The organism is Pseudomonas sp. GCEP-101, assembly GCF_025133575.1.
Taxonomy (GTDB): domain Bacteria; phylum Pseudomonadota; class Gammaproteobacteria; order Pseudomonadales; family Pseudomonadaceae; genus Pseudomonas; species Pseudomonas nitroreducens_B.
This window is the reverse complement of the sequence record NZ_CP104011.1, coordinates 228173-284617: the sequence shown is the minus strand read 5'-3', so window position 1 is coordinate 284617 and position 56445 is coordinate 228173. Positions and strand designations below refer to the sequence as shown.

The window sequence follows — 56445 nt, the reverse complement described above, 5'->3', positions numbered from 1 at the left end:
TTTTCACACGCCCTGATGCAGGGCTTCTTCTTATGTGCCGGCGGGTGACCCCGCCGGATGGTTCAATCCAGTTGCTGGCCGTGGCGCGCCATGATGTGGCGCACCACGCTGTAGTCCTGCAGCGAGTCGCTGGACAGGTCCTTGCCGTAGCCCGAGCGCTTGAGCCCGCCATGGGGCATCTCGCTGGCGAGCATGAAATGGGTGTTGATCCAGGTGCAGCCGTACTGCAGGCGGTTGGCGATCTGGAAGGCCTTGTCCAGGTTCTGCGTCCACACCGAGGAGGCCAGGCCGTATTCGGAGTCATTGGCCCAATCCACCGCCTGTTCCAGCTGGTCGAAGCGGGTCACGGTAACCACCGGGCCGAACACCTCGCGCTGGACGATCTCGTCCTGCTGCTTGCAGCCGGCCAGCAGGGTCGGCTGGTAATAGAAGCCGGGGCCCGAATGCACGGCGGCGCCGGTGACGCGCTCGATGTGCGGCTGGCCGAGGGCGCGCTCGACGAAGCTGGCCACGCGGTCACGCTGGCGGGCGCTGATCAGCGGACTGATCTCATTGTCGGCGTCGCGCTTGCGGGCGAAGCGGATGCTGGCCACAGCATCGCCCAGTTCGGCGACGAGGCGGTCATGGATGCCGGCCTGCGCGTAGATGCGGCAGGCGGCGGTGCAGTCCTGGCCGGCGTTGTAGTAACCGTGCGTGCGCACGCCCTGGACCACGGCCTCGAGGTCGGCGTCGTTGCAGACGATCACCGGCGCCTTGCCGCCCAGTTCCAGGTGGGTGCGCTTCAAGGTGCGCGCGGCGGCCTGGAGAATCTTCTGCCCGGTGACGATGTCGCCGGTCAGGGACACCATGCGTACCTTCGGGTGGCTGACCAGATGGCTGCCGACGCCTTCGCCGCCGCCGCAGACGATGTTGATCACGCCGGCGGGCAGGATTTCCGCCAGCGCCGGGGCCAGCGCCAGGATGCTCAGCGGCGTGTGCTCGGACGGCTTGAACACCAGGGTGTTGCCGGCGGCCAGGGCAGGGGCGATCTTCCACGCGGCCATCATCAGCGGGTAGTTCCACGGCGCAATCGAGGCGACCACGCCCACCGGGTCGCGGCGCACCATGCTGGTGTGGCCGGGCACGTATTCGCCGGCGAGCTGGCCCTGCTGGCAGCGCACGGCGCCGGCGAAGAAACGGAACACGTCGGCGGTGGCCGGGATGTCGTCCTGGCGGGCCAGGTGCAACGGCTTGCCGCAGTTCAGCGATTCCAGCTGGGCGAGGTCATTGGCGCGCTTGTCGATGGCGTCGGCGATGGCGAGCAGGGCGGTGGCGCGCTGGGCGGGCGTGGTGCGGGCCCAGGCGGGGAAGGCGCGGTGCGCGGCAGCGATGGCCTGCTCGACCTGATCCAGGGAGCCGTCGGCGATGCTGATGAGGGTTTCGCCCGTGGTCGGGTTGATGATCGGCTCGGCGATGCCTTCGCCGGCGACCAGTTGGCCGTCGATCAGCAAGGCGGTATGCAGGGTTGCGCCGGTCATCTTGGAAGCTCGTCGTTTATCTGTCTTGTTTTCAGTGGCCATGTGCGTGCTCCGGTGGGGCGGTCCCGGAGCTGGCCCTTGCATGAGGGCAGAGACTAGAGTCCGGGCGTGGGGTCGACAAATTCTAATTACTGAAAGTGGCATTCGATTAAATCGAATGGCGGGCTCTGCTGCACCGAACCCGTAAGGCGCATAACGCGGCAGCGTTATCCGCCATCGGCGCCGCTCCGAGTATTGCCGGCGGATAACCGCAAACGGTTATGCGTCCTACGATGACTCGGAGTCGTTGGGATCTCCTCAGATCGACAGCTTCTTCGCGTTGGGCTGCTCGCGGGCCACGGTGAGGAACGGGTCTACCAGCGGCGGCCGCGCGGTGCCGCGGCGCCAGGCCAGCCCCACGTCCAAGGGCTCGGAGAGGTCGACCAGCGGCCGCGCCTCGATGATGTCGCCCTCCAGCGACCAGGGGCGGTAGGTCATGTCCGGCTGGATCGACAAGCCCAGGCCCGCCGCCACCAGGCTTCGCACCGCCTCCACCGACGCCGTGCGCAGCGTCACCTGCGGCACCAGCCCCGCGCGGGACCAGATGCGCTGGGTGTGCAGGCCCATTTCGTCGGCGTTCAGCTGGATCAACGGCTCGCCGGCCACATCCGCCAGGGCGATGCTGTCGCGCTCCAGCAAGGGGTGCTGCGCCGGCAGCCAGAGGCGGTGGGGCGAATGGGTCAGCACTTCGGTCTGCAGGGCGTGGCGGTCTTCCAGGTTGGAGAGGATCAGCACGCCGACGTCGATCTCGCCGCTCACCAGCAGGTGCTCGATGTACGGGCGCTCGTCCTCCACCACGCGGGTCTGCACGTTGGGGTAGGCGCGCTGGAAACGGTTGATCAGGTCCGCCAGGTAGTAGCCCGCCACCAGGCTGGTCACGCCGATGGTCAGGCTGCCGGCCACCTGGTCGGTGCTCTGCTGCAGGCTGCGCTTGGCGTTCTCCACCGTGGCCAGGATCAGGTGCGCCTGGCGCAGGAACTGGTGGCCCTGGTGGGTCAGGGTCATGCCCTTGGCGTGGCGGTCGAACAGGCGCACGCCGATCTCCTCCTCCAGCTGCTGGATGGCGAGGGTCAGGGTGGACTGGGAAATGAACACCGCCTGGGCGGCAGCGGAGATCGAGCCGGTCTCGGCGACGGCGATGAAATGGCGTATCTGGCGGAGCGTCATCATGGGCGGTGGACCGCTTGCGAAGTCGGTGGAGCGCTCGGAGCCGCTGTCTAGAGCGGGCAGGGCGCTTTTCATTATTGATTATCGAAAATCTATAGGAGCATTCTTTTAAATCGAATGAAAGCGGCCTGTTTGCCCTGCGGACACGCCGACACGAGCCCGCAATATCCGGAAGCACACTGTTGCTGCGTCTGGCGGGCGCGTCGGGCTAGAGTCGGAATCCACCTTTTTCGATAGACAGTGGAGATCGCCATGAACACGCGCGGCCTGCTCGACCAACTCCTCAGATCCGGCCAGGACCTCCTGCAGAACAAGGGCGTTGCCCGGCAGGAGAGCGGCCAGCAATCCAGTAAAAGTGCCGGCCTGGACCTGGGCAGCCTGCTCTCCGGCGCCGGTGGCGGCGCCCTCGCGGCGGGCGCGCTGGGCCTGCTGCTGGGCAGCAAGAAGGCGCGCAAGATGGGCGGCAAGGTCGTCACCTACGGCGGTCTCGCGGCGCTTGGCGTGCTCGCCTACAAGGCCTACGGCAACTGGCAGCAGAAGCAGGCCAGCGCCCCGCGCGGCGAGCCGCAGACCGTCGACCGGCTGCCCCCGGCGCAGGCCGAGCAGCACAGCCACGCCATCCTCCGTGCCATCGTCGCAGCCGCCAAGGCCGACGGCCATATCGATGATCGCGAACGCCAGCTGATCGACGGCGAAATCGCCAAGCTCACCGGCGACCTCGAATTGCAGGGCTGGCTCGACCGCGAGCTGGCCAAGCCGCTGGACCCGGCCGACGTCGCCCGCGCCGCCACCAGCGCGGAAATGGCCGCCGAGATGTACCTGGCCAGCCTGTTGATGGTCGACGAGACCAGCTACATGGAGCGCGCCTACCTTGACGAGCTGGCCCGCCAGCTGAGCCTCGACGCTGGTCTCAAGGTCGAACTGGAAGCCCAGGCGCAGAAGGCCCTGGACGCGGTCCCCGCCTGACCTCGCGGCGGTCGTCGCACGCCGTTCGCCCGGCCCGGCGAACGGCGCTGGCGCATCGGTGTGGCGGGGCTATCGTTGCCCAACGCACACCGGTGTTAGCGAGGGACATCTGATGAACACGGCGGACCTACTGGAACAACTGCTGCGCGCCGGGCAGGGCGCCCAGACGCAACAGGGCGGCGGTGCAGGAGGCCTGGGTGGTCTCGGTGGATTGCTGGGCGGCTTGCTCGGCGGAGCCTCCGGCGGCGCCAGCGGTGGCCTGGGCGACGTACTGGGCAGCATGCTCGGCGGCGGCTCCAGCCGGGGCGGCGCGCCCCAGGGACGCAGCGGCGGCGTCAACTACGCGATGCTGGCCTCGCTGGGGATGATGGCCTTCCAGGCCTACCAGAACTGGCAACGCCAGCAGAACGCCAATCCCTCGCAGCAGCCGTCGCTGACCACCGTGGATCAGCTCTCCGGCCCGGACGCCGAAGCCCACAGCCATGGGATCCTGCGTGCCATGATCGCCGCCGCCAAGGCCGACGGTCGTATCGATGAGAAGGAAAAGACCGCCATCCAGGGGGAAATCGCCCGCCACACCGACGAACCGGAGCTGCAGGACTGGCTCGACGCCGAGGTGCGCAAGCCGCTGGACGCCGCGGAGGTCGCCGAGTCCGCCCAGGGCGATCCGGCGGTGGCCGCCGAGATGTACCTGGTCAGTGTGATGCTGGTGGACGACCAGCAGGGGGCGGAGCGCACCTACCTGGACGAACTCGCCTATCATCTCGGCCTTGCCCCGGAACTCCAGGCCCACCTGGAACAGCAGGCCAAGGCCGGCGGCGAAGTAGCTTGATACAACTCAGCGCGGGGCCTTAGGAGCATTCGTACAATCTGACGGTCAGAGCGCTCGGACGAACGCACCCGTGCGGGGCGTTCGTTGTTCATTTCTGCAAGGAGGCTTCATGCCGTTCGTACGTTTCATCGTCCCCACCGCGCTGCTGCTCAGCGCCACCGCCACCCTGGCCAACGCCGCCAAACTGGAAGACGTCGCGCCCTATCCCAAGGCCGAAGACGGCTTCGTGCGCCAGGTCATCCATCTGCCCCAGCAGGCGCAGGAAGAGAACTTCAAGGTCGAGATCCTCGCCGGCAAGACGCTGACCGTCGACTGCAACCGTCAGCGCCTGGGCGGCACCCTGGAAGAGAAGACCCTGGAAGGCTGGGGCTACTCCTACTACCGCCTGGACAAGGTCAGCGGCCCGGCCAGCACCCTGATGGCCTGCCCCGATGGCAAGACCCGCCAGGACTTCGTCCCGGTGGTCGGCGAGGGCTTCGTGCTGCGCTACAACAGCAAGCTGCCGATCGTGATCTATGCGCCGAAGGATGTCGAAGTCCGCTACCGCCTCTGGTCGGCCTCGGACAAGGTCGAACACGCTCGCGCCGAATAACCTGCCCTCCCTGTAGGAGCGGGCCATGCCCGCGATCCGTCGGCAAGGCCGACGCTGGGCGGGTTCGCGAGCAAGCTCGCTCCTACAGGGATGGCGCCGCAACCACTACCGGTGCGCGGTCGTCGGGGTTCGCGCCATGGTGCGCCCAGATCGCCCGATACAGGGCTTCCAGATCGACGGTGAAGCGCGCCGTGTCGAACAGCGGCGATGTCATGCGCCCCGCGCCCAGCCGCCGGCGCAGCGCATGGCGTTTAGCATCGTCCAGCGCCAGCGCCTTCAGCCGCTCGAAATAGTCCTGCGCATCGGTCGCCACCAGTTCGTCGAAGCCGTGTGCCCTGAGCAGGCTGCCCGCCACGCGGCTGGTAAAGGTCTCGCCCAACCGGGTCAGCAGTGGCACGCCCACCCATAGCGCATCGCTGGCGGTGGTGTGCGAGGTGCAGGGGAAACTGTCCAGCGCCAGGTCGGCCAGGGCCAGCCGCGCCAGGTGCTCGTCCTGCTTCAGGCGCGGGGCGAACACCAGCCGCGCGGCATCGACGCCGCGCGCCACGGCCTCTCGCCGCAGGTTGTCGCAGGCTTCCTGCGCCTCGGGCTGCAGCAGCCAGAGCACGCTGCCCGGCACCTCGCGCAGCAGGCGGCACCAGAGGTCGAACTCGCTCGGGTTGAGCTTGAGCAACTGGTTGAAGCTGCAGAACACCACGCCCTTCTCCGGCAGCCCCGCTTCGGCGCGACTGACGCTTGCCTCCAGCGGGCGGTCGCGGTCGTTGGGCTGGTAGCTGTGCGGCATCCACGCCAGCGTCTCGCTGAAGTGCCCGGCATGTTCGGCGGGCGTCACCGTCGGGTCGCCGATCAGGTAATCGGCCAGCCGCGGGTGGCCGAGGCTGCCCGGGTAGCCCAGCCAGTTGACGATCACCGGCGCCGGGCGCAGGGCGGTGATGCCCTGGCGGGCGCCGGTGGTGTAGCCCTTGAGGTCCACCAGGATGTGCACGCGCTGCTCGGCGATCAGCTGCGCCGCCGCCTCGTCGGACAGCTCGCGCAGGTCGTGACGCGGCAGGCCGGTGGCGGCCAGGCGGCGGGTGAAGTAGTCCTCGCGGGACGGGCTGTAGTCGAACAGGTGAACCTCCACCTTGGCCCGGTCGTGGGCCTCCAGCACGCCCATCATCAGGTGCAGCGTGGCGTGGGCGTAGAAGTCGCTGGACAGGTAGCCGATGCGCAAACGCTCGCCCGCTGCCGGCTCGCCGGCCAGGGGCGGCGCGGCCAGGGCGCGGGGCCAGTTGGCCTCGGCGTAGCGCCGGCCTGCGTCGCGGTGTTGTTCGGGCGAGAGGCCGGGCAGGTTGATCAGCCCCCACGGGGTGATGTCGGGTTGCGCGGGCGTCCCCAGTTGGTTCAGCAGTGCTGCGTCGACATCGGCCAGTTGCGACCAGCGACCCAGTGTGCGCAGGATGAATTGCAGGTCGCTCCAGCGGCGCGCCTTGGCGAACCAGTGGGCGGCTTCGGCGTGGCGCTTCTGGGCTTCCAGTACCCTGGCCAGCTCCCGTTGCAGGCCGGTGTGGTCCGGCTGCTGTGCCAGTGCCTGTTCGAGCAACGGCAGCGCGGCCTGACTGTTGCCCACCTCGCGCAGCAGGACGCCGAGGTTCATGTAGGCGAACAGGTAGCCGGGGTTGCTGGCGATGGCCTGGCGGCAGAGCGTTTCCGCTTCCGCGAAACGGCGACCGTCGATGAGAATGGTCGCCAGGTTGTTGGCAGCCTGCGCGTTGCCCGGTTGCAGGCGCAGGCAGTGGCGCAGGGCAGCCTCCTCCGCGGCACGATCGCCCAGCGCCTGCTCGGCCACTGACAGGTTCAGGTAGAAGGTTGCGTCCTTGCGGATGCCCAAGGCTCGCTGAATCAACTCCCGCCCTTGGCCGGCCTTGCCTTGGCGGATGCACGCGACACCGCACAGGTGCAGCACGTCGGCATTGCGGGGCGTTATCCGCAGGGCTTGTCGCGCCAGGGCTTCGCCGCGCGCCGCATCGCCCCCTTGAAGCGCCGCGAGGATGGAGGGCAGAGACTTGGCGGGCGATGGCTGGCGCATGGGGGCTCCGAAGGTGGCGGCAAGGTTTCCGGCGCGGGGCTTGCGGGGCTGTCAGGCGGACGTGACGGGTTGGGACAGATCGATGAGGCCGCGTTGGCCGGCCACGGACTGTGCGTGCATGGCGCGATACAGCTGCTCCAGCTGCGCGGCGAATCGCTGCGGCTGGTAGAGAATCGAGGTGCTCAGCTTTTCACTCAGCCGTTGGCGTATCGCACTGCGCCTTGGTGCGTCGTGGGCCAGTGCGATGGCGAGCTGCACGTAGTCCGCGCGGCTGGCGGCGCAGAGTTCCGGCATCTCCAGCGCATGCAGCAGGCTGCCCGCCATGCGGCTGACGAAGGTCTCGCCCAGGTAGGTGACCAGCGGAACGCCGGCGCGCAGGGTGTCGCTCGCGGTGGCGCCGGAGTTGTAGGGGTGGGTGTCCAGCGCGATGTCGGCCAGGGCCAGGCGTGCGCGATGCTCGGCCAGCGGCTTGCGTTCGGCGAAGACGACCCGCTCCGGCGCAATGCCGCGTTTCTGCGTTTCCTTCAACAGGTTGTTGCGGATCAGTTCCGATGAACCGGGCGCCAGCCAGAGCACACCATTGGGCACCTCGCGGAGGATGTCGCACCAGTCGTCCCACAGCTGCGGCGTCATCTTGAATACCTGGTTGAAACTGCAGAACACGATGGCGCCCTCCGGCAGCCGCTCCTCGGCAGGTGCGGGCGGCGGTGCCAGCGGTGTCAGCGGGCAGTTGGGCTGGAAGCATTGCGGCATCAGCGCCAGCGCCTCGCTGAATTGTCCGGCGTGCGCAACCGGCGTGGCGATGGCGTCGCCGATGAGGTAGTCGGCCAGGCGCGGCTCACCCAGCGTGCCGATGTAGCCGATCCACGAGGCGATCACCGGTGCCGGACGCAGGGCGCAGATGCCGGGACGGGCGTGGGTGGTGTAGCCGGTCAGGTCGACGAGGATGTCGATCTGGTCGTCGCGGATGAGCTGCGCCGCCTCCAGGTCATCCATGCGGCTGATGACGGTGAAGCGGTCGGCGGCCTGCATCAGCTGGCGCCGCTCCTCGTCTTCCACCTCCGGCCCATAGGCATAGAGAAACGCCTCGCAGCGTTGGCGATCATGGGCGGCAATGACCTGCGTGACCAGATGGGCCACGGGGTGGTTGCGGAAGTCGGCGGAGAGATAGCCGATCCGCAGCGGGCCGTCCTGTGCGGTGGCGACGCGGGGTACCAAGGGCTCGGCAGCCAACTGTGCGGCCCAGCGCGTGCGGCCGAATTCGCCCGCCAGCTGGCGTTGCAGGGCGGCGTCGATTTCCGGCCAGGCGAGCAGGCTCAGGGGTTGGAATTCGGAGGAGGTGCGTGACGGCAGGGCCGCGAGGAAGTCCTCGATCGACGGCCCCTGGGTAGCGTCCCAATCGGCCAGCGTTCGGCGCAGGCTGATGGTGCGCCCAAGCAGCTGGATGTTGCCCGGTTGCAGGGCGAGGGCCTGGCGCAGTCGTGCCAGGGCCTCCTCGGGCCGGCCGGTTCGTTCCAGGATGTCCGCGAGGTTGAGGATGGCCTGGAGGAACGAGTGGTCATGCGCGATGGCCGCGCGGAAGTTTTCTTCCGCACCGACCTTGTCGCCCTGGATCGCATCGAGTGCGTGCCCCAGGTTGTTGTAGGCGTTGGCGTAGTTCGGCTTGGCCGCAATGGCGCGCCGGTAGCACTCCAGCGCTTCGAGCCGACGCTCGGGCCTGAAGCTGTTCTTGAGGATATTGCCCAGGTTGTTCCAGGCCTGTGCTGCCCGGGGATTCAGCGCCACCGCTCGGCGGTAGGCGTCCTCGGCCTCCGGCAGACGATGCATGGCTGCCAGCGTCAGCCCCAGGTTGGTATAGGCATCGAAGCTATTGCCGGCCGTAGCCGCTGCCCTCAGGTAGCGCTCCGACTCCGCCAGATCGTTGTTCAGGTAGCAGATCACCCCCGCATAGAGCAGCCCGCCCGGATGCTTCGGCGCCAGCTTCAGCAGCTTCGTACGGCACAGCTCCAGCGCCTGCGCGTACTGGTTGCTCTGATACAGCGCCGTCACCTGGGCAAACGTGGCCTGGACGAGAGTGCCCTGACGCTGATGAATCGGTCGCGCGGGCGGGGTTCGGGAGGATCGCTTCATGTCGAAATATCTAAGTGCTGCCGGGGCAAGAAGAGGCATTTTGTCAGAGGGGGGCAGAGATACTTCTGGTGTGGATGTAGGAGTGTTCTTGTCTTGGTCCGTGGCTCAGGCTTCACTTCTGGGCCAAAGGAAATCGGCCTGGTTTGTCCGTCATTTCCGAAACCGCTCAGGAGCTTTCCCAACTCCTGTCCTGACTCTGGAGAGCCCGCGGGGCGGCGTGGCACGGTGCCGCCTTTCGGGTTGTAGGAGGCGCGGACATGGCGGCCGATTGGTTGGATTTACTGTTTACCGGGCTGGCAGGCTTATCGGCCTTCGTGACGATCGCGGCTGCCCTGATCAAGGCGGTGGTGTACCTGTGGCGGACGCCGGAGGTGCGGCCGGGGGCGTTTTCCCGCGGGCGGCTAAAGGCGCTGGCGCAGATGCGCGACGACGCACGGACCACCGGCGAGCTGGCGACCTACCTGGACAGCGAACTGGCGCTGGAGAAGTTTCGTACCGCCTCGGGCATCAGCGCCAACCCGCAGCAGATGGTGGCGCTGATGCGCCTGTTCCGCCTGGGGCTGTGGGAACGCAAGGAGGTGCGCAGCGTGGCGAGGTACCTGAAGGTGTCGCCGATCTGGCCGTGCCCACGCATAGAGATCGGCAGGCCGGAGGAGATCGAGGCCATCTGTGCCCTGGTCATCAGCGTCGCCTTGCCGTTGAGTGGGGCGTTGGTGTGGGCGGCGCTGATCGTCAAGTTGCCGTTCTACGGCTTCCTGCTCGGGGCGCTGGCGTTCCTGTTCTCCGTCGTGCTGGCGGGCTGGGTCGGCAAGGCCTGGGGCGATCTGCGCAGCGCCAAGCGCATCAAGGCTTACCTGGACGATCACCCGCACATCCTGCAGTCGGCCGGACAGGCGGCCAGCCAGGTGAAAGCGGCGGCGTGAGGCGGCTTGCTTACTGGATGGAGGAAACGCCCCGCTTGATGCGGGGCGTTTTGTTTTGTGCTCGTTTGGGGGAGGTGTGGGACGGAGCAACTGTATTTGTCTGAACGTCCGTGCCTGGGGCTAACCCTCTCCCTGAAGGGAGAGGGGACTGGATCGGGTAGGGGCTGAAATAGCGGCATCAGCCGGCACGCGCGGCTCCCTCTCCCTTCGGAGCGGGGCGCGTAGCCAGGGCGGGGGAGAAGGAAGGCCTCGGTACGATATTTCACGTACAAGTGGACTTCGTCCGTAATCGCGCGCATGGCGCGCTCCTACAGGGGAGCTGGGACGCCCCGGCAAAATGCCCCGCAGCCTGGGCCCAGGGCGCGCGCGTCAGTTCGCCACCGCCTCCTCGCGGCTGTGGCGCTGGCCGTCCGGGCTGACCGAGCGTACCTGCACCGTGCCCGCCACCGTCGGCTTCGCGTTCAGGTCATAGCGCTGCCAGTGCTGGCCGGCATCGGTGGTGTATTCGATGCCCTGGCCCGGCAGGGCGCTGTTGGCCTCCAACGTGCCGGCCTTCACCTTCGCGCCCGGTACCGGCAGGCGGTAGCCGATGCCGGCCTTGTCCAGCTTGGCCAGTTCGCGCTGGCCCAGGAGGTTGGCGAAGCGCAGCCAGTCCGCCTGCAAGGCCTGGGTGTCCACCCAATGGGTCTGGCCACCGCTGTACTCGCGCCCGGCCTGGTAGCTCTGCTCCCAACCGGCGCGGTGCCAGGCGCGCTCGGCGACGCTGAGCAGGCGCGGATAGAGCTTGTACTCCATCATCGCGTCGGTGCGTGTGGTTTCGCTCCACAGCTGGGCGGACAGGCCGTACGCGCCCGGCCAGGGCTTGTCGCCCTTGGCGGTGAACGGGTTGCCGTCGCGGTCCACGGAGGTTTCGGCGTTCTGCGGCAGGTTGTCCGGAGCGAAGCTGAAGACCTTGCGTTCGTCGCTGTAGCGGGTGCCCCAGTAGTAGCCGTTTTCCTGCGGGTTCACTTCGCTGGGGAAGTCCAGGTAGACGTAGTCGGGGTTGGAGATGATCACCTCGTAGCCCTTGTTCGCCCAGTCGCTGGCGGTGTTGAAACCGCCCCAGTAGAGGGTGTCCCAGAAGTTCACGGCGACGCGTCGGGTGGCGAAGGCCTGGGCGTTCTTCGCGTCTTTCAGGCCGTCCTGCCAGGCCTGCATGCCGTCGATGCCGTGGCGCTTGACCAGTTGGCTGACCTCGATGGCGAAGTGGCTGGGCAGGTGCCCGAGGTCCGCGACCTCACCCTTGGCGATCAGCGCCTGGCAGGCCTGGGACCTGGCCCAGGGCTTGTCCTCGCGGCTCTGGTCGATGATGCCCTTGCCCGCCTCGAGCGTGCCGTTCTGGTCCTGATAGCCCGGGCCGAGGCGGATGTTCTTCGCCTCGTCGCCGCCGAAGTGCCAGGTGCGCAGCGGCTGGCCGGCCTCGGCGTGCATGCGGGCGACTTCGCCGATGACCTTGTCGACGAAGCGTCGGGAAGACTCCAGGCAGGGGTTGAGGTAGCTGCGGCGGTCGTAGAACTGCACCGAGGTGGTGTTGGAGGTGTCGGTCGGGTCGAGCAGGCGGAATTCGTTGGCGCCTTGCTCGTCGCCGGCCTTGAGCAACCGCTCGTGGCGCGCCTCCATGGAGATGATCGCAGCGCGGGTGTGGGCCGGCATGTCGATTTCCGGGATCACCTCGATCTGCCGGGCCTTGGCGTACCGGAGGAGGTCGATGTACTCGGCGCGGGTCAGGTAGCCGCTGCCGTTGTTGTCGGCGTTGGGCCCGGAGCCCAGTTGCGGCAGCAGGCAGGTCTTCTCGGTGAGGTCGTGGCAGCGCTTGGCGCCGACGTCGGTCAGTTCCGGCAGGCCGGGAATCTCCAGGCGCCAGCCCTCGTCGTCGGTGAGGTGGAAGTGAAATTTGTTCAGCTTGTAGGCCGCCATCTGGTCGAGCAGTCGCTCGATGGCGGCCTTGCTGTGGAAGTTGCGCCCGACGTCCAGGTGGATGCCGCGATAGGCGAAGCGCGGAGCGTCCTGCGCCTCCAGCGTGGCGATCCTTGCGCTGCCGTCGGCAGGCAGTAGCGAGAGGATCGATTGCAGGCCATAGAACACGCCGGCCTGGTCGTAACCGCGGACCTGCGCGCCCTTGGCGCCGATGAACAGCTGGTAGGCGCCGCTCACCGCCTGCGGGCCCTTGAAGCTGGCGGCGGCGACGGCGGTGCGGATCGGGTAGCCGCTGGCGGACGGCTTCACGCCCAGCAGGGCGAAGCGTTGCTGCACCGCCTCGGCGCTGTCCGCATCGAGTGCGCCGAGCTCAAGGTTCACGCCGGCGCTGAGGTCGACGTCCCGGGCGAGAATCTTCACCTGCCGCGGGGTCGGCACGATCTGCCCGCGCAGTGCGCTTGCCGGCAGCACGGCCAGGTCGGCGTTCTTCTCGAAACGGCTGTTGGGCAGCATCAGCACGTTGTGGTCGTTCGCCGTGCGCTTGAACAGGTCACCGCTGAACGGCGTGACGAAGCGGCGCAGGTCTTCGGTGTCGGTGCTGGCGATGACTCTGGGCTGGGCATCCGCCGCGGTGGCATACCAGCGCGGCATGATGTCGCTTTCGAACAGCTGCCAGTATTCACCGATCAGGGGAATCTCCACGGGCTGGCCGGCCTTGAAACCGGTGAATTTTTCCGTGGGTTCGATCTTGTGCAGGTCGCCGGTGATGAACGTCACCTTGAACTGGTCGTTCAGGGTTTTCAGCACCTGGCGCGGGTTGTGGAAATAGATCGCCCAGTCCTTGTCGGTGATCGCGCTGGCGCTGGTCAGGCTGATGCTCCACCGGTTGCACGAGGCCCAGTCGGCGCCCAGCGCCGCGCAATCGACGCCGTGGTCGGCGGCGTGGTTGTCCTTCACCGTGACCTGGACCTTCAGGCGGCTCAGTTGGTCGACGGTGCTCTGCTGCGCCTGGCTGGCACCGGCGAACGCCAGCATGCCCAGCGTGACGGCGACGGCCAGGGTGGTTCGGTTCAAGCGGATCATCAGCTGTTCATCCTGAATCAGTGGTCGTGGTTGCGGATCTCCTGCCAGATCTTCTGGCAGGCCGGCTGTTCGTTCTCGCCCACACCGGTTTTCGCGGCTTGCAGGCACTTCTGGTAATCCAGCACGCGCACGCTTTCCTGTTCGGCGAAGGCGCGGTGCCGGGCGTTCTGCTTCAGCGTCTGCAGCATCGCTTGGCACACCGCCACCTTGTCCGCCTCGCCCTGGGCGCCGGCGATGCAATTGCGGTAGGCCTGCTTCGGCTCGACGGGGGCGGTGCTGTGCGCGCTGCAAGCGCTGCAAGCGCTGCAGGCAGCCAGGGCGGCCAGCAGGAAGAGTCGTTGCATGCTCGGGACCTCTCTGGGCAACGGGATCAGAAGATGGTGAAGGGGGCGATGACCATGAACTTCAGGTCGTGTTCGTCCTGGAACATGTTGCCGTAGCCATTGCTCCAGCTCGGGTTGTCCGAGTGGTTGTCGTAGCGGGTGTAGTGCAGCTTGAAGAGCGTGCCCTTGGCGAAACCGGCCTGGACGGTGTAGAGCGCGTCCAGGCTGTAGGCGGTTTCGATCACCCGCTGGCTCTGGTCGTACTGCGGGTCGGTGCTGGGTTTGGCATCCCAGGCGTAGACGCAGGAGCCGCCCACCGCGAAGCCGGGCAGGTTCCAGTTGGCCAGGTCGTAGAGCGCGCCGGCATAGACGGCCTTCTCGCCGTTGGCGTTGAAGTCCGAGCGGTTGTCCCACCACACGTCCAGGCGGCCGTTGGAGGAGGCATAGGTCGGCGTCATGCGTTGCAGGAAGTAGCCCTGGTTGCCGTTGGCCTTCACGGAGGTGCCTTCCAGGCGCAGGTCCACCTGGCCGAGGCGATAGCCGAAGGTCACGGCCTGCAGCCAGGCCAGGCCGTCGTAGAGGTCGTTCACCCCGCCGTCGTTCACCGTGTCGCGCGCGCCGTAGAACTGATAGCTGGTGCTCAGCGGGCGGCCGCCCACATCGACGTGGTAGCTGGCCTTGGCGAAGTACTGGTCGACGTAGCCTTGCGCCTGGCCGAACGCGGCTTCGAGGACCAGGTCGTTCTTGAAGTCGTACTTGGCGCCCAGCGAGTGCAGGTAAGCGATGCGGGTCTTGCGGTCGTTGCGGTAGAAGCTGTCGACGTCCGTGTGCCAGGGCGACTTGTACTGGTCTGCCCACATGTAGGAGAAGCTCAGCGCGCCGGCATCGGCGTAATCGAAGTTCGCCCCCGCTTCGACGCCCTGGTAGGTGCCGGGCAGAAAGCTCCAGTGCGAGGCCAGCAGCGTTTGCCCGCTGGGCTGGATGTAGCCCGCCCGCGCCCACGCCGGGCCGAGCTTGAACTTGAGCGCGGCCTTGTAGAGGCTCATGCCGCCCTTGTCGCCGGAATAGTCCTCGTCGTAGGCCTTGTTCTTCGAGGAGAACGCGATCTCGTTCGGGTGCGAGCTGTCGCCGGCTTCGTAGAACTCGACGGCGCTGAACGCCGCGAGGTCGAGGCCGACGAGGTCGGCGGCGTAGCCGGAGGAGAAGTCCAGGTTGGCGTTGCCGGTGGCGTGCTTGAGGTTGGTGTCGTAATCGCCCGTGGCGACGTTCTTGCGCTCACGGTCACGCTGCCAGTAGAACAGCCCGCCGGTGAGGGTCGAGTCATCGACGAAGCCTGCCGCGAGGACCGCTGGCGTGAAGGGAAGGGCGCTGCCCAGCAGGGTGCCGGCCACGGCCAGGCGAAGCGTCTGGCGGCCGTTGCGATGAAGAGCCATCGGTGGTTTCTCGTTGTTTTTTATCGTGCGCGGTCAGCGGCAGCCAGAGCGCCCCGCCGCAATCTGAAAGCAGCCGGACGTTAATTTCTGAAGGACGCGCGGAGTTCAGCGTCGCAGCGGAAAACGCGGCGGATTGCCGGCAATGAGCGGTGCTTGGCGAAGGGCGGGGAAAATCTGCGCGGCATGCGCCGTGGCACAGATCGGGCGGCGCGCGGAGCGGGCGGAAAAGGGGCGGTGAGAGCGGGGATTGTTCGGGCGCGGCGGGATTTGCACCAGTGGTGTTAGCGCACACGTTCAGCATGCGCTCTGCCCGTGGCATCGCGGACCGTCAGGTGGGAAATGGCGTGTCTGAATTCGTGGTTCGACCTGAAGGATCGTTCTTACAGACGCGGTGTGCCGCGTCGAGGGAGGTCGTTTGCTTTATTCGGCCGATTCAGGCTAGCGCCAGGCTCAACAGCAAGAGGGCGTCGCTCTGGGTAGGAGCGAGCCTGCTGGCGAAGGGATTTTTCAAAGGCCACAGGCGATGCCCACCCTGGCGCGCGCTCCGCTCCGAAGGAGGGCTCTGCTCTGTGTAGGAGCGAGCTTGCTCGCGAACCCGCCTGGCGTGGACGCCGCAGGGTACTCTGTTCGCGAGCAAGCTCGCTCCTACTGTCAATGCGGGGCCGCGGTTTGGCCTTCAACGAGAATCCCCTGTTCGCGCCCGCACACCTCCAGCAGAAAGTCCCACACCAGCCTCAGCCTCACCGAGCGGTGCAACTCGCGCCGGGTGCACATCCAGTATTCGCGCTCGATGAATTCCTCCGGCAGCACCGGCACCAGCCGTGGGTCGTGCAGGCCCATGTACTGCGGGAGGATGGCGATGCCGATACCAGCCTGGGCGGCTTGCTGCTGGGCGACCACGCTGGTGCTGCGGAACACCACCTGCGGGTGGCGGCAGAAGCTGTGGTGGAACAGCAGTTCCTGGCTGAACAGCAGGTCGTCGACGTAGCCGATCCAGGGGTGTTTACACAGGTCGTCGCGGTCGCGCAGGGGCGGCGCGTTTTCCAGGTAGGCGGGGCTGGCGAACAGGCTCAGGCGGTAGCGGGTCAGGCGCCGGCTGATCACCAGGTCGGCGCTGGGGCGCTCCAGGGTGATGGCGATGTCGGCCTCGCGGTTGGTGATGCTGACGAAGCGTGGCACCGATACCAGTTCCACCTCCAGGCCGGGGTAGCGCTGCATCAGCTCGCCCATGCGCGGGGCGAGGAACATCGTGCCCAGGCCCTCGGTGACGCCGATGCGGATCTGCCCCAGCGGCGAGATGGCCTGGCTCATTTCCTCCTGGGCGAGCAGGGCGGTGTTCTCCATGGCCTCGGCATGCTTGAGCAGCGCCTGGCCGGCGGGGGTGAGCTGGTAGCCGCCGGTGTGCTGGGCGAACAGCTGGGTGCCGAGGTCGCGCTCGATGTTCTCGATATGCCGCGCCACCGTGGCGTGGGTGGTGCCCAGGCGCTTGGCGGTGGTCAGCAGGCGGCCGCTGCGGTGCAGCTCGAGGAAGTAGCGCAGGTCATTCCAGTCGAACATCTCGGCGGTCCTCGTTGTTAGAAAACGCACAGCGGGTGACTCGAAATGAGTGTTCTTTTATCACGAACGAACGACTAGGCTCAGTCCCCATACAAAAAGAACAAGAACGACGAGGTACCTTTCCATGCCCCAGGCGCTGGATGCCTATGACTACCTGATCGTCGGCGCGGGTCCTGCCGGTTGCCTGCTGGCCAATCGCCTGTCCGCTGACCCGGCCAACCGCGTGCTGCTGCTCGAAGCCGGCGGCCCGGACAACTATCCCTGGATCCACATCCCCGTCGGCTACCTCTACTGCATCGGCAACCCGCGTACCGACTGGTGCTACGACACCGAGCAGGTGCCGGGCCTGAACGGCCGCGCGATCAAGTACCCGCGCGGGCGTACGCTCGGCGGCTGCTCGTCGATCAACGGCATGATCTACATGCGCGGCCAGGCGCTGGACTATGACGGCTGGGCCGCCGAGGGCAACCCCGGCTGGGGCTGGAACGACTTGTTGCCGCTGTTCATGAAGATGGAGGACCACTTCGCCGGCTCCAGCGAGCTGCATGGCGCGGGCGGCGAATGGCGGGTGGAGAAGCAGCGGCTGTCGTGGGCGATCCTTGATGCCTTCCGTGAGGCGGCGGCGCAGGCCGGCGTGCGCCCGGTGGACGACTTCAACGGCGGCGACAACGAGGGCTGCGGCTACTTCCAGGTGAACCAGCGTTCGGGTGTGCGCTGGAACGCCTCCAAGGCCTTCCTGAGGCCCATCGCCAACCGTGCCAACCTGACCGTGCTGACGAACGTGGAGGCTCTGCGCGTCCTGCTGGAGAACGGCCGCGCCGCCGGGCTGGAGGTGAACTGGCAAGGCGCGCGGCGCGAACTGCGGGCGCGGCGTGAAGTCATCCTCTGCGCTGGCGCGATCAACACGCCGGTGCTGCTGCAGCGCTCGGGCATCGGCCCGCGCGACCTGCTGGAGAAGCACGGCATCGGCGTGCGCCATGCGCTGTCCGGCGTGGGCGGCAACCTGCAGGACCACCTGCAACTGCGCCTGATCTACCGCATGAACGGGGCGCCGTCGCTGAACCAGATCGCCTCGACGCTGTGGGGCAAGATGGGAATGGGCCTGGAGTACCTGCTCAAGCGCAGCGGCCCGCTGTCCATGGCGCCCAGCCAGTTGGGCGCGTTCGCCAAGTCCGACCCAAGCCAGCGTTCGGCCAACCTGGAATACCACGTGCAGCCGCTGTCGCTGGAGCGCTTCGGCGAGCCGCTGCACAGCTTCCCGGCATTCACCGCCTCGGTCTGCGACCTGCGCCCGCTGAGCCGGGGCACGGTGACCCTGCGCTCGCCCGACCCGCGCGACAAGCCGGTGATCCAGCCCAACTACCTCAGCCACCCGCAGGACCTGCGCGTGGCCGCCGACGCCATCCGCCTGACCCGGCGCATCGCCGCCTCGCCCGCGCTGGCGCGCTATCAGCCGGTGGAGTTCAAGCCCGGCCCGGATTACCAGACCGAAGAAGACCTGCACCGCGCCGCCGCCGAGATCGGCACCACCATCTTCCACCCCGCCGGCACCTGCCGCATGGGGCAGGGCGAGGGCGCGGTGGTGGACAGCCGCTTGCGCGTGCACGGCATCCCCGGCCTGCGCATCGCCGATGCGTCGATCATGCCCAGCCTGACCTCCGGCAACAGCTGTTCGCCGGTGCTGGTGATCGCGGAAAAGGCCGCGCAGATGATATTGAGCGAACCTGCGCGCGGCGCGGAGGTTATCCCTTCCAGTGGGCGCACGGCGGAGGAAGCTCCCGTGGCGTGACGGCGAGGCTGTCTCCCCACAGTGTTTGGCGTGGAATTTCGCTCCCTGACGCGTGCGTGCCAGGCGGTTCGCGAGCACGCTCGCTCCTACCAGGGGCGGCACAACCGGTATCGCGCGGTGTCACCACCGTGGCAGTCGAGGCTGACAAAAACAAAAGCCCCCAGAAGGGGCAGGAGAGCCCGCAATGACCGATGTAGCACAGACCAGCCCCTATGAGCGGCCCGCGACCTCGCGTCGCGACGAGCGCAAGGTGATCTTCGCCTCGTCGCTCGGCACGGTGTTCGAGTGGTACGACTTCTTCCTCTACGGATCGCTCGCGGCGGTCATCAGCAAGCAGTTCTTCGCCGGGGTCAACGACACCACCGCCTTCATCTTCGCCCTGCTGGCATTCGCCGCCGGCTTCCTTGTCCGCCCGTTCGGCGCGCTAGTATTCGGCCGCCTGGGCGACATGATCGGGCGCAAGTACACCTTTCTCGCGACCATCCTGCTGATGGGCCTGTCCACCTTCGCCGTGGGCCTGCTGCCGTCCTACGCCACCATCGGCGTGGCCGCTCCGATCATCCTTATCGTCCTGCGCCTGCTGCAGGGCCTGGCGCTGGGCGGCGAGTACGGCGGGGCGGCGATCTACGTCGCCGAGCACGCGCCGGACCACAAGCGCGGCGCCTACACCAGCTGGATCCAGTGCACCGCCACCGGCGGCCTGCTGCTCTCGCTGGTGGTGATCTGGGGTTGCCGCCAGGCCACCGGTGCCGAGTTCGAGACCTGGGGCTGGCGCCTGCCGTTCCTCATCTCCATCGTGCTGCTGGGCATCTCCACCTGGATCCGCCTGTCCATGCAGGAGTCGCCGGCATTCCTGAAGATGAAGGCCGAGGGCAAGGTGAGCAAGTCGCCGCTCAAGGAATCCTTCACCCGCTGGAGCAACCTGAAGATCGTCCTGATCGCCCTGTTCAGCATCAACGCCGGCCAGGCGGTGACCTTCTACGCGGCGCAGTTCTACGTGATGTTCTTCCTCACCCAGGTGCTGAAGGTCGACCCGGCGCTGTCCAACGGCTTGCTGATCATCTCCCTGGTGATCGGCGCACCGCTGTTCGTGATCGCCGGCTGGGTGTCGGACAAGGTCGGGCGCAAGCCGGTGCTGGTCACCGGCCTGCTGCTGGCCACGGTGCTGTACTTCCCGCTGTTCAAGGCGCTGACCCACTACGCCAACCCGCAGATCGACGCGGCCTCGCGCCAGGCGCCGGTGACCGTGATGGCGGACCCGGCCACCTGCACCTTCCAGTTCGACCCGGTGGGCAAGGCCAAATTCGACAGCGCCTGCGACAAGGCCAAGACCCTGCTGGTGAAGGGCGGCGTGCCGTACAGCACGGTGGCCGCGCCAGCGGGCAGCGAACTGGTGGTGACGGTGGGCGAGAAGCGCATCGAGGGCTTCGACGCCGCCGCGCTGGGCGCCGCGGTGAAGGACGCGGGTTACCCGGCCGTGGCCGACTCGTCCCTGGTGAACCGGCCGATGGTGGTGGCGATCATCGTCGCGCTGATCTTCATCGCCACCTGCTGCTACGGCCCGCTGGCGGCGCTGATGGTCGAGCTGTTCCCGACGCGCATCCGCTATACCTCGCTGTCGCTGCCGTACCACATTGGCAACGGCTGGTTCGGCGGGCTGCTGCCGACCATCTCGTTCGCCCTGGTGGTGTACACCGGCAACATCTTCTATGGCCTGTGGTACCCGGTGCTGATCACAGCGATGAGCCTGGTGTGCTCGCTGTTGTTCCTGCGCGAAACCAAGGACAACGACATCCACGCGGATTGATCTTCGGCTGAGGGGAAAGGGCCCGGCGGATGCCGGGCTTTTTCATTGGGGACGAGGCTGGGTTTTATGGCCAGCACGCGGCCTGCGTGTAGGAGCGGGCCATGCCCGCGATCGCGCGCATGGCGCGCTCCTACAGGGAGGCTCCGCAGCGAAGCGGGTTCGCGAGCAAGCTCGCTCCTACAGGGTGGGGGCCGTCAGCACAAAAGGCGCCCGAAGGCGCCTTTCGCAGGTAGCCGCGGCGATCAGCGGAACGCCGGCACCACGTGCTGGATGAACAGCTCCAGCGACTTCTTCTTCTGCGCATAGGGCAGGCTGTTGTCGGCCCAGAAGCTGAACTCGTCCACGCCCAGTTCCTGGTAGTGGCGGATGCGCGCAATGATTTCTTCCGGGGTGCCGATCATGGTGTTCTTGCGGATGTTCTCCAGTTCGAACTCCGGGCGCTCCTTGAACTTCTCCGCGGGGCTGGGCGGCAGCAGGCCGTTGACCGGGGTCTGCTTGTTGCCGAACCAGGCGTCGAAGGTGCGGTAGAAGCGCGAGATCGCCTCGGCACCGACCTTCCAGCCGTCCGGATCGTCCGCGGTGTGCACGTGGGTATGGCGCAGCACCATCAGTTGCGGGCGCGGCACGTCCGGGTTGTTGGCCAGGGCGGCTTCGAACTTGTTCTTAAGGTCGACGACTTCTTCGTCGCCTTTCATCAACGGGGTGACCATCACGTTGCAGCCGTTGGCCACCGCGAAGTTGTGCGAATCCGGGTCGCGGGCGGCGATCCACATCGGCGGGGTGGGCTTCTGGAGCGGACGCGGCGACGAGGTGGAGGTGGGGAATTTCCAGATTTCGCCGTCGTGGGCGACGTCGCCCTGCCACAGCGCCTTCACCACCGGGACCATCTCGCGCAGGTACTTGCCACCGTCGCCGGCCGGCATGCCGTTGGCCATGCGGTCGAACTCGTACTGGTAGGCGCCGCGGGCCAGGCCCACTTCCATGCGGCCGTTGCTGATGACGTCGAGCAGGGCGCATTCGCCGGCCACGCGGATGGGGTGCCAGAACGGCGCGATGATGGTGCCGGCGCCCAGGCGGATGGTCTGGGTGCGGGCGGCGAGGTAGGCCAGCAGCGGCATCGGGCTCGGCGAGATGGTGTACTCCATGGCGTGGTGCTCGCCGATCCAGACGGTGGAGAAACCGCCGGCCTCGGCCATCAGCGTCAGCTCGGTGAGCTCTTCGAACAGCTGGCGGTGGCTGGGCTGATCGTCGTAGCGCTCCATGTGCACGAACAGGGAAAACTTCATATCGCTTACCTCGAACCTTTCTTGTATCCGGCACGGCAGCCGGCGGGAGATGCGCAGGCACGCATCGCTGCTTTTCGGCGGTCAGGCGCGACGGCGGAGAACACGGCCGGTTTACGCGCTAGGGAATCCGTTGCATATTGGTATACCATAATACGGGATGTCTGCAAGGCGTTTCTGCCGCGAGCAGACCAAGGGAGTAAGGGATGAACCTCAAACAAAAACTGATCCTCGCGTTTTCCGCCATCGCCAGCTTGCCGGTGATCCTGGTTGCCGTACTGGTGATCCTCAACCTGCGCGGTGAGGCCCGGGACAGCTTCATCGACGGCAGCAGCCGGGAGATCCGCCAGGTCGAGAACGCCATGCAGCTGTTCTTCGACGGCATCACCCAGAACGTCGAATACCTGGCCAGCCATCCGCAACTGGCGGCCATCGACGGCGGCCTCAAGCAGTACATCGCCAGCGATGCCGCGCAGCACCCCACCGGCGAGCTGGACAAGCGCGTCTTCGACCTCTTCACCGGGCTGGCGCAGAGCCACCCGGATTACGCCTACGTGTCCCTCGGCACCCGCGAAGGCGGCTACAGCTTCTGGCCGGGCGACGCCAAGCTGGCCAACTACGATCCGCGCACGCGCCCGTGGTACCAGGCGGCCATGGCCCAGCCGGGCGAGACCCTGCGCACCAAGGCCTACTACTGGGCGGCGGACAAGGTGGTGCTGGTGAGCAGCGTGCGCACCTTCGCCAACCAGCTCGGCCCGCAGGGCGGGGTGGTCAACATCGACGTCTCGCTCAAGCGCCTGACCGATATCGTCAAGGCGATCCGCCTGGGCGAATCCGGTTACCTGATGCTGATGGAAGGCGACGGCACCATCCTGGTCGACCCGCACAATCCCGAGAACAACTTCAAGCAACTGGGCGAGCTGGGCGGCGATTTCCAGCGCCTGGCCAGCGCGCAGAAGGGCCTGGTGGAGGTGGAGATCGGCGGCGAGCGCTACCTCGCCAACGTCTGGCCGTCCGACGCCCTGGGCTGGCGCTTCGTCGGCCTGGTCAAGGAGAGCGAGGTGATGAGCGCGGCGACCCGCCTGACCTGGGGCATCGCCCTGATCGCGGTGGTCATCGCGCTGGCCTTCGCCGGCCTCGGCTCGCTGTTCGCCGGCCTGGTGGTGCGCCCTGTGCGCGCGGTAGCCGCCGGGCTGGAAGGCATCGCCCAGGGCGATGGCGACCTTACCGGACGCCTGGCCGTGCGCGGCCGCGACGAGACGGCGCAACTGGCCGGCTGGTTCAACCAGTTCCTCGACGCGATCCGGCGGCTGGTGCAGAGCATCGGCGCCGCGGCCGGCAGCATCCACCAGAGTTCGGGCAGCAGCCGCGAGACCTCCCAGGCGCTGGCCGATACCGCCGCCCGCCAGCGCGAGGCGGTGGACATGGTCTCCACCGCGTTCAACGAGATGGTGATGACGGCCAACGAGGTCGCGCGCTCCTGCACCCAGGCGGCGGAATCCGCCGACAGCGGCCAGCGCCAGGCCCACGACGGCCAGCAGCAGATCGACGACGCCGTGGACAGCGTCGGCCGCCTGAGCGAGGAGATCGCCCATTCCGCCGATGCCATGCGCCAGCTGGAGCAGGACAGCAACGATATCCAGTCGATCCTCGGCACCATCCGTTCCATCGCCGAGCAGACCAACCTGCTGGCGCTCAACGCGGCCATCGAGGCGGCGCGTGCCGGCGACCAGGGCCGCGGGTTCGCCGTGGTGGCCGACGAGGTGCGCGCGCTGGCGCGGCGCACGGCGGAATCCACCGGGGAGATCGACAACCTGCTCGGCACCCTGGCGCGCCGTACCCACGACACCGGGCGGCAGATGCAGTCGAGCCTGGAGGCATCGCAGCGCACCGTGGGCTCGATCCGCGAGGCGCGGGCGTGCTTCGGGGCGATCCGCGAGTCGGTGGACGTGATCCGCGACATGAACGCGCAGATCGCCACCGCCGCCGAGGAGCAGCACCAGGTGGCGGAGGAGATCAACCGGCACATCAGCCAGATCCACCGCGACGCCCAGGAAGTCGCCGGCCTGGCGGAGGCCACGCGCGGCGATGCGCAGACCCTGGGCGGGTTGTCCGATGAGCTGAACCGGCTGGTGTCGCGGTTCAGGACCTGAGGAAATAAAAGGCTCGCGAAGGCGAGCCTTTTTTCTTAGCCGAGGAGCTTTTCGTAGGAGCGAGCTTGCTCGCGAACCGCATAACGCCGTGCTAACCGGCAACCGAGGTTCGCGAGCAAGCTCGCTCCTACAATGTGCGCCTTCACCACTATGTGCCCTGGTGAGGGCGGCTTCCGCCGCGAGGGATTCCAGGCTCGCACGCGGGCATCGCCAGAGAACGGATTTGTAGGATGGGTGGAGCGCAGCGATACCCCATGTTGTCGGTGCGCCAATTCGATGGGTATCGCTGCGCTCCACGCCATCCTACGGACGTGCCTCATGGCAGGCGTAGGGCGCATGACGCGCCAGCGTTATCCGCCGCCGCAATGGCGGTTCGGCCTTCCCCGGCAGTGGCTTTGCATTCCACAGGCAAAAAGAAAGCCCCTTCTCACTCCCGCAAGAAGGGGCCCGCGCCGGACGGCGAACGATCAGGCGGTCAGGCGAACGCCTGCAGCGCGCCCATCTTTCCGCGGCAGTAAATCATCGGGGTGATCTGCTGCTCCGGCACGATCAGGTTCTTCACCGCGCCGACCAGGATGGCGTGGTCACCGCCTTCGTATTCGCGCCACAGCTCGCACTCGATGATGGCGGTGGCGTTTGCCAGCAGCGGGTTGCCGCGTTCGCTCAGCGTCCATTCGATGCCCTGGGCCTTGTCCTTGCCCTTGCTGGCGAAGGCATAGGCTTCGCCCTTCTGGTCGGCGGACAGCAGGTGGATGGCGAACTGCTTGCGGCGGATCAGCACGGGGTAGGAGTCGGAGCTGTAGTTGGGGCAGAACAGCACCAGCGCCGGGTCCATCGACAGGGAGCTGAAGGCGCTAGCCGTGAGGCCGACCACCTGGCCATCGTCGTCCAGGGTCGTGATGACGGTGACGCCGGACGGGAAGGAGCCCATGACGTGTTTGTAGGCAGCGTGGTCGATCATTGCGAGTACCTGTCGTGTGAGCCGGCCATCGGGAGTGGTCGTTTCGTCTGATGGTATACCGTAATACTTCGAAATCAAGCCCCTTGTTTTCCCGATGGATGGATGGCGCAATCCCGGTCGTCGCCTGGAGGCTGCAGAATACGGGGCTTTGGCCGATAAGATGAGCCTTCGTCGGAGGGGCGGCGGGCGGCCATTCGACCAACGGTTATTCAGAAAATGCTTGCTTGGTATGTGGAATACCATAATATTTCAGTCGTCACCGCCGCGCCGTTTCTGCCCCATCCGAGGCGCCGGATGACCTGACCTTACAAAGACAATAAGCAAGGCAAAACCGATGTCCGATACTCCGTTGATCGAGAACCATACCGTCGATTACGTGCCGCCGGCCGAGCGCCATGGGCGCTCCCGCGACCTGTTCACGCTGTGGTTCAGCACCAACATCGCACCGCTGCCGGTGGTGACCGGCGCGATGGCGGTCCAGGTGTTCCATCTCGACCTGCTCTGGGGGCTGATCGCCATTGTCCTGGGCCACCTGTTCGGCGGCGTGTTCCTCGCCCTGGCATCGGCGCAGGGCCCGCAGATGGGCATTCCGCAGATGGTCCAGAGCCGGGGCCAGTTCGGCCGTTACGGCGCCTTGCTGATCGTGTTCTTCACCGCGCTGATCTACGTCGGCTTCTTCATTTCCAACATCGTCCTGGCGGGCAAGTCGATCCAGGGCCTGGTGCCGGCGACCCCGACGCCTGTGGCGATCATCCTCGGTGCACTGAGCGCCACCGCCATCGGCGTGATCGGCTATCGCTTCATCCACACCCTCAACCGCATCGGCACCTGGGTGATGGGCGGCGCGTTGCTGGTGGGGTTTGCCATCATGCTCGGCGGCGAGCTGCCGGCGGACTTCCTCTCCCGCGGCGCCTTCAACCTCTCCGGCTTCCTGGCCACGTTGTGCCTGGGCATCATCTGGCAGATCAGCTTCGCGCCCTACACCTCGGATTATTCGCGCTACCTGCCGGCCAGCGTCGGCATCGGCAAGCCGTTCCTGGCGACCTTCGCCGGCGCGGTGGCGGGCACCAGCCTGTCGTTCAGCTTCGGCGCGGTGGCGGTACTGGCAACCCCCGAAGGCACCGACGCGATGGTCGCGGTCAAGCAGGCCACCGGCGTGTTCGGGCCGGTGCTGATGCTGCTGTTCCTGCTCAACATCATCAGCCACAACGCGCTGAACCTATATGGCGCCGTGCTCTCCATCGTCACCTCGATCCAGACCTTCGCCGGCAGCTGGACGCCCAGTGTGCGGGTGCGCGTGGTGCTGTCCTCGGTGGTGCTGGCGGGCAGTTGCCTGATGGCGCTGGGCGCCTCGGCCAACTTCATCTCGCAGTTCATCGGCCTGATCCTGGCGATGCTGATCGTGCTGGTGCCCTGGGCCTCGATCAACCTGATCGACTTCTACCTGATCAAGCGCGGCCGCTACGACATCCAGTCGATCTTCCGCCGTGACGGCGGCGTCTACGGGCGCTTCAACCCGCACGCGATCATCGCCTACTTCATCGGCATCATCGTGCAGCTGCCCTTCGCCAATACCTCGTTGTTCGTCGGCCCCTATGCCAACTACATCGATGGGGTGGACCTGTCCTGGCTGGTCGGCCTGCTGGTGACCTGCCCGCTGTACTACTGCCTGGCCACCCGCGGCCAGGCCCGCGAAGCCGGCCAGCCGGTGGCGCTGGGGATCGCGGAATAAGGTTTCGACCTGGGTTGCACACTCTCTGCCCTGCCGGGTTTCGGTGGGGCTTTTTTTTGCCTGTACGGTCTGGAGCTAGAGCTTTGGTTGCAGGGAGGGCAGTGTTTCTGCGCCGCTGATGTGTGCGCTGAGAGATTGGGTTTCGCCCCCTCGGGCGAGTCCCTTTTGGCAAACGCCCCAAAAGGAACCAAAAGGTCTTGCCCCGGACATCCGGTTTTTCGCTTAGGCGAAAAATTCCCTCGTTGAACGGGGCAGTCGGAGTGTGCGGATGTTTCTCTTGAGGGCCTCAAGAGCCAAGGCGGAGCATCGGCTCTTCGTAGGAGCGATCTTGCTCGCGAAGCGCATGGCACAACATTCCCTGTAGGAGCGGGCCATGCCCGCGATCACGGGCATGGCCCGTTCCTACAGTCGGGCGAGGGCGCTCGGCTGTCGTAGGAGCGGAGCTTCTCCGCGATCCGGTAACACCGGCGCTCGGGATGGTTCGCGAGCAAGCTCGCTCCTACAAGGGGCGTTTTACTTTGGTGTGTCTTCTGCCGGATCGGATTCCGCCGCGTGGGATATCGCGGACAGAGTCCGCTCCTACGGGAGCCAGGTGCGGACCTGTAGGAGCGCGCTTGCTCGCGAACAGCCCAACGCCGAACGTCCCCTGTAGGAGCGGGCCATGCCCGCGATCCGTCGGCAGGGCCGACGGCCAGCCCGTTCGCACGGCGCCTCAGCCGTCGAATCCCTCGACAATGACGATCTCCGCCTTCGCCACGCCCTGCCGGTGCGCGCAGGCGTCCTGGTATTCCGCCGAGCGGTAGCAGGCCAGCGCCTGCTCATAGGAATCGAACTCGATCACCACGCTACGCTGAGGTGTAGGGCGCCCCTCCAGCGCTTCGGAGCGGCCGCCGCGGGCGAGGAACCTGCCGCCATACAGGGCGAAGGCCGCGGGCGCGCGGCGGGTGTATTCGCCGTACTGCTGCGGGTCGGTGACGTCGACGTGGGCAATCCAGTAAGCCTTCATGGGCACCTCTGCGTGCTGCTGTTTTGGATAAGAAATGTATTATGGTATACCAGATTTTTTCATCCACGATCCAGCCGAGTACCGCACCATGCCGTTCGACCGCATCGAAGACATCATCGAAGACTACCGCCAGGGCAAGATGGTGCTCCTGGTCGACGACGAAGACCGCGAAAACGAAGGCGACCTGCTGCTCGCCGCCGAGCGCTGCACGCCGGAGGCGATCAACTTCATGGCGCGCGAGGCGCGCGGGCTGATCTGCCTGACGCTGACCGACGAACACTGCGCCCGCCTGGGGCTGGAACAGATGGTGCCGGCCAATGGCAGCGTCTATTCCACCGCCTTCACCGTGTCCATCGAGGCGGCCACCGGCGTCTCCACCGGCATCTCCGCCGCCGACCGCTCGCACACCGTGCTCACCGCGGTGAAGCCGGGCGCTCGCGCCGAGGACCTGGTGCAGCCCGGCCATATCTTCCCCCTGCGCGCCCGCGAGGGCGGCGTGCTCACCCGCGCCGGCCACACCGAGGCGGGTTGCGACCTGGCGCGCCTGGCCGGGCTGACCCCGGCGTCGGTGATCGTCGAGGTGATGAACGACGACGGCAGCATGGCCCGCCGCCCGGACCTGGAAGCCTTCGCCAAGCGCCATGGCATCCGCATCGGCACCATCGCCGACCTGATCCACTACCGCCTGAGCACCGAGCACACCGTCGCGCGCATCGGCGAGAGCGAGCTGCCCACGGTGCACGGCACTTTCCGCCTTGTCACGTACGAGGACCGCATCGAAGGCGGCGTGCACATGGCCATGGTGATGGGCGACATCCGGCGCGATGAGCCGACCCTGGTGCGCGTGCACGTCATCGACCCGCTACGCGACCTGGTCGGCGCCGAGTACACCGGGCCGAAGAACTGGACGCTCTGGGCCGCCCTGCAGAAGGTCGCCGAGGTCGGCCACGGCGTGGTGGTGGTGCTGGCCAACAACGAGTCCTCCCAGGCGCTGCTGGCCCGCGTGCCGCAGCTGACCCAGGCGCCGCGGCAGTTCACCCGCTCGCAGTCGCGCATCTATTCCGAAGTCGGTACCGGCGCGCAGATCCTGCAGGACATCGGCGTCGGCAAGATCCGCCACCTCGGCGCACCGCTGAAGTACGCCGGCCTCACCGGCTACGACCTGGAAGTGGTGGAAACGCTGCCTTTCGAGGGCTGATCCGTTCGTCCGCTCGCCGTGCTGGCGTTTCGCCAGAAACTTCCGCGCGGCGAGTGTGAAAAAAGATTTCCTTTCCAATCAACAACCTGAGCAACACGAGGAACGACGCGGTGTTCACCCAAGCTTCGCTGCCACGATGGCCGGTGTCGCGGAGGACTTGCGGAAAGTTTGGAATACCATAATATGACATCCCGTAGGCCTTACGATTTCTGCCCGTCAGCGTGCCACTCCATCGGACCCTGACGACGCTCCGGCCACCTGCTCCAGACCGGCGTCCCCCGAAGGTCGCCGTGAACAATCACAACAATGAGGGCAAGCAAGATGGTGTTCAAAAAACGTGCGATCGCGGTCCTGGCCGCGGCAGTCCTGGGCGCAACCGGCACCGCTGCCTTCGGCGCCGACAGCCTCAGCTTCGTCAGCTGGGGTGGCACCACCCAGGATGCGCAGAAGCAGGCCTGGGCCGAACCCTTCAGCCAGTCCACCGGCGTCGCCGTGGTCCAGGACGGCCCCACCGACTACGGCAAGCTCAAGGCCATGGTGGAGAGCGGCAACGTCCAGTGGGACGTGGTCGACGTGGAGGCCGACTTCGCCCTGCGCGCCGCCGCCGAGGGCCTGCTGGAGCCCCTGGACTTCAACACCATCAAGCGTGACCGCATCGACCCGCGCTTCGTTTCCGACCATGGTGTCGGCTCGTTCTATTTCTCCTTCGTGCTCGGCTACAACCAGGGCAAGGTCGGCGGCAAGCAACCGCAGGACTGGTCGGCGCTGTTCGATACCGCCAGCTACCCGGGTAAGCGCGCGCTTTACAAATGGCCGAGCCCCGGCGTGCTGGAGCTGGCCCTGCTGGCCGACGGCGTGGCCAAGGACAAGCTCTATCCGCTGGACCTGGACCGCGCCTTCAAGAAGCTCGACACCATCAAGAAGGACATCGTCTGGTGGGGCGGCGGCGCGCAATCGCAGCAACTGCTGGCCTCCGGCGAGGCGACCCTCGGCCAGTTCTGGAACGGCCGCATCTACGCTCTGCAGCAGGACGGCGCGCCAGTGGGCGTGAGCTGGAAACAGAACCTGGTCATGGCCGATTTCCTCGTGGTGCCCAAGGGGGCGAAGAACAAGGACGCGGCGATGAAGTTCCTGGCCAACGCCAGCAGCGCCAAGGGCCAGGCCGACTTCGCCAACCTGACCGCCTATGCCCCGGTGAACCTGGACAGCGTCGGCCAGCTCAAGGGCGACCTCGCGCCGAACCTGCCCACCGCCTATGGGCAGGAGCAGATCACCCTGGATTACGCCTACTGGGCGAAGAACGGCCCGGCGATCGCCGCACGGTGGAACGAATGGCTGGTCAAGTGAAAATGGCTGTGATGCAGCCGGGCCAGGCTGCCGGAGGCGCATCCCGCGCCGCCGGCGGCAAGGCCCCGAAGGCCGAACCCATGCGACAGGATGAAGTGCTCACCCACCGCTGGCGCGGCGTGCGCAACCTGCTGCCGGCGCTGCTGTTCCTCGGCCTGTTCTTCCTCGCCCCGCTGATCGGCCTGCTGCTGCGCGGCGTGCTGGAGCCGACCCCAGGCCTGGACAACTACGCCCAGCTGTTCGCCAACTCGGCCTACTCGCGGGTGCTGTTCAACACCTTCTCGGTTGGCGCGCTGGTCACCGTGATCAGCCTGCTGCTGGGCTTCCCGCTGGCCTGGGCGATTACCCTGGTGCCGCGCGGCTGGGGCCGCATGTTGCTGAACATCGTGCTGCTGTCGATGTGGACCAGCCTGCTGGCGCGCACCTACTCCTGGCTGGTGCTGCTGCAGGCCTCGGGGGTGATCAACAAGACCCTGATGGCGCTGGGCATCATCGACCAGCCGCTGGAGCTGGTGCACAACCTGACCGGCGTGGTGATCGGCATGAGCTACATCATGATCCCGTTCATCGTGCTGCCGCTGCAGGCCACCATGGCCGCCATCGACCCGATGGTGCTGCAGGCCGGCTCGATCTGCGGTGCCAGCCCCTGGACCAACTTCTTCCGGGTGTTCCTGCCGCTGTGCCGGCCGGGGCTGTTCTCCGGCGGCCTGATGGTCTTCGTCATGTCCCTGGGCTACTACGTCACCCCGGCGCTGCTGGGCGGCGCGCAGAACATGATGCTGCCGGAGTTCATCGTCCAGCAGGTGCAATCCTTCCTCAACTGGGGCCTGGCCAGCGCCGCCGCCGCGCTGCTGATCGCCATCACCCTGGTGCTGTTCTACCTCTACCTGAAGCTGCAGCCGGAATCCCCGGTGGCTTCCAGTAGCGCGAGGTAAGCCATGCTGCTCTCACCCAATGCCATGAGCCGGCGCATGCGCGTCGGCCTCTACCTCACGACGGGCACCATCGCGGCCTTCCTGCTGCTGCCCATCGTGTTCATCGTGCTGCTGTCCTTCGGCTCCTCGCAGTGGCTGGTGTTCCCGCCGCCGGGCTGGACGCTGAAGTGGTACGGCCAGTTCTTCTCCAACCCCGAATGGATGAGCGCCGCGCTCGCCAGCCTGAAGGTGGCGATCCTCACCACGATCTGCTCGGTCGCCCTGGGCCTGCCCACCGCGTTCGCCCTGGTGCGCGGCAAGTTCCCCGGCCGGGAGATGCTCTACGGGCTGTTCACCCTGCCGATGATCGTGCCGCTGGTGATCATCGCGGTGGCGGTCTACGCGCTGTTCCTCAAGCTCGGCTACACCGGCACGCTGTTCTCCTTCGTGGTCAGCCACGTGATCGTCGCGTTGCCGTTCACCATCATCTCGATCATCAACTCGCTGAAGCTGTTCGACCAGTCCATCGAGGACGCCGCGGTGATCTGCGGGGCGTCGCGCCTGCAGGCGGTGATCAAGGTGACCTTCCCGGCGATTCGCCCCGGTATGGTCGCCGGTGCGCTGTTCGCCTTCCTGGTGTCCTGGGACGAAGTGGTGCTGAGCGTGATGATGGCCAGCCCGACCCTGCAGACCCTGCCCGTGAAAATGTGGACCACCCTGCGCCAGGACCTGACCCCGGTGATCGCCGTCGCTTCGACGCTGCTGATCGGCCTGTCCGTGCTGGTGATGGTGATCGCCGCCGCCCTGCGCCGGCGCAACGAAATCCGCGCCTGAGCGCCGAGGTAAATGCCATGAGTGCCGTGATCCAAGAATCCCGCGAGCAGAAGACCCTGGTCAGCCTGCGCAACCTGAACAAGCACTACGGCGACTTCACCGCCGTGGACAATATTTCCCTCGACATCCAGGACGGCGAGTTCCTCACCTTCCTGGGCTCCAGCGGCTCGGGCAAGAGCACCACGCTGTCCATGCTGGCCGGCTTCGAGACGCCCAGCAGCGGCGAGATCCTGGTGGACGGCCAGTCGCTGGTGAACGTGCCACCGCACAAGCGCGACATCGGCATGGTGTTCCAGCGTTACTCGCTGTTCCCGCACCTTTCGGTGCGCGACAACATCGGTTTCCCGCTGGACATCCGCAAGCAGAAGGGCGCCGAGCGCGAGCGCCGCGTCGACGCCATGCTCAAGCTGGTGCAACTGGACCAGTTCGCCCACCGCCGCCCGGCGCAGCTCTCCGGTGGCCAGCAGCAGCGCGTCGCCATCGCCCGCGCGCTGGTCTACGAACCGCGCATCCTGCTGATGGACGAACCCCTCGGCGCGCTGGACAAGAAGCTGCGCGAGGACCTGCAGGACGAACTACGCCACCTGCACCGTCGCCTTGGCATCACCATCGTCTACGTCACCCACGACCAGGAGGAAGCGATGCGCCTGTCCCAGCGCATCGCCATCTTCAGCCACGGCAAGATCGTCGGCCTGGGCAGCGGCTACGACCTCTACCAGAACCCGCCGAATGCCTTCGTGGCGTCGTTCCTGGGCAACTCCAACTTCCTTCGCGCCCGTGCCCATGGCAACGCCGCGGCGGAATTCGAAGGCCGCGCACTGGCCATCCGCCCGACCGCGAACCTGCGCGAGGGCCAGGACATCCTGCTGATGGTGCGTCCGGAAAAAGCCCAGGTACTGAGCCCGACCCAGGCCGCCGCCACGCCGCTGGCGGCGGGCTGGAACGAAATCCCGGCGAAAGTGGCCGAGACGGTGTTCCTCGGCGAGAGCCTGACCTGCAGCGTGGTCACCGCCAGCGGCGCGATGCTGACGCTGAAGGAGCTGTCCGGCAACACCCAGCCGCTGGCCCCCGGCAGCGAGGTGCGCGTGCGCTGGGCCGCCGCCGATGCTTGCGTGTACGACCAGTGGAACGAGAGCGACCTGACCAAGGGCGCGCACTGAACGAATCCTGACGATTTATCCCTTGCACCCCCGGCGTGCCGTTGGCGTCGGGGGATTTTTTTGCCTGGCGTTTTTTCGGATGTAGTAGGTGTCTGGCCCAACCGCCGGATCGCGCGCGGCACCCTCGTGTAGAAGCGGGCCATGCCCGCGAACGCGCGAAAACGCGCGGTCCGATCCTGAAGACGTCTCGCCGAATGAGTGTCGATTGGCCTCTCGCCGTTTTCTGCGGGTGGTGGTGGCGTCAGGACCAGCCGCCGGCCCTGCCGACGGATCGCGTGCGCGGAACGCTCCTACAGGTCTACTCCTGTTGTAGGAGCGGGCCATGCTCGCGACTGCGCGGATACGTGCAATCAGATCCAGATGGCGTTCCAGAAGGGATACTCGCCGAATCGCCGAACCAATCCCGCCCGAATCGGATTCGCGACCAGGTACCGCGCGGCTTGGCGCAGGTCATCCTCACGACGTAAAGCCCGGTGTCCATAGCTCGCTGCGCCTGCCCATGGCCCGATTGGCCAGGCGTGCGCTGGCGGATTTCAGGTTCTTCACGGTCGTCTCCAGGCAGGCCTCTTCGCCCAGTTGGAGTAGCCAGTGCACATGATCTGGCATCAGTACCCAGGCAAGCATGGTGCAGCCATTCAACAGTTGCCGATCCTCGAAGCAGCGTGCTGCCGCGCAGCCTGCTGCGAAATTGGTGAAGAAAGATTGGCGCCGAAGCGTCGTGGTGGTGATCAGATAGACCGCATGGGGCAGGGCGACGCGGCCTTTGCGCAATGCGGCCCGGCCGGGAGAGTGCAGGGCCATGGTCGATCCTCTATGTGAGTGGATCGACTATCACGTTCGCTGCTGTTCGCTACGAGAGGAAACAGCCGCAAGCCAGCCAGCTGATTCGGTGTCCCCTGTAGGAGCGGGCCATGCCCGCGAACACGCGGATACGCGCGGTCAGATCCAGATGGCGTTCCAGAAGGGAGATCAGCAACCCGAATCACCGAGCTTCATGGGCGGCGGTGGTGCTAGGACCAACCGCCGGCCCTGCCGACGGATCGCGTGCATGGCACGCTCCTACAGGTCGGCTCGTGTAGGAGCGGGCCATGCCCGCGACCTCGCGAAAACGCGCGGTCAGATCCAGATGGCGTTCCAGAAGGGAGATCAGCAACCCGCATCGCCGGTTTGCACGGGGGCGGTGTGTTAGGACCAACCGTCGGCCCTGCCGACGGATCGCGTGCATGGCACGCTCCTACAGGTCGGCTCGTGTAGTAGCGGGCCATGCCCGCGACGGCACAAATCGCGCGTTCACACGGGGCATTGTTCCCCAGAGCCGGGGCATCAGCGGATGAAATGCACCTTCCCGGTGTCGTCGTTGCCCATGTAGATGCCATACACCCCTGCCTGGCGTTCCTCGATGTAGCGTTCGAGGATCTGTCGGATCGCCGGGTAGTAGATGCACTCCCAGGGGATTTCCTCCGGGGCGAAGAATTTCACCTGCAGGGTCTCGGGGCCGTGCTCGCCGGTTTCTTCGATCACGCTGGCGCGGAAGATGATGTAGACCTCGCTGATCTTCGGCACGCTGAAGATGGAGTAGGGCGAGACGATGTCGGCGCGCACGCCTGTCTCTTCCCAGACTTCGCGCAGGGCGGCCTGCTCGGTGGTTTCGCCGTTTTCCATGAAGCCGGCCGGCAGCGTCCAGGTGCCCGGGCGCGGCGGGATGCCGCGCTGGCAGAGCAGGTATTTGCCGTCGCGCTCGATGATGCAGCCGGCGATGACCTTGGGGTTTTCGTAGTGGATGTAGCCGCAACCCGCGCAGACCAGGCGCTCATGGGTGTCCCCCGGCGGGCACTGGCGGCTGAGGCCGCCACTGCCGCACGCGGGACAGAAGCGCGGGGCGGGCATGGCGTCAGCGGCCTATGCGCGGCTCTTTGAGCGCGATGGGGGTGGCGATGTCGCGCACCTTGCCGGCGCCGTCCTGCTTGGAGCGCAGGTAGTCCAGGGCGACCTTGGCGGCGGCGCGCACGTGGTCGACCGAGGCCTGGTGAGCGGCAACCGGGTCGCCGCTCTTGATCGCCTCGACCATGCGTTCCATTTCCTGGTTACTGGCGGCGCGACGGTTTTCCTGGGACACGGAGGTGGCCCGCAGGTAGCTGATGCGCGCCTGGAGCTGACGCAGCTGGGTGGCGGCGGTGCGGTTGCCCGAGCCTTCCAGGAGTACGTCGTAGAAGCCCTGCACCGACTCGATGACCTGCTGCAGCTCGCCGTCTTCCAGCGCCTGGCGGTTCTCCTCCAGCGCGCGCTCCAGGTTGCGGATGTCGCGGGCCTTGGCGTTGAGGGTGAAGAGCTGGACGATCAGGCCTTCGAGCACGCAGCGCAACTCGTAGATGTCGACCGCGTCTTCCAGGGTGATGATGGCGACGCGTGGACCCTTCGCATCGGCGAACTCCACCAGGCCCTCGGATTCCAGGTGACGCAGCGCCTCGCGCACGGAGGTGCGGCTGACGCCCAGGCGGTCGCACAGATCGCGCTCCACCAGGCGGTCGCCCGGCAGCAGCTGGAAGTTGAGGATGGCGCCGCGCAGCTTGTCGAGGACGATTTCGCGCAGGGTGACGGGGTTGCGATTGACCTTGAAGCTATCGTCGAGTGGCAAGCGTTTCATGGGGTCCGCTCTGTGTTCTGGCTGTCCATAGGAAGATCGATGGAGCACCCTGGGGCGCTCTTTCGTCAAGTCGGGCCAGCAATCAACCACGTTCCTCGGCGTCGGCCTCGGCGAAGGCTTCGCGGGCGAGGCGGAAACTGTCCACCGCCGCGGGAACCCCGCAATAGATGCCGACCTGCAGGAGGATCTCGCGGATCTGCTCGCGGGATAAGCCGTTTCGCAGGGCGCCGCGCACGTGCAGCTTGAGTTCGTGGGGGCGGTTGAGTGCCGAAATCATCGCCAAGTTTATCATGCTGCGTTCCTTGAGCGATAAGCCCTCCCGGCCCCAGACGTGGCCCCAGCAGTACTCGGTGACCATCTCCTGGAGCGGGCGGGTGAAGTCGTCGGCGTTCTGGATCGACTTGCTGACGTAGGCCTCGCCCAGCACCTGGGTGCGGATGGCCAGGCCTTTCTCGTATTTCTCGTTGCTCATCGGGTATTCCTCACGCGTCTCCCTGTAGGAGCGCGCCATGCGCGCGATCGCGGGCATGGCCCGCTCCTACAGGTTGTAACCGGGTCCGCCAGCGCGGGCGGACCATGAAAAAAGGCCGCTGCCGAGGGTGATGGCGAGCGGCCCTGGAAGGCGTCAGCCGGCTATCTCCGGCAGCGCGCCGAGCTTGCCGCGGTGATAGACCATCGGGGTGACCTCCTGCTCCGGGAGGATCAGGTTCTTCACCGCGCCGACGATGATCGCGTGGTCGCCGCCGTCGTACTCGCGCCACAGCTCGCATTCGATGATCGCGGTGGCGCGGGTCAGCAGCGGGTTGCCCAGCTCGCTCAGCCGCCACTCGATGCCCTTGGCCTTGTCCTGGCCCTTCCTGGCGAAGGCGTAGGCCTCCGCCTGCTGGTCGGCGCACAGCAGGTGGATGGCGAACTGCTTGCTGTCGCGCAGGATGGGATAGGTGTCCGACTCGTAGTTGGGGCAGAACAGCACCAGCGCCGGGTCGATCGACAGCGCGCTGAACGCGCTGGCGGTGATGCCGACGATCCTGCCATCGGCGTCCAGGGTGGTGACCACGGTGACGCCGGACGGGAAGGAGCCCATCACTTCTTTGTAGATGCCGGGTTCGATCATTTCGTCGCTCCTCCGAACCTGTTCAATGTCTGCCTGCGCTTGCCCATGCGGCGTTAAAAGCAGGCTCAAAATGCTCATTTACAGCGCGTAAACTGCGCTTTCTCGCCTGCTTTTGCCTTGCATGGGCTGCGCTCGGCGAGACATTCAACGGGTTCTCAGCGCATCACGAACGGGTCGGGCATGGGCGCCTGCGAGAGGTTGATCCACACCGTCTTCAGCTCGGTGTAGGCCAGCACCGAATCGATGCCGCTCTCGCGGCCGTAGCCGCTGTTGTGGAAGCCGCCGATGGGCGCCATGGCGGACACCGCGCGGTAGGTGTTGACCCAGATGATCCCGCTGCGCACGCCACGGGCCATGCGGTGGGCGCGGCCCAGGTCGCGGGTCCAGATGCCGGCGGCGAGACCGAACTGGGAGTCGTTGGCCATGGCCAGGGCCTCGGCCTCGTCCTTGAAGCGGATCACCGAGGCGACCGGGCCGAAGACTTCCTCCTGCATGATCTTCATCGAGTGGCTGTCGCACTCGAACAGGGTCGGCTCGTAGAACCAGCCTTCGGAGTCGATCGACGGACGCTTGCCACCCAGGCGCAGGCGGGCGCCTTCGGCCAGGGCGTCGGCGACCAGGCCTTCGACCACGGCGAGCTGCTGCGCGGTGGCCATAGGGCCCATCTCGCTCTGCTCGTCCTGCGGGTTGCCGATGCGGATGCGCTGGGCACGTTCCACCAGGCGGGCGACGAACTCGTCGTAGATCTCGTCCTGCACCAGCAGGCGCGAGCCGGCGACGCAGCTCTGCCCGGAGGCGGCGTAGATGCCGGCCACGGCGCCGTTGATGGCGCTGTCCAGGTCGGCGTCGGCGAAGATGATGTTGGGCGACTTGCCGCCCAGTTCCAGCGACAGCTTGGCGAAGTTCTCCGCGCTGCTGCGCACCACGTGGCGCGCGGTGGCGGCGCCGCCGGTGAAGGCGATCTTGCGCACCAGCGGGTGGCGGGTGAGCGCCGCACCGGTGCTCGGGCCGAAGCCGGTGACCACGTTGACCACGCCGGCCGGGAAGCCGGCTTCGGTAGCCAGGCGGGCCAGTTCGAGGATGGTCGCCGAGGCGTGTTCGGAGGGCTTGAGGACGATGGTGTTGCCGGCGGCCAGCGCCGGGGCCAGCTTGATCGCGGTCAGGTACAGCGGGCTGTTCCACGGGATGATCCCGGCGACCACGCCCAGCGGCTCGTGCACCGTGTAGGCGAACAGGTCGGGCTTGTCCAGCGGCAGGGTGCCGCCTTCGAGCTTGTCGGCCAGGCCCGCGGTGTAGTGGAAGAACTCCGGCAGGTAGCCGACCTGGCCGCGGGTCTCGCGGATCAGCTTGCCGTTGTCGCGGCTTTCCAGCTGCGCCAGGTGTTCCTTGTTCTCGGCGATCAGATCGCCCAGGCGGCGCAGCAGCTTGCCCCGCGCGGTGGCAGTGAGGCCGCGCCAGGCCGGAGCGTCGAAGGCGCGCTGGGCGGCCTGCACGGCGCGCTCGACGTCGGCTTCGTCGGCATCGGGCAATTCCGCCCAGGGCTTGGCCAGGGCCGGGTTGAGGCTCTGGAAGGTCTTGCCGGAGACGGCGTCGACCCACTGGCCATCGATGAACATCTGGAAGCGTGCGAGGGTCATGCGACATTCCCCTGTACGTGATTCTTGGAAACCTGCGCCTGTTGCAGGAAGTCGAGCAGCATCTGGTTGACCAGCCGCGGCGACTCCACCGGCATCATGTGGCGCTGCTCGTCGAGCACCACCACCTTGGCGCCCGGAATGCGTTCGGCCAGCTCGGTGGCCATCTTCGGCGTCGAGCCCGGGTCCAGCTCGCCGGTGGCGACGAGGGTCGGCACCTTGATGCTGCCCAGGTCGTCCACGCGGTACATGTCCTGCGTGGCGAACAGCGTGTAGGTTGTCAGATAGCCCTGCGGATCGTTGCTGGCAAGGGTCTGGCGGATCGCGGCGATCTGCGCCGGGTTGGCGGCCTGGTATTCGCGGCTGAACCAGCGCGACAGGGCGGCCTCGGCGTTGGCGTCCGGGCCGTGCTCGGCGGCCTGGCGGGTGCGCTCGATCACCCCGGCGCGCTGTTCGGCGCTGCGGTTGAACACGCTGTTGAGCACGACCAGGCCGTCCAGGCGCTCGGGATGGTGCAGGGCGAAGGCCCGTGCCACCAGGCCACCCATGGAGAAACCGATGACCGTGGCAGTGGTCACGCCCAGGTGGTCCAGCAGCTCGCGCAGCTGGTCGGCGTAACCGACCAGCCCACAGTCCGGCTGCGGCAGCTGACTCGCGCCATGGCCAAGCATGTCATAGGCGATGACCTGGAAGTGCGGGGCCAGACCGACGATCTGGCCGCCCCACATTTCCTTGTTCAGGCCGACGCCGTGGATCAGTACCACGGGATGGCCCTGGCCGGTCGCCAGGTAACTGGTGCCGGCCGGTGTGCGTTCAGCGGTGAGCCGAATCATGGAGCGCTCCTGCACGGTGTGGATCACTGGGCCTGTTCGGCGGCCAGTTCTTCCAGGTCGATGTAACGGTTGCCGATGCGCGGGTGCAGGCGGCCACCGTCAGCGGCGCCCAGTACCACGACGATCTCGTCGGCGCGCGGGGCGTCTTCGATCTGCATTTCCAGGGTGATGTAGTGCGAGCGCAGGCCTTCGTCGTCCTTGTGCATCATCGGGATCTGGATCGAGGTGCCCGGGCCGCCGCGCTTGTTGGTGAAGCTCAGGTAGCTCTTGGCATCCACGGCCTTGCGGTAGTGGTTGCCGAAACGCAGGGTGTGGATGACGGCGGAGGCGTGCTCGATCTCGCCATCGGCGCCGACCACGGCGGCCTTGCCGTAGGCCTGGATTTTGTCAGCGCCACCGATGGCGGCGGTCAGGCGCTCGACCATCAGCGCGCCCAGCTCGGAGCAGTTGGCCTTGATCTCGGGCTTGAGGTCTTCGACGAAGCCGCGACCGGCCCAGGGGTTCTTGATCACCACGGCGAGGCCGACCATGGTCACCGGCGTGTCGGTGGCCTTGCCGGCTTCGATGAAGGTCTGCTCGCTGTAGGTGACGATCTTGCGAATCTCGAAACTCATGGGTCGCTCCAGTGATGACTGCGGCTGGGTTGGGGAAGGGATTCGGTATCATGGTATACCATAATACGGTTTACGCAAGGCGTATTTGCCGTGGCAGTCGGAGTGCCCAGGCCAGCAGCGGCGGGCGGTGCATGGAAGTGCAGGGAGGGCAGGCGACGGGCGGTCGCAGGGGAAAACCGCCGTTTCGGCGGCTTCGGCGGCGCGGTATCCTTGGCGCCATCAGCCGGCGCGCATGGCGCCGGAGCCTTCTGGAGAGCCTTCGAGCATGAAACAGGAAATCGCTACCGTGACCGTCAGCGCCGAACACTGGGGGCGCGAGGCCGAAGCGGTGGACAACGCCCGCGTGACGGTGACCCTCAGCGCGCCGGAAGAGGGCGTGATCGAGGTGCGCTTCAAGGGCCAGCTGGATGCGCCGGACGAGCCGACCCACGTCTGTGTGACGCTGGAGAACGGGCTCTCTTATTACGGCGAGATCCAGGGTGGCGAGGCGAACGAGGAGGGCGGGTCGATTCGCTTCGAGGGGGAGTTGATCGATCTGGAGGGGTTCTGACCCTTTCATCCGACGGTGGTCGCGGGTCGCGCTCCTACAGGCCGGCGCCTGATACTCACCTGTAGGAACGGGCCATGCCCGTGATCCGTCGGCAGGGCCGACGCCTGCCCTGACTCCAATATTTCGGATGTGCTGCCTCAGCTTGGGTATTTCAGCGCCGCTCCAGCTTGCACGCGAACTCTGTGTTTCGCCCCCTCGGGCGAGTCCCTTTTGTCAAACGCCACAAAAGGAACCAAAAAGTCTTGCCCCGGACATCCGGTTTTTCGCTTAGGCGAAAAATTCCCTCGTTGAAGCGAAGTTTCAGGGGCACGCTGCGAAGGGCCATCCCTGGCCCATCGCAGCTCTCGCGACATCCATGTCGCTCAACCCCTGAAACTCCGCTTCCACTCGGCCTCCTGAACGGGGCGGTTCGGAGTGCGCGGATGTTTCTCTGGAAGTCGTAGAAAAACAGAGCCAAGGCTGGATCGGAGACGCGGGCTCTTCGTAGGAGCGAGCTTGCTCGCGAACCGCATGGCACCCACGTTCACCTGTAGGAACGGGCCATGCCCGTGATCTGTCGGCAGGGCCGACGCTTCTTTTGCTCGGATGTTGCAGGGCGCTGCCTTGGCCTGGAGGGGGCTGCGCCGCATAGGATTGCGCGGCCAAAAGCCAGGGGCGGTTAGCGAGCAAGAACTAGGTGCCCCTCGCTCCTACGAATAGCCCGCCCGATTCAAGCTAGGGCTTTGGCTCTGATGCTGAAGACTTCCAGAGAAACATCCGCACACGCCGAACCGCCCCGTTCAGGAGGCCGAGTGGAAGCGGAGTTTCAGGGGTTGAGCGGCATGGATGCCGCGAGAGCTGCGATGGGCCAGGGATGGCCCGTCGCGGCGTGCCCCTGAAACTTCGCTGGAGCGAGGGAATTTTTCGCCTGAGCGAAAAACCGGATGTCCGGGGCAAGACCTTTGCCTTCTTTGGGGCGTTTGCCAAAGAAGGTCGCCCGGGGGGGCGAAACAAGAAGTCCGGGCGCCCACCGGAGCGACGCAGGAACTCCCAAGCCGAGGTCGCAAACCTGCACGATCAGCATCAGGACAGGCGCCGGCCCAGCCGGCGGATCGCGGGCATGGCCCGCTCCTACAGGGTGGTTCCTGGATCGCCCAATAAAAAACCGGCCACATGGGCCGGTTCTTCATTGCCTGTGGATAACCCTCACTGCTGCGGGATCATCCCTTCGATGCGCTTGGCGAAGGCGTTCGCCAGCGGGCCGTCGGCGAGCAGCAGCAGGTAGTCGTGCTCGGACTTGGCCGCAGGCGCGATCTGGTACTTCAGAGTGCCCGAGGCGACCTGGCCAACCACCGGCACGGTCAAGGTGCCGACGCATTCCAGCACGCCGCTGTCCGGGTCCTTGTCGATGATCGCCACATCCTTCAGTTCGGCCTTGCTCAGGGCGTCGGACTGGCTGGAGAGGGCGCCCGACAGGAAGATCTTCACCAGCTGGTTCTTCACGTCGTCCGAGCCGCAGACCTTGGCCTGGTTGCCTCCGCAGGCGCTCAGCAGCGCGGCGGAGGCCAGCACGGCCGACAATTTCAACAGTTTCATCTATCCACCCTGTGGCATTCCATGATGGCCATTGGATAGGAAAATGCCGGAAAAATTCCCTATCGCCATGTCCAAATTCGCTACTCAGTTGGCGAAATCGGCCTAGGAATCAGCCTTTCAGACCACGAAGCGCGCCACCATTCCGTTCAGGTCCACGGCCAGGCGCGACAACTCCTGGCTCGCCGCGCTGGTCTGGGTGGCGCCGGCCGAGGTCTGGGTCGCCAGGTCGCGGATGGTCAGCAGGTTGCGGTCCACCTCGCGGGCGACCTGGGCCTGTTCTTCCGTCGCGCTGGCGATCACCAGGTTGCGCTCGTTGATCATCGACATGCGTTCGAGGATCACCTGCAGCGAAGCGCCGGCCTCGCCGGTGCGGCTGACGGTACGCTCGGCATGGGCGGTGCTGCTGAGCAGGGCGGCGACGGTGCGGTCGCTGCCGTTCTGGATCGCCGAAACCAGTTCCTCGATCTCGCGGGTCGAACTCTGGGTGCGTTGGGCCAGCGAACGCACTTCGTCGGCCACCACCGCGAAGCCGCGTCCGGCCTCGCCGGCGCGGGCGGCTTCGATGGCGGCATTGAGCGCCAGCAGGTTGGTCTGTTCGGCGACGCTGCGGATCACCTCCAGCACCTTGCCGATGTCCTGCGCCTGGTTCGCCAGCGCCTCGGCCTGCTGCGAGGCCTGGCCCACTTCGCCGGCCAGGGTGCCGATGGCAGTGGAGGTCTCGTCCACCCGCTCGCTGCCGGTGCGCGCGGCGTCGATCGCCTCGCGGGAGGCCGCGGAAGTGGACGCGGCATTGCTGGCGACTTCCTCCACCGCGCTGGTCATCTGGTTGACGGCCGTGGCGGCCATTTCGATCTGGTCGCTCTGCTGCTGCAGGGCGCGGCTGCTTTCCTCCATCACGCTGTGCATTTCCTCGGCGGCCGAGGCGAGCTGGCTGGCCGAGTTGCCGATGCCGCGGATGGTCTCGCGCAGGCTGTTCTGCATGTCCGCCAGGGCATTGAGCAGTTGTGCCGGCTCATCCCGGCCTTCGACGCTGAAGCGCTGGCTGAGGTCGCCGCCGGCGATGGTCTGCGCCACGCGTACCGCCTGGTTGAGCGGTACGACGATGCTGCGGGTGAGTTGCCAGGCCAGCAGCAGGGTCAGGCCGACGCTCAGCAGCAGCACCACGCCGACCACCAGCCGGCCGCTCTGGTACTGCTCCACGGCGCGCTCGGCGGCCGCGGCGGCGCCGTTGCGGTTGAGGTCGATCAGCGCGGTGAGGCGCTTGTTCAGCTCGGCGCCCTGCTGGGCGATGCTGCCGTTGAGCAGTTGCAGCGCGCCGTCGTCGTCGGACTGGCGGACCTTCTCCAGCAACTGGTCGACGAAGCCGAGGTAGCCGTCCAGCGCCTGGCGCAGCTCATCGGTGTGCTGTTGCTCCTCGGCACTGAGGATCAGCCGGCGGTAGTCGGCGAGCACCTTGTCCTTGTCCTGCCGCGCCTCGGCGATCAGGCCCAGGCTGCGCTCACGGGCGGCGCTGTCGTGGTTGACAAGCAGGCGCATGGACTCCAGGCGGATGCGGGCGATGTCGCCGGACAACTGGTTCATGTGGTTGATGCTCAGCAACCAGTTGCTGTCGATCTCTTCGGAGGCGGCGCGCAAGGTCGAGAGCTTGTACAGCGAGAACAGCCCGAGGAACACCAGGAGCAGGCCCATGACGGCGAAACCCAGGGACGCGCGGCGGCCAATACTCATGCTTCTGAACATCGTGAAATTCCCTTTTTCTAAAATCCGGTCGAGGGGCCTGTGGCCCTGCCATGCACGGTGATGGCGCATTGATATTACTTGGCGCCATTTTTTCGATGCAGTGGCAAAACAGGACTAGCAGAGGAAAAACCTGTCCGCTTTTGACGAGGGGACTATTCAGACGAGCGTGGGTCAGACGAGCGTGAGTCAGGCGAGCGTGAGCCAGGCCAGCACGGCGTAGCGGCCGACCTTGGCGAGAGTGACCAGCAGCAGGAAGCGCCACAGCGGCTCGCGCATGACGCCGGCGATCAGTGTCAGCGGGTCGCCGATCACCGGCGCCCAGCTCAGCAGCAGCGACCAGCTACCGAAGCGCCGGTAGTGGCCCTGGGCCTTTGCCAGCGCCGCGTCGCTCACGGGGAACCAGCGGCTGCCGCGCCAGCGCTCCAGCCCCCGCCCCAGCAGCCAGTTCACCAGCGAACCGAGCACGTTGCCCAGGCTTGCGGCCAGCAGCAGGGACCACAGCGGGTAGTGGCCGCCCAGCAGCAGGGCGACCAGCACGGCTTCGGATTGCAGCGGCAGCAGGGTGGCGGCGCCGAATGCCGAGAGGAACAGGCCGGCGTGGGCGGCCAGGGCGAGGGACAGCATGGGCGGATTTCGTCGGCGTTCCGGGGCGGGAAAATGTGCTGGAAATTTGGAATAAGGAGGCGAGTTTCACCTCTGTCCAGATACTATATGTCGTATCTTGCTGAGGAATTAGTAGGAATTTGCATTTGCGAGCCTAAGCTCTTTCAAGTGCACTTTCGTCAGCATGTCTCGACCATCTCTGGGGAACGCTGTGAAGAACTGGACTCTACGCCAACGCATCCTGGCCAGCTTTGCTGTCGTCATCGCGATCATGCTGTTGATGGTAGTGATTTCCTACATCCGGCTGCTGGACATCGAGAAGAGCACCGACCGGGTGAGCCGGGACGCCATGCCGGGGACCTACGCCCTGACCACCGTGCGCTCGGCCTGGACCGACAGCATCCTGATGGTGCACATGCTGGTCGGGCTGAGCCAGGAGAAGGCGCTCGACGCGACGGACCGCCAGGCCTTCAACGCCAATCATGACGTGCTGTTCGACCGCATCGCCAAGTACGAACTGACCATCCACGAGACGCGCGACCGGCAATTGATGGACCGCTTCAAGCAGCAGGCGCAGGGCTACGAAGAGCTGCTGGCGCAGGTGCTGGACCAGTACACCAAGGACCGCGCCGCGGGCCGCCAGATGGTGGTGGACAAGCTCGACCCCGCCTGGGAAGCCGGGCGCCGGACACTCAATGAACTGATCGACCTGAACAAGCAAATCGCCGATACGGCGGCGGCCGACATCGTCGTCGAAGTGCACCGGGCCAAGATCATCATGCTGGTGTCGATGCTGCTCGCCCTGCTGGTGGCGGCGGTCTGCGGGCTGCTGCTGATGCGCGCCATCACCGAGCCGGTGCGCCAGGTGGTGAAGGGCCTGCAGGTCATGGGCAGCGGCGACTTCACCACGCGCCTGGCGATGGAGCGCAACGACGAGTTCGCCGTGATCGAAACCGGCTTCAACGGCATGGCCGAGGAGCTCAAGACCCTGGTCGCGCAGGCGCAGCGCTCGGCCATCCAGGTCACCACCTCGGTCACCGAGATCGCCGCGACGTCCAAGCAGCAACAGGCCACCGCCACCGAAACCGCCGCCACCACCACCGAGATCGGCGCCACCTCGCGGGAAATCGCCGCCACCTCCCGCGACCTGGTGCGCACCATGACCGAGGTGTCCTCGGCCGCCGAGCAGACCTCCACCCTGGCCGGCTCCGGCCAGCTGGGCCTGGCGCGCATGGAAGAGACCATGCACCACGTGATGGGCGCCGCCGAACTGGTCAACGCGAAGCTGGCAATCCTCAACGAGCGCGCCGGCAACATCAACCAGGTGGTCACCACCATCGTGAAAGTGGCCGACCAGACCAACCTGCTCTCGCTCAATGCCGCCATCGAGGCGGAGAAGGCCGGCGAGTACGGCCGCGGTTTCGCCGTGGTCGCCACCGAGGTGCGTCGCCTGGCCGACCAGACCGCCGTGGCCACCTACGACATCGAACAGATGGTCCGCGAGATCCAGTCCGCCGTGTCTGCCGGCGTGATGGGCATGGACAAGTTCTCCGAGGAGGTGCGCCGCGGCATCTCGGAAGTCGGCCAGGTCGGCGAGCAGCTCTCGCAGATCATCCAGCAGGTGCAGGCCCTGGCGCCGCGCGTGCAGATGGTCAACGAGGGCATGCAGGCCCAGGCCACCGGCGCCGAGCAGATCAACCAGGCGCTGGTGCAGCTCGGCGAGGCCACCGGGCAGACGGTGGAATCCCTGCGCCAGGCCAGCTTCGCCATCGATGAGCTGAACCTCGTGGCCAATGGACTGCGCAATGGCGTCTCCCGCTTCAAGGTCTGACGCCGCGGCGGGCAGGCTGTACCTGCAGTTCCGCCTGGGGACGGACCGCTACGCGCTGGACGTCGATGACGTCCTGCAGGTGCTGCCATTGCCCGTGCTCAAGCACGTGCCGGAAGCGCCCGCCTGGGTTGCCGGATTGTTCCCGCACCGTGGCGAGCTGCTACCCGTGCTCGATCTCAGCCAACTGGCGTTCGGTCACAGCGCGCTGCGGCGTACCAGCACGCGCCTGGTGCTGGTGCGTTACCGCGCCGATGATGAGGGGCAGCAGCGGCGGCTCGGGCTGATCCTCGAACAGGCAACCCACACCCTGCGCCGGGATCCGGCGGCGTTCCGTGCCTACGCGCTGGACAACGGCAGCGCCCGCTACCTCGGCCCCGTGCTGGAAGACGAGCACGGCCTGCTGCAGCGCGTGAGCGTCGATCAACTGCTCAGCGACGAAGCCCGAGCGCGCCTGCTGCAAGACGCGGGGGATGCGCCGGCATGAGCGACCCACGCTTCGCCCAGCTGCTCAAGGAGCGCATCGGCCTGGACGCCGAGTCGGTCGGCGACGCGGTGATCGAGCGCGCCGTGCGCCAGCGCTGCAACCAGGTCAGCGGCGGCAATGTCGAGCACTACTGGCTGCAACTGCAGGGCTCCGCCGAGGAAGTGCAGGCGTTGATCGAGGCGGTGATCGTCCCGGAGACCTGGTTCTTCCGCTATCCCGAATCCTTCGCCGCGCTGGCCCACCTCGCTGCCCGGCGCGCGTTGGAGCTGGCCGGCACCCGCCCGCTGCGGCTGCTCAGCCTGCCGTGTTCCACCGGCGAGGAGCCGTACTCCATCGTCATGGCGCTGCTCGATGCCGGGCTGGCGCCCGCGGCGTTCCAGGTCGACGCGCTGGATGTCAGCCGCGCGGTGCTGGAGCGCGCGGAGGAGGGGCGCTACGGGCGCAATTCCTTCCGCGGCTCCAACCTGGGCTTCCGCGAGCGCTACTTCAGCGCCGACGGCAACGATTACCAGCTCAGTGAAGCGGTGCGCCGCGCGGTCCGCTTCCGCGTTGGCAACCTGCTCGCACCGGGCCTGCTGGCTGGCGAGGCGCCCTACGACTATGTATTCTGCCGCAACCTGCTGATCTACTTCGACCGCCCGACCCAGACGCAGGTGGTGGAGGTGCTGCGCCGCCTGGCGCGGCCGGACGGCGTGCTGTTCATCGGCCCGGCCGAGGCCAGCCTGATGTCGCGCATCGGCCTGCGACCGCTGGGCGTGGCGCAGTCCTTCGCCTTCCCGCTGCAGGTTGCCGACGCCGCCCCGCGCGCCGCGCCGCCGAAGTGGACGGCCCCGGCGCCGGCGCCGATCCCGCGCCCGGCGGCGCCCAAGCCCACGCCGCTGCGTCCCCGTCCGGCCGGCAACACCGTTCAGCCGGCCGCCTCGCCTGCCGATAACGCACTGGTGGACATCGCCCGGCTGGCCAATTCCGGCCAGGCCACGCAAGCGCGCCAGCGCTGCGAAGCGTTGCTGGCCGAAAAGGGCCCGGACGCCGAAGTCTTCTACTGGCTGGGCCTGCTGGCCGATGCCCAGGGGCAGGGCAGCGAAGCCCAGGGGTACTACCGCAAGGCCCTGTACCTGCAACCCGATCACCAGGAAAGCCTGCAACACCTGGCCGCGCTGCTCGCGGCCCAGGGCGACGCGGCCGGCGCCCGCCGCCTGCAGGAACGTGCCGCGCGAGGAGTGAAGCGCAATGGTTGAACGCGGCTCTTCATACCGCGACAGCGCGTCGCTCGAGGGCGACCTGCCGAGCGTCGACGACTGCTGGAACCGCATCGGCGTGCGCGGCGACCGCAGCTGCCCGAGGCTGGCCGAGTACATCCACTGCCGCAACTGCCCGGTGCATGCCGCCGCTGCCATCAGCCTCCTGGACCGCTATTCGCTGGGCAGCGACGGCGCGGAGCTGGCGCCGGTCGATGCCACCGAGGCGGAGGTCGAGGAGGGGCGCCCGCACCTGATTTTCCGTCTCGGGGAGGAATGGCTGGGGCTGCCCACCCGCGCCCTGGCCGAGGTGGCGCCCGCCTGCGTGGTGCATTCGCTGCCGCACCAGCGCTCGCCGGCGCTGCTGGGCGTGGCCAATGTGCGCGGCACCTTGGTGGCGTGCATTTCCCTGGGCGAGCTGCTGGGCCTCGACAGCCGCGCGGTTGCCCGCGACGACGCCCGCGTCGTGCCGCGCATGCTGATCCTCGCGGCGCTCAGCGGGCCGATCATCTCGCCGGTGGACGAGGTGGACGGCATCCACGCGCTGGACGAGAACGCCATCGTCGAGGCCACGTCGCAACGCCACGCCGCCAATGACCGCTTCACCCGTGGCGTGATGCAGTGGCGCCAGCGCAGCATCCGCCTGCTCGACCAGGAAGCGCTGCTCGACGCGGCCACCCGGAGCCTCGCATGACGCCGGACCAGATGAAGGACGCATCGATGCTGGAGCTGTTCCGCCTGGAGGCGGAAGCCCAGACGCAGGTGCTGGTGCAGGGGCTGATGGCGCTGGAGCGCAATCCGGGCCAGGCCGACCAGCTCGAAGCCTGCATGCGCGCCGCGCACTCGCTCAAGGGGGCCGCGCGGATCGTCGGGCTGGATGCCGGCGTGCAGGTCGCCCATGTAATGGAAGACTGCCTGGTCGGCGCCCAGGAGGGGCGGCTGCGGTTGACCTCCGGGCATATCGACGCGCTGCTGGCCGGCACCGATATCCTCCTGCACATCGCCGATGCCCAGCCCGACCGTGCCGAGCAGGCCCGGCAGGGCGTACCGGCCATGGTGGAACAACTGCAGGCGCTGGTTGCCGGCCACGTTCCGCCCGCACCCGCGCCGCCGCTGGCGTTGCCTGCCGAGCCGGCGCCGGTGGTGCTCGAACAGCCCATCCCGGCTGCGCCGCCCGCCGCCGACAGCGCCCCGCGTCGCCGCGCCAACGACAGCGACGAAGCCGGCGAGCGCGTGCTGCGGGTGACCGCCGAGCGCCTGAACCAGTTGCTCGATTACTCCAGCAAATCGCTGGTGGAATCCCAGCGCCTCAAACCGCTGCTCGATTCGCTGCAACGGCTCAAGCGCATCCAGGCCAGTGCCAGCCGCGTGCTCGATGGCGCGCGGGATGCTGCCAGCACCGCCAACCTCGACACCGAGGCGCAGGCCTACCTGGCGGACGCGCGGCGTCTGGTGGGCGAGTGCCAGCAACTGCTCAGCGAGCAGATCGCCGAGCTGGACGAATTCAGTTTCAAGGCTGGCCAGCGTGCCCGGTCGCTCTACGACACTGCGCTGTCGTGCCGTATGCGGCCGTTCTCCGACGTGCTCTCGGGACAGGCGCGGATGGTCCGCGACCTGGGCCGCTCGCTGGGCAAGACCGTGCGCCTGGACGTACAGGGCGCCACCACCCAGGTGGATCGCGACGTGCTGGAGAAGCTCGAAGCGCCGCTCACCCACCTGCTGCGCAATGCCGTCGACCATGGCATCGAACCCGCGGAGGTGCGCGCCCGCCACGGCAAGCCGGAGGAGGGCACGATCCAGCTGCTGGCGCGCCACCACGCCGGCATGCTGGTGCTGGAACTGCGCGACGATGGCGGTGGCGTCGATCTCGACCGCCTGCGCACGGCCATCGTGCGCCGCCAGTTGTCCACCGAGGAGACCGTGGCGCGCCTCACCGAGGAGGAACTGCTGAGCTTCCTGTTCCTGCCCGGCTTCAGCATGCGCGAGCAGGTCACCGAGGTGTCCGGCCGCGGCGTCGGCCTGGACGCCGTGCAGCACATGGTGCGGCAGTTGCGCGGCGGCATCCGCATGGAGCAGGTGGCGGGGCAGGGCGCGCGCTTCCACCTGGAGGTGCCGCTGACGCTGTCGGTGGTGCGCAGCCTGGTGGTCAGCATCGGCGGCGAAGCCTACGCCTTCCCGCTGGCGCACATCGAGCGCATGCGCCGCCTGGCGCCGGACGAGATCGTCCAGCTCGAGGGCCGCCAGCAGTTCTGGCACGAGGGCCGGCACGTCGGCCTGGTGTCGGCCAGCCAGCTGTTGCAACGCCCCGAGGGAGAGGCCACGCCGGACGAGATTCCGGTGGTGGTGATCCGCGAGCGCGACAGCGCCTATGGCGTAGCGGTGGAAAAGTTCATCGGCGAGCGCACCCTGGTGGTGGTGCCGCTGGATGCGCGGCTAGGCAAGGTGCAGGACGTCTCGGCCGGCGCGTTGCTGGACGACGGCACGCCGGTGCTGATCCTCGATGTCGAGGACATGCTGCGCTCGGTGGAAAAACTCCTGGCCACCGGTCGCCTGGAACGCATCGACCCCGCCGGCCGTCTCTCCGGCCCGGTGCGCAAGCGCGTGCTGGTGGTGGACGACTCGCTCACCGTGCGCGAGCTGGAGCGCAAGCTGCTGCTGGGGCGCGGCTATGACGTGGCGGTCGCGGTGGACGGCATGGACGGCTGGAACGCGCTGCGCTCGGAGCGTTTCGACCTGGTCATCACCGACATCGACATGCCGCGCATGGACGGTATCGAGCTGGTCAACCTGATCCGCCGCGACACCCGCCTGCAGTCGCTGCCGGTGATGGTGGTGTCCTACAAGGATCGCGAAGAAGACCGGCGGCGCGGCCTGGACGCCGGTGCCGACTATTATCTGGCCAAGGCCAGCTTCCATGACGAGGCCCTGCTGGATGCGGTGGTCGACCTGATCGGGGGTGCACAGGGATGAGGATAGGGATAGTCAACGACATGCCCCTGGCGGTGGAGGCCATGCGCCGGGCGCTGGCCTATGAGCCGGCGCACCGCGTCGTCTGGGTCGCCGCCAACGGCGCGGAGGCGCTGGAAATGTGCGCCGTGCACAAGCCCGACGTGGTACTCATGGACTTGCTGATGCCGGTGATGGACGGCGTGGAGGCGACCCGCCGGATCATGGCGCAGAGCCCCTGCGCGATCATCGTCGTCACCGTGGACCTGGAGCAGAACATGAGCCGCGTGTTCGACGCCATGGGCAATGGCGCGGTGGACGCGGTGAACACGCCGACCATGGGCGTGGGCGACCCCGCCGAAGCCGCCCGCCCGCTGCTGCGCAAGCTGCAGAACCTGGCCTGGCTGACCGCCCCGCACGACAGCCGCCCGGCGATCAATACGGTGCCGGCGCGCAAGGGCGGCGGTGCACGCAAGCTGGTCGCCATCGGTTCCTCGGCCGGCGGCCCGGCAGCACTGGCGGATCTGTTCGCGCGCCTGCCGGCGGACTTTCCCGCCGCCGTCGTGGTGGTCCAGCATGTCGACGAGGTCTTCGCCGCCGGCATGGCCGAGTGGCTCTCGACCCAGTCGAAGATTCCCGTGCGCCTGGCGCGCAACGGCGAGCCGCCGCAGCCGGGCTGCGTGCTGCTGGCCGGCACCAATCACCACATCCGCCTGCTCAAGGGCGGCGAGCTGGCCTACACCGCCGAACCCAGCGGCCACATCTACCGACCCTCGATCGACGTGTTCTTCGACAGCGTGGTCGAACATTGGGTGGGCGACGCCGTCGGCGTGCTGCTCACCGGCATGGGCCGGGACGGCGCCGAAGGCCTGAAACACATGCGCGAACGCGGTTTCCTGACCCTGGCCCAGGACCAGGAGAGCAGCGCCGTGTACGGTATGCCCAAGGCCGCGGCGGCGATCGGCGCTGCGGTGGAAATCCGCGCGCTGGGCGACATCGCCCGCCGACTGGCTGAGGTCTGCGCCTGAGTGCGGGCTACGGAGCTGATTGCATGAACCCTCTGACGAGTAACTATCCCGTGAACATCCCAGGCGATTCCGCTGTGATGGTGCTGCTGGTGGACGACCAGCCGATGATCGGCGAAGCCGTGCGCCGGGCGCTGGCGGACGATCCCAGCATCGATTTCCACTTCTGCGCCGACCCGCAGCAGGCCATTGCCCTGGCGATCCAGATCAAGCCCACGGTGATCCTCCAGGACCTGGTGATGCCCGGCGCCGATGGCCTCTCGCTGGTGCGCGAGTACCGCGCCAACCCGGCCACCCGCGACCTGCCGATCATCGTCCTGTCGACCAAGGAAGACCCGACGGTGAAGAGCGCGGCATTCGGCGCGGGGGCCAACGACTACCTGGTCAAGCTGCCCGATGCCATCGAACTCATCGCCCGGGTGCGCTACCACTCGCGCTCCTACCTCGCCCTGCAGCAGCGCGACGAGGCCTACCGCGCCCTGCGCGAGAGCCAGCAGCAGTTGCTGGAAACCAACCTGGTGCTGCAGCGGCTGATGAACTCCGACGGCCTGACCGGGCTGTCCAACCGCCGGCACTTCGACGAATACCTGGAAATGGAATGGCGCCGCTCGCTGCGCGAGCAGACCCAGCTTTCGATCCTGCTGATGGACGTGGACCACTTCAAGGCCTACAACGACACCTTCGGCCACGTGCAGGGCGACGAGGCGCTGCGCCAGGTGGCCGGGGCGATCCGCGCCAGCGCCAGTCGCCCCTCCGACCTGCCGGCGCGCTACGGCGGCGAAGAATTCGTCATGGTGTTGCCCAACACCTCCCCCGGTGGCGCGCGCCTGCTGGCGGAAAAGCTGCGGCGCCTGGTGCAGGACCTGAACATCCGCCACGAACTGCCCACCCCGGGCTCGCCGCTGACCATCAGCATCGGCGTGGCGACCCTGGTGCCCCAGGCCGGGCAGGCCTGTCGCCAGCTCATCGAACTGGCCGACCAGGCGCTCTACAACGCCAAGCACGGCGGCCGCAACCAGGTGGCCATCGCCGGCTGAACGGGCCGCCGGGCGCAGGCGGCGGGCGAGGGCGATCTGTCGTAAACCTTTTTAGGCTGACGACAGTTCACGTATACTTGTCGGCTTTTCTACGCCCTATACCCGTGAGAGATGCCCGCCATGGAAATCCAACCGATCCTCAACAGCATCAAGGACCTCTCCGACCGTACCCAGTCCATTCGGGGGTATCTTTGACTACGATCTGAAACATGATCGTCTGATCGAAGTAAACCGCGAGCTGGAAGACCCGGCGGTCTGGAACAAGCCCGAATACGCCCAGAACCTGGGCCGCGAGCGCGCCATGCTGGCGCAGATCGTCGAGACCCTCGACGAGCTCACCGGCGGTCTGGCCGACTCCCGCGACCTGCTCGACATGGCCGTCGAGGAAAATGACGAAGGCGCCGTCGGCGACGTCGAGGCCGAAGTCCAGCGCCTGCGCGAAATCCTCGAGAAGCTCGAGTTCCGCCGCATGTTCAGCGGCGAGATGGACCCCAACAACTGCTACCTGGACATCCAGGCCGGCTCCGGCGGCACCGAGGCCCAGGACTGGGCCAACATGCTGCTGCGCATGTACCTGCGCTGGGCGGACAAGAACGGCTTCAGCGCCGAGATCGTCGAACTCTCCGAAGGCGAAGTCGCCGGCATCAAGGGCGCCACCGTGCACATCAAGGGCGAATACGCCTTCGGCTGGCTGCGCACCGAGATCGGCGTGCACCGCCTGGTGCGCAAGAGCCCGTTCGACTCCGGCAACCGCCGCCACACCTCGTTCACCGCGGTGTTCGTGTCGCCGGAAATCGACGACAACATCGAAATCGAGATCAACCCGGCCGACCTGCGCATCGACACCTACCGCTCCTCCGGCGCGGGCGGTCAGCACGTGAACACCACCGACTCCGCGGTGCGTATCACCCACGTGCCGACCAACACCGTGGTGGCGTGCCAGAACGAACGCTCCCAGCACGCCAACAAGGACACCGCCATGAAGATGCTGCGGGCCCGGTTGTACGAGCAGGAGATGCAGAAGCGCAATGCCGCCTCGCAGGCGCTGGAAGACTCCAAGTCCGACATCGGCTGGGGCCACCAGATCCGTTCCTACGTGCTCGACCAGTCGCGCATCAAGGACCTGCGTACCGGCGTGGAACGCAGCGATTGCGACAAGGTGCTCGACGGCGACCTGAACGAGTACCTGGAAGCCAGCCTGAAACAGGGCCTCTGATCCACGACACCTTTGTAGGAGCGAGGGAGACGCCTCGTTTTTGCTCGCGAACCCGCTCAAGAGCTTCGCGAGCAAGCTCGCTCCTACCAGTAACCCTTTTGATCTACACGCCAGGCAGATAAACGACCATGAGCGACCAACAACTCGACCAGCACGAACTGCAACAGGAAGAAAACAAGCTGATCGCCCAGCGCAAGGAAAAGCTTGCCGCCGTGCGTGAAGCCAAGGCCATCGCCTTCCCCAACGACTTCCGCCGCGCCGACTACTTCGCGGACCTGCAGAAACAGTACGCCGACAAGACCAAGGAAGAGCTCGAAGCAGCCGCCATCCCGGTCAAGGTCGCCGGTCGCATCATGCTCAACCGCGGCTCCTTCATCGTCCTGCAGGACAGCAGCGGCCGTCTGCAGGCCTACGTGAACCGCAAGACCCTGCCCGAAGAGACCCTGGCCGAGATCAAGACCTGGGACCTGGGCGACATCATCGGCGCCGAAGGCACCCTGGCCCGTTCCGGCAAGGGCGACCTGTACGTCGAGATGACCAGCGTGCGCCTGCTGACCAAGTCGCTGCGCCCGCTGCCGGACAAGCACCACGGCCTGACCGACACCGAGCAGCGCTACCGCCAGCGCTACGTCGACCTGATCGTCAACGAGGAAACCCGCCACACCTTCCGCGTGCGTTCGCAGGTCATCGCCCACATCCGTCGCTTCCTCTCCGATCGCGGCTTCCTCGAAGTGGAAACCCCGATGCTGCAGACCATTCCCGGCGGCGCGGCGGCCAAGCCCTTCGAAACCCACCACAACGCGCTGGACATGGCCATGTTCCTGCGTATCGCCCCGGAGCTGTACCTCAAGCGCCTGGTGGTCGGTGGCTTCGAGAAGGTCTTCGAGATCAACCGCAACTTCCGTAACGAAGGCGTTTCGACCCGGCACAACCCCGAGTTCACCATGCTTGAGTTCTACCAGGCCTACGCCGACTACGAAGACAACATGGACCTGACCGAAGAGCTGTTCCGCGAGCTGGCCCAGGCCGTGCTCGGCAGCACCGACGTGCCCTACGGCGACAAGGTCTTCCACTTCGGCGAGCCGTTCGCCCGCCTGTCCGTGTTCGACGCCATCCTCAAGTACAACCCGGACATCACCGCGGCCGACCTGAACGACGTCGAGAAGGCCCGCGCCATCGCCAAGAAGGCCGGCGCCAAGGTTCTGGGCCACGAAGGCCTGGGCAAGCTGCAGGTGATGATTTTCGAAGAGCTGGTGGAGCACAAGCTGGAGCAGCCGCACTTCATCACCCAGTACCCGTTCGAAGTGTCGCCGCTGGCGCGCCGCAACGACAACGACCCGAGCGTCACCGACCGCTTCGAGCTGTTCATCGGTGGCCGCGAGATCGCCAACGCGTACTCCGAGCTCAACGACGCCGAAGACCAGGCCGAACGCTTCATGCTGCAGGTCAAGGAGAAGGACGCCGGTGACGACGAGGCGATGCACTACGACGCCGACTTCGTCAACGCGCTCGAATACGGCATGCCGCCCACCGCTGGCGAAGGCATCGGCATCGACCGCCTGGTGATGCTGCTGACCAACTCGCCGTCGATCCGCGACGTCATCCTCTTCCCGCACATGCGCCCGCAGGCGTAAGCGCAGGAACTGGCAGAGAAAGGCCGCCCTTCGGGGCGGCCTTTTTCGTTTCCGAACTACCGGGCGGCGCCGGCATCAACCTGTAGGAGCGCGCCATGCGCGCGATCGCGGGCATGGCCCGCTCCTACAAGTCGGTGGGAATCTGACGGTATACCATCCGACGAAATGTATCCCCGTCACCGTGGCTCGGCCGCGCTGTGGCACGTCTCACTCCCAGGCCTGATTCCCAGCCGCCTGCTCTGCCTCGCGGCCCGCTCCCTGCGCCGGTGTCGCAGCCATGCAGCGGCAATTGTTTTCCCACAAAAAAGCTCGAACAATGCGCCATCAGGCCGCGCCGCCGGAGGTAATGCCAGTGACCCACGTGTCCCCGCGAGACAGTGCAGCGCAAGTCGCCAGCGCCATCGCAGAAAGTGTCAAATACCAGGGCCGCAAGGCCAGCCGCCAGGGCAGCGAGCAGCGCCGCCAGGCGATCCTCGACGCCGCCCTGCGGATCATCGTGCGCGATGGCGTCCGCGCCGTGCGCCACCGCGCCGTGGCCGCCGAGGCCGGGGTGCCGCTGTCGGCCACCACCTACTACTTCAAGGACATCCAGGACCTCATCACCGACACCTTCGCGCTCTTCGTGGAACGCAGCGCCGAGGCCCTGTCGACCTTCTGGGCCAGCGTCGAAGGCGACCTGCAGGCCATGGCCGCCGGTCTCGCCCAGGACGATCCGCACGCGCGCCGCGAGCTGACCGCCAATATCGTCGAGCTGGCGATCCAGTATGTCGTCGTCCAGCTCAACGAGCGCCGCGAGCATCTGCTCGCCGAGCAGGCCTTCCGCCAGGAAGCGCTGCTCAATCCCAGCCTCAACGACCTGGCGCAGCGCCACCGGCAGATTCTCTCCCTGGGCGTGGTGCATTTCTTCGAAGTGCTCGGTTCAAAGCAGCCCGAGCAGGATGCCCGGGTGTTGACGGC

General features: G+C 66.8%; 46 protein-coding genes and 1 pseudogene (1 of these 47 running past the window's edge). 25 read left to right on the top strand and 22 right to left on the bottom strand.

From position 1 onward, the window contains the following. Positions 1–62 precede the first annotated feature (62 nt). Positions 63–1517, bottom strand: coding sequence for a gamma-aminobutyraldehyde dehydrogenase (locus N0B71_RS01270; RefSeq protein WP_442964643.1), 1455 nt, complete (start codon positions 1515–1517; stop codon positions 63–65). A gap of 297 nt (positions 1518–1814) precedes the next feature. After that, entirely contained in the window at positions 1815–2726 is a 912-nt protein-coding gene (locus N0B71_RS01265) for a LysR family transcriptional regulator (protein ID WP_259756729.1), read from the bottom strand. Positions 2727–2975: 249 nt separating this feature from the next. Between N0B71_RS01265 and N0B71_RS01260 the strand changes: the two genes are divergently transcribed. From N0B71_RS01260 to eco, 3 genes are all read left to right on the top strand, one after another. After that, positions 2976–3689 (top strand): tellurite resistance TerB family protein, encoded by a 714-nt coding sequence (locus N0B71_RS01260; protein WP_259756728.1) that lies wholly within the window; start codon positions 2976–2978, stop codon positions 3687–3689. 112 nt (positions 3690–3801) lie between these two features. Next, positions 3802–4521 (top strand): tellurite resistance TerB family protein, encoded by a 720-nt coding sequence (locus tag N0B71_RS01255; protein WP_259756727.1) that lies wholly within the window; start codon positions 3802–3804, stop codon positions 4519–4521. A 109-nt stretch (positions 4522–4630) separates the two neighbouring features. Next, the gene (gene eco / locus N0B71_RS01250) at positions 4631–5113 is read left to right on the top strand and encodes a serine protease inhibitor ecotin (RefSeq protein WP_259756725.1); all 483 of its coding nucleotides are present in this window, start codon (positions 4631–4633) and stop codon (positions 5111–5113) included. A gap of 82 nt (positions 5114–5195) precedes the next feature. Here the strand turns inward: eco and N0B71_RS01245 are convergent, their stop codons facing one another. Further along, positions 5196–7181: an O-linked N-acetylglucosamine transferase, SPINDLY family protein gene (locus tag N0B71_RS01245; protein WP_259756723.1), complete on the bottom strand. Its 1986-nt coding sequence runs from the start codon at positions 7179–7181 to the stop codon at positions 5196–5198. A gap of 51 nt (positions 7182–7232) precedes the next feature. Beyond that, on the bottom strand, positions 7233–9311 hold the full coding sequence (locus tag N0B71_RS01240; protein ID WP_259756721.1) for an O-linked N-acetylglucosamine transferase, SPINDLY family protein: 2079 nt from the start codon (positions 9309–9311) through the stop codon (positions 7233–7235). 257 nt (positions 9312–9568) lie between these two features. On the opposite strand from N0B71_RS01240, the gene N0B71_RS01235 reads away from it, so the two are divergent. Next, complete coding sequence (locus N0B71_RS01235) at positions 9569–10234, top strand: hypothetical protein (protein WP_259756719.1); 666 nt, start codon at positions 9569–9571, stop codon at positions 10232–10234. Between the two features lie 369 nt (positions 10235–10603). Here the strand turns inward: N0B71_RS01235 and N0B71_RS01230 are convergent, their stop codons facing one another. The 4 genes from N0B71_RS01230 to N0B71_RS01215 form a co-directional block, all read right to left on the bottom strand. After that, positions 10604–13273: a family 20 glycosylhydrolase gene (locus N0B71_RS01230; protein ID WP_259756717.1), complete on the bottom strand. Its 2670-nt coding sequence runs from the start codon at positions 13271–13273 to the stop codon at positions 10604–10606. A 17-nt stretch (positions 13274–13290) separates the two neighbouring features. After that, complete coding sequence (chiQ, locus tag N0B71_RS01225) at positions 13291–13617, bottom strand: ChiQ/YbfN family lipoprotein (RefSeq protein ID WP_259756716.1); 327 nt, start codon at positions 13615–13617, stop codon at positions 13291–13293. Between the two features lie 26 nt (positions 13618–13643). Continuing rightward, complete coding sequence (gene chiP, locus N0B71_RS01220) at positions 13644–15029, bottom strand: chitoporin ChiP (RefSeq protein WP_311197193.1); 1386 nt, start codon at positions 15027–15029, stop codon at positions 13644–13646. Between the two features lie 651 nt (positions 15030–15680). Beyond that, a complete protein-coding gene (locus tag N0B71_RS01215) occupies positions 15681–16586 on the bottom strand; it encodes a LysR family transcriptional regulator (protein WP_259756714.1) in 906 nt (301 codons plus the stop codon). 124 nt (positions 16587–16710) lie between these two features. Between N0B71_RS01215 and N0B71_RS01210 the strand changes: the two genes are divergently transcribed. Both N0B71_RS01210 and N0B71_RS01205 read left to right on the top strand, forming a co-directional pair. Next, a complete protein-coding gene (locus N0B71_RS01210; RefSeq protein WP_259756713.1) occupies positions 16711–18375 on the top strand; it encodes a GMC family oxidoreductase in 1665 nt (554 codons plus the stop codon). Positions 18376–18559: 184 nt separating this feature from the next. After that, positions 18560–20182, top strand: coding sequence for an MFS transporter (locus tag N0B71_RS01205; protein WP_259756711.1), 1623 nt, complete (start codon positions 18560–18562; stop codon positions 20180–20182). Positions 20183–20424: 242 nt separating this feature from the next. Here N0B71_RS01205 and N0B71_RS01200 read toward each other — a convergent pair whose 3' ends face one another. Beyond that, the gene (locus N0B71_RS01200) at positions 20425–21468 is read right to left on the bottom strand and encodes an LLM class flavin-dependent oxidoreductase (protein WP_259756710.1); all 1044 of its coding nucleotides are present in this window, start codon (positions 21466–21468) and stop codon (positions 20425–20427) included. A gap of 203 nt (positions 21469–21671) precedes the next feature. Between N0B71_RS01200 and N0B71_RS28195 the strand changes: the two are divergent. Both N0B71_RS28195 and N0B71_RS28190 read left to right on the top strand, forming a co-directional pair. Continuing rightward, positions 21672–22712: pseudogene (locus N0B71_RS28195) on the top strand (cache domain-containing protein); the annotation flags it as partial. A 177-nt stretch (positions 22713–22889) separates the two neighbouring features. Continuing rightward, positions 22890–23618, top strand: a complete 729-nt coding sequence (locus tag N0B71_RS28190; RefSeq protein ID WP_442964699.1) for a methyl-accepting chemotaxis protein — start codon at positions 22890–22892, stop codon at positions 23616–23618. Positions 23619–24093: 475 nt separating this feature from the next. Here N0B71_RS28190 and N0B71_RS01190 read toward each other — a convergent pair whose 3' ends face one another. Further along, complete coding sequence (locus N0B71_RS01190) at positions 24094–24579, bottom strand: flavin reductase family protein (RefSeq protein ID WP_259756707.1); 486 nt, start codon at positions 24577–24579, stop codon at positions 24094–24096. Between the two features lie 334 nt (positions 24580–24913). Here N0B71_RS01190 and N0B71_RS01185 point away from each other — a divergent pair, with 334 nt between their 5' ends. Beyond that, positions 24914–26311 carry a purine-cytosine permease family protein gene (locus N0B71_RS01185; protein WP_259756705.1) on the top strand — a complete coding sequence of 466 codons (1398 nt, stop codon included), beginning with the start codon at positions 24914–24916 and terminating at the stop codon, positions 26309–26311. A gap of 712 nt (positions 26312–27023) precedes the next feature. Here N0B71_RS01185 and N0B71_RS01180 read toward each other — a convergent pair. Next, a complete protein-coding gene (locus N0B71_RS01180; protein WP_259756703.1) occupies positions 27024–27317 on the bottom strand; it encodes a DUF1330 domain-containing protein in 294 nt (97 codons plus the stop codon). An 88-nt stretch (positions 27318–27405) separates the two neighbouring features. On the opposite strand from N0B71_RS01180, the gene ribBA reads away from it, so the two are divergent. The 5 genes from ribBA (at position 27406) to N0B71_RS01155 (ending at position 32770) form a co-directional block, all read left to right on the top strand. Continuing rightward, positions 27406–28515, top strand: coding sequence for a bifunctional 3,4-dihydroxy-2-butanone-4-phosphate synthase/GTP cyclohydrolase II (ribBA, locus tag N0B71_RS01175; RefSeq protein ID WP_259756701.1), 1110 nt, complete (start codon positions 27406–27408; stop codon positions 28513–28515). Between the two features lie 321 nt (positions 28516–28836). Further along, the gene (locus tag N0B71_RS01170; protein ID WP_259756700.1) at positions 28837–29862 is read left to right on the top strand and encodes a polyamine ABC transporter substrate-binding protein; all 1026 of its coding nucleotides are present in this window, start codon (positions 28837–28839) and stop codon (positions 29860–29862) included. After that, on the top strand, positions 29847–30797 hold the full coding sequence (locus tag N0B71_RS01165; protein ID WP_259756698.1) for an ABC transporter permease: 951 nt from the start codon (positions 29847–29849) through the stop codon (positions 30795–30797). The genes N0B71_RS01170 and N0B71_RS01165 overlap by 16 nt, the downstream gene beginning before the upstream one ends. Positions 30798–30800: 3 nt before the next feature. Continuing rightward, positions 30801–31610, top strand: a complete 810-nt coding sequence (locus N0B71_RS01160; RefSeq protein ID WP_259756697.1) for an ABC transporter permease — start codon at positions 30801–30803, stop codon at positions 31608–31610. 17 nt (positions 31611–31627) lie between these two features. Then, a complete protein-coding gene (locus tag N0B71_RS01155) occupies positions 31628–32770 on the top strand; it encodes an ABC transporter ATP-binding protein (RefSeq protein ID WP_259756696.1) in 1143 nt (380 codons plus the stop codon). A 456-nt stretch (positions 32771–33226) separates the two neighbouring features. Here N0B71_RS01155 and N0B71_RS01150 read toward each other — a convergent pair whose 3' ends face one another. The 8 genes from N0B71_RS01150 to N0B71_RS01115 all read right to left on the bottom strand — a co-directional run bounded on the left by N0B71_RS01150 (position 33227) and on the right by N0B71_RS01115 (position 39609). Continuing rightward, positions 33227–33571 (bottom strand): transposase, encoded by a 345-nt coding sequence (locus N0B71_RS01150; protein ID WP_259756695.1) that lies wholly within the window; start codon positions 33569–33571, stop codon positions 33227–33229. A gap of 522 nt (positions 33572–34093) precedes the next feature. Continuing rightward, entirely contained in the window at positions 34094–34657 is a 564-nt protein-coding gene (locus N0B71_RS01145; protein WP_259756694.1) for an NUDIX hydrolase, read from the bottom strand. Positions 34658–34661: 4 nt separating this feature from the next. After that, on the bottom strand, positions 34662–35414 hold the full coding sequence (locus tag N0B71_RS01140) for a GntR family transcriptional regulator (RefSeq protein WP_253443407.1): 753 nt from the start codon (positions 35412–35414) through the stop codon (positions 34662–34664). A gap of 82 nt (positions 35415–35496) precedes the next feature. Continuing rightward, positions 35497–35886 carry a carboxymuconolactone decarboxylase family protein gene (locus N0B71_RS01135; protein WP_259759711.1) on the bottom strand — a complete coding sequence of 130 codons (390 nt, stop codon included), beginning with the start codon at positions 35884–35886 and terminating at the stop codon, positions 35497–35499. 153 nt (positions 35887–36039) lie between these two features. Continuing rightward, a complete protein-coding gene (locus N0B71_RS01130) occupies positions 36040–36528 on the bottom strand; it encodes a flavin reductase family protein (RefSeq protein WP_259756693.1) in 489 nt (162 codons plus the stop codon). 155 nt (positions 36529–36683) lie between these two features. Next, entirely contained in the window at positions 36684–38165 is a 1482-nt protein-coding gene (locus N0B71_RS01125; RefSeq protein WP_259756692.1) for an aldehyde dehydrogenase, read from the bottom strand. Continuing rightward, positions 38162–38995 carry an alpha/beta hydrolase gene (locus N0B71_RS01120; protein WP_259756691.1) on the bottom strand — a complete coding sequence of 278 codons (834 nt, stop codon included), beginning with the start codon at positions 38993–38995 and terminating at the stop codon, positions 38162–38164. Before N0B71_RS01120 ends, N0B71_RS01125 begins: the two co-directional genes overlap by 4 nt. Before the next feature lie 23 nt (positions 38996–39018). Next, complete coding sequence (locus N0B71_RS01115; protein ID WP_259756690.1) at positions 39019–39609, bottom strand: amino acid synthesis family protein; 591 nt, start codon at positions 39607–39609, stop codon at positions 39019–39021. 265 nt (positions 39610–39874) lie between these two features. Here N0B71_RS01115 and N0B71_RS01110 point away from each other — a divergent pair, with 265 nt between their 5' ends. Then, positions 39875–40159 (top strand): hypothetical protein, encoded by a 285-nt coding sequence (locus N0B71_RS01110; protein ID WP_259756689.1) that lies wholly within the window; start codon positions 39875–39877, stop codon positions 40157–40159. A gap of 1185 nt (positions 40160–41344) precedes the next feature. On the opposite strand, the gene N0B71_RS01105 is transcribed toward N0B71_RS01110, so the two are convergent. The 3 genes from N0B71_RS01105 to N0B71_RS01095 form a co-directional block, all read right to left on the bottom strand. Then, the gene (locus N0B71_RS01105) at positions 41345–41734 is read right to left on the bottom strand and encodes a hypothetical protein (RefSeq protein ID WP_259756688.1); all 390 of its coding nucleotides are present in this window, start codon (positions 41732–41734) and stop codon (positions 41345–41347) included. Positions 41735–41851: 117 nt separating this feature from the next. Then, positions 41852–43474, bottom strand: a complete 1623-nt coding sequence (locus N0B71_RS01100) for a methyl-accepting chemotaxis protein (protein WP_259756686.1) — start codon at positions 43472–43474, stop codon at positions 41852–41854. A 186-nt stretch (positions 43475–43660) separates the two neighbouring features. Next, positions 43661–44098, bottom strand: a complete 438-nt coding sequence (locus N0B71_RS01095) for a YqaA family protein (RefSeq protein ID WP_259756684.1) — start codon at positions 44096–44098, stop codon at positions 43661–43663. A gap of 190 nt (positions 44099–44288) precedes the next feature. Here N0B71_RS01095 and N0B71_RS01090 point away from each other — a divergent pair, with 190 nt between their 5' ends. The 10 genes from N0B71_RS01090 to N0B71_RS01045 form a co-directional block, all read left to right on the top strand. Beyond that, complete coding sequence (locus N0B71_RS01090) at positions 44289–45908, top strand: methyl-accepting chemotaxis protein (protein WP_259756682.1); 1620 nt, start codon at positions 44289–44291, stop codon at positions 45906–45908. Further along, positions 45883–46392 carry a chemotaxis protein CheW gene (locus tag N0B71_RS01085; RefSeq protein ID WP_259756681.1) on the top strand — a complete coding sequence of 170 codons (510 nt, stop codon included), beginning with the start codon at positions 45883–45885 and terminating at the stop codon, positions 46390–46392. The genes N0B71_RS01090 and N0B71_RS01085 overlap by 26 nt, the downstream gene beginning before the upstream one ends. After that, positions 46389–47630 carry a CheR family methyltransferase gene (locus tag N0B71_RS01080; protein ID WP_259756680.1) on the top strand — a complete coding sequence of 414 codons (1242 nt, stop codon included), beginning with the start codon at positions 46389–46391 and terminating at the stop codon, positions 47628–47630. Before N0B71_RS01085 ends, N0B71_RS01080 begins: the two co-directional genes overlap by 4 nt. Then, positions 47623–48324: a chemotaxis protein CheW gene (locus N0B71_RS01075; protein ID WP_259756679.1), complete on the top strand. Its 702-nt coding sequence runs from the start codon at positions 47623–47625 to the stop codon at positions 48322–48324. Before N0B71_RS01080 ends, N0B71_RS01075 begins: the two co-directional genes overlap by 8 nt. Next, complete coding sequence (locus N0B71_RS01070; RefSeq protein ID WP_259756677.1) at positions 48321–50600, top strand: hybrid sensor histidine kinase/response regulator; 2280 nt, start codon at positions 48321–48323, stop codon at positions 50598–50600. The genes N0B71_RS01075 and N0B71_RS01070 overlap by 4 nt, the downstream gene beginning before the upstream one ends. Then, positions 50597–51604: a chemotaxis response regulator protein-glutamate methylesterase gene (locus N0B71_RS01065; protein WP_259756676.1), complete on the top strand. Its 1008-nt coding sequence runs from the start codon at positions 50597–50599 to the stop codon at positions 51602–51604. Before N0B71_RS01070 ends, N0B71_RS01065 begins: the two co-directional genes overlap by 4 nt. A gap of 23 nt (positions 51605–51627) precedes the next feature. Next, a complete protein-coding gene (locus tag N0B71_RS01060) occupies positions 51628–52638 on the top strand; it encodes a response regulator (protein WP_259756675.1) in 1011 nt (336 codons plus the stop codon). A gap of 120 nt (positions 52639–52758) precedes the next feature. Then, positions 52759–53854 (top strand): peptide chain release factor 2 gene (gene prfB / locus N0B71_RS01055; protein WP_259756674.1). Its coding sequence is split into 2 segments (ribosomal slippage): positions 52759–52830 and positions 52832–53854, totalling 1095 coding nucleotides; the frame shifts between segments, so codons are not numbered across the junction. A gap of 128 nt (positions 53855–53982) precedes the next feature. Beyond that, a complete protein-coding gene (gene lysS / locus N0B71_RS01050; RefSeq protein ID WP_259756672.1) occupies positions 53983–55488 on the top strand; it encodes a lysine--tRNA ligase in 1506 nt (501 codons plus the stop codon). Between the two features lie 352 nt (positions 55489–55840). Beyond that, positions 55841–56445, top strand: partial view of a TetR/AcrR family transcriptional regulator gene (locus tag N0B71_RS01045; protein ID WP_259756671.1) — the 5' portion only. 112 nt of this gene lie beyond the right edge of the window; the window shows 605 of its 717 coding nt (coding positions 1–605); its start codon is at positions 55841–55843; its stop codon lies off the right edge, out of view.

What these genes read in the sequence shown, in the direction of transcription:
- N0B71_RS01085 (WP_259756681.1), top strand. Translation starts at nt 45,883, where the DNA reads ATGGCGTCTCCCGCTTCAAGGTCTGACGCCGCGGCGGGCAGGCTGTAC.
- N0B71_RS01065 (WP_259756676.1), top strand. Translation starts at nt 50,597, where the DNA reads ATGAGGATAGGGATAGTCAACGACATGCCCCTGGCGGTGGAGGCCATG.
- N0B71_RS01155 (WP_259756696.1), top strand. Translation starts at nt 31,628, where the DNA reads ATGAGTGCCGTGATCCAAGAATCCCGCGAGCAGAAGACCCTGGTCAGC.
- N0B71_RS01145 (WP_259756694.1), bottom strand. Translation starts at nt 34,657, where the DNA reads ATGCCCGCCCCGCGCTTCTGTCCCGCGTGCGGCAGTGGCGGCCTCAGC.
- N0B71_RS01125 (WP_259756692.1), bottom strand. Translation starts at nt 38,165, where the DNA reads ATGACCCTCGCACGCTTCCAGATGTTCATCGATGGCCAGTGGGTCGAC.
- N0B71_RS01140 (WP_253443407.1), bottom strand. Translation starts at nt 35,414, where the DNA reads ATGAAACGCTTGCCACTCGACGATAGCTTCAAGGTCAATCGCAACCCC.
- N0B71_RS01185 (WP_259756705.1), top strand. Translation starts at nt 24,914, where the DNA reads ATGTCCGATACTCCGTTGATCGAGAACCATACCGTCGATTACGTGCCG.
- N0B71_RS01190 (WP_259756707.1), bottom strand. Translation starts at nt 24,579, where the DNA reads ATGATCGACCACGCTGCCTACAAACACGTCATGGGCTCCTTCCCGTCC.
- N0B71_RS01150 (WP_259756695.1), bottom strand. Translation starts at nt 33,571, where the DNA reads ATGGCCCTGCACTCTCCCGGCCGGGCCGCATTGCGCAAAGGCCGCGTC.
- N0B71_RS01230 (WP_259756717.1), bottom strand. Translation starts at nt 13,273, where the DNA reads ATGATCCGCTTGAACCGAACCACCCTGGCCGTCGCCGTCACGCTGGGC.
- N0B71_RS01130 (WP_259756693.1), bottom strand. Translation starts at nt 36,528, where the DNA reads ATGATCGAACCCGGCATCTACAAAGAAGTGATGGGCTCCTTCCCGTCC.
- N0B71_RS01205 (WP_259756711.1), top strand. Translation starts at nt 18,560, where the DNA reads ATGACCGATGTAGCACAGACCAGCCCCTATGAGCGGCCCGCGACCTCG.
- N0B71_RS01240 (WP_259756721.1), bottom strand. Translation starts at nt 9,311, where the DNA reads ATGAAGCGATCCTCCCGAACCCCGCCCGCGCGACCGATTCATCAGCGT.
- N0B71_RS01160 (WP_259756697.1), top strand. Translation starts at nt 30,801, where the DNA reads ATGCTGCTCTCACCCAATGCCATGAGCCGGCGCATGCGCGTCGGCCTC.
- N0B71_RS01095 (WP_259756684.1), bottom strand. Translation starts at nt 44,098, where the DNA reads ATGCTGTCCCTCGCCCTGGCCGCCCACGCCGGCCTGTTCCTCTCGGCA.
- N0B71_RS01235 (WP_259756719.1), top strand. Translation starts at nt 9,569, where the DNA reads ATGGCGGCCGATTGGTTGGATTTACTGTTTACCGGGCTGGCAGGCTTA.
- N0B71_RS01215 (WP_259756714.1), bottom strand. Translation starts at nt 16,586, where the DNA reads ATGTTCGACTGGAATGACCTGCGCTACTTCCTCGAGCTGCACCGCAGC.
- ribBA (WP_259756701.1), top strand. Translation starts at nt 27,406, where the DNA reads ATGCCGTTCGACCGCATCGAAGACATCATCGAAGACTACCGCCAGGGC.
- N0B71_RS28190 (WP_442964699.1), top strand. Translation starts at nt 22,890, where the DNA reads ATGGTCTCCACCGCGTTCAACGAGATGGTGATGACGGCCAACGAGGTC.
- N0B71_RS01060 (WP_259756675.1), top strand. Translation starts at nt 51,628, where the DNA reads ATGAACCCTCTGACGAGTAACTATCCCGTGAACATCCCAGGCGATTCC.
- N0B71_RS01245 (WP_259756723.1), bottom strand. Translation starts at nt 7,181, where the DNA reads ATGCGCCAGCCATCGCCCGCCAAGTCTCTGCCCTCCATCCTCGCGGCG.
- N0B71_RS01200 (WP_259756710.1), bottom strand. Translation starts at nt 21,468, where the DNA reads ATGAAGTTTTCCCTGTTCGTGCACATGGAGCGCTACGACGATCAGCCC.
- N0B71_RS01255 (WP_259756727.1), top strand. Translation starts at nt 3,802, where the DNA reads ATGAACACGGCGGACCTACTGGAACAACTGCTGCGCGCCGGGCAGGGC.
- N0B71_RS01110 (WP_259756689.1), top strand. Translation starts at nt 39,875, where the DNA reads ATGAAACAGGAAATCGCTACCGTGACCGTCAGCGCCGAACACTGGGGG.
- N0B71_RS01210 (WP_259756713.1), top strand. Translation starts at nt 16,711, where the DNA reads ATGCCCCAGGCGCTGGATGCCTATGACTACCTGATCGTCGGCGCGGGT.
- eco (WP_259756725.1), top strand. Translation starts at nt 4,631, where the DNA reads ATGCCGTTCGTACGTTTCATCGTCCCCACCGCGCTGCTGCTCAGCGCC.
- N0B71_RS01165 (WP_259756698.1), top strand. Translation starts at nt 29,847, where the DNA reads ATGGCTGGTCAAGTGAAAATGGCTGTGATGCAGCCGGGCCAGGCTGCC.
- chiP (WP_311197193.1), bottom strand. Translation starts at nt 15,029, where the DNA reads ATGGCTCTTCATCGCAACGGCCGCCAGACGCTTCGCCTGGCCGTGGCC.
- N0B71_RS01180 (WP_259756703.1), bottom strand. Translation starts at nt 27,317, where the DNA reads ATGAAGGCTTACTGGATTGCCCACGTCGACGTCACCGACCCGCAGCAG.
- N0B71_RS01135 (WP_259759711.1), bottom strand. Translation starts at nt 35,886, where the DNA reads ATGAGCAACGAGAAATACGAGAAAGGCCTGGCCATCCGCACCCAGGTG.
- N0B71_RS01115 (WP_259756690.1), bottom strand. Translation starts at nt 39,609, where the DNA reads ATGAGTTTCGAGATTCGCAAGATCGTCACCTACAGCGAGCAGACCTTC.
- N0B71_RS01075 (WP_259756679.1), top strand. Translation starts at nt 47,623, where the DNA reads ATGGTTGAACGCGGCTCTTCATACCGCGACAGCGCGTCGCTCGAGGGC.
- N0B71_RS01170 (WP_259756700.1), top strand. Translation starts at nt 28,837, where the DNA reads ATGGTGTTCAAAAAACGTGCGATCGCGGTCCTGGCCGCGGCAGTCCTG.
- N0B71_RS01265 (WP_259756729.1), bottom strand. Translation starts at nt 2,726, where the DNA reads ATGATGACGCTCCGCCAGATACGCCATTTCATCGCCGTCGCCGAGACC.
- N0B71_RS01070 (WP_259756677.1), top strand. Translation starts at nt 48,321, where the DNA reads ATGACGCCGGACCAGATGAAGGACGCATCGATGCTGGAGCTGTTCCGC.
- N0B71_RS01260 (WP_259756728.1), top strand. Translation starts at nt 2,976, where the DNA reads ATGAACACGCGCGGCCTGCTCGACCAACTCCTCAGATCCGGCCAGGAC.
- chiQ (WP_259756716.1), bottom strand. Translation starts at nt 13,617, where the DNA reads ATGCAACGACTCTTCCTGCTGGCCGCCCTGGCTGCCTGCAGCGCTTGC.
- N0B71_RS01120 (WP_259756691.1), bottom strand. Translation starts at nt 38,995, where the DNA reads ATGATTCGGCTCACCGCTGAACGCACACCGGCCGGCACCAGTTACCTG.
- N0B71_RS01105 (WP_259756688.1), bottom strand. Translation starts at nt 41,734, where the DNA reads ATGAAACTGTTGAAATTGTCGGCCGTGCTGGCCTCCGCCGCGCTGCTG.
- N0B71_RS01270 (WP_442964643.1), bottom strand. Translation starts at nt 1,517, where the DNA reads ATGACCGGCGCAACCCTGCATACCGCCTTGCTGATCGACGGCCAACTG.
- N0B71_RS01080 (WP_259756680.1), top strand. Translation starts at nt 46,389, where the DNA reads ATGAGCGACCCACGCTTCGCCCAGCTGCTCAAGGAGCGCATCGGCCTG.
- N0B71_RS01100 (WP_259756686.1), bottom strand. Translation starts at nt 43,474, where the DNA reads ATGTTCAGAAGCATGAGTATTGGCCGCCGCGCGTCCCTGGGTTTCGCC.
- lysS (WP_259756672.1), top strand. Translation starts at nt 53,983, where the DNA reads ATGAGCGACCAACAACTCGACCAGCACGAACTGCAACAGGAAGAAAAC.